This window comes from Roseibium sp. MMSF_3544, assembly GCF_030732845.1.
Lineage (GTDB): Bacteria > Pseudomonadota > Alphaproteobacteria > Rhizobiales > Stappiaceae > Roseibium.
In genome coordinates, this window is the sequence record NZ_JASHKA010000036.1 from 1 (window position 1) to 46,746 (window position 46,746).

Below are 46,746 nucleotides of genomic sequence, written 5' to 3' on the forward strand. Positions count from 1 at the left end.
CAAATGAGATTTTCATTTTAGGAAAACTTGAATCGAATTTTCGTAAAATTTTATCGATCCTCTGGAAGTCTCTGGAATCGTTATTTTATCCGGCGAGATTTCGAGGTCTTTTCAAGGCAAAAGATAATGCCTTCAACGTCAGACAATGCCGAATTCGGCCCCTCAGGATGGCAATTTTGCACGAAAGAAAAGTGTGTTTCAGAGGGAAGAAAGTCTGCAAAGCTGGTGGTTTTCAGACTGCGGACTAACCGGAATTGTCTCCGAACCTCGCAGGACTTGCCCAGGCGATCGCTTGCAGGCGTGCGGTATGCCGGGGTCGGCAGTGGCAATTCGGCCGTAGCTCCAAAAGCCTCTTACCGCAGAAGATCAATCAGGAAATTATCGTGTCATCCGGTCTGCAGAAGCAGCTGCATTGTGTATCGACCGACATGACAAAGATACGGGACCAGTTGCAACAAGTGAGCAGACGGCACGACCTCGAAGCACCCAGCCTAGATCGCGGGAGTTTTGAAAAGGGAGGTTAGATCAGCGTAAGGCTAGTAAAAGCGCAGCGGGGCAGCGCTTAATCCGGCGCTGAAATATGGTGCTCGAGCAACTCACGGCTTTGGACGGCAGCGAATTCGACCGCGACGCCACCTTCGATGTTGCGGATAACGCGGGCCTGCATCTTGCCGAGCGTGACCGGATCGCCCATTTCCGGATTGCTATCGGTGGCAATGGCAGCACCTGACAGCGAAACGTCGATGATCCGGCAAACATGCTCGGAGCCGTCCGGCAGGATCATCTTCGTCATCGGATTTTTCGGCACGAAGCGGTCATGACGACGGTCTTCGGGAAGATTGAGTTCGTCCCGGTTGGCGAGCCATGTCAGGACGTTTGCGATCTTGTCGCGCTTGCGAGCGGTGTTGCGCAGTTCAACGGCAAACCCACCGTCAATGACACGGGCAATCCGACCTTCGACACGGCTCAGATGGTCCAGATAGGCGATAACACGCTCGCCGACCCTGCCTTCAACCGGCGTGATCATGGCCATGCCACCTGGTGACATATCGATGATCTGACAAGGATACTCCCGCCGATCTTCCAACATGAACCGGCCAAGTATATCAACCTGGACGCGTTGGTGGCGCCGGCGGTCCGTGACTTGAAGCGTTTTGCTTCCTTCTGGTGCTGTTGCCAATCCGGCGTCCATGCCTGCGGTATCCAAACAGTGTGTCCTGCACCACCCCTGATAGAGTGGCGAATCTCCAAATGTCTCTCACACACTTTAGGCAGCTGAGGTTAACGATGTGTAAGAAAAAAGAACCACACACTCGTTTCAGTCTTAAAAATTAGCATAGCGCTGCAATGGGGCAGCGTAATGGCGGAATGAGACGAATGGGCCGCCACAAGAAGATCTTGCAAATATGGTTAAGACTTTTTCGCACGGCGGCTCGCCGTGCGGCAGTATAGAAGGGCCGAGTTACCGTAATCCCGGCCATTCCTTCAGATTTAAGTCGATTTCATTGCAATAACCGGCCTGGGCACGGCTCGGAGCAACACTGGCCAGCTCAGTTTTTCCCACCGCTATAGACAGTAAGGTGGCCGACCTTGCGTTCCGCGCCTTGCGGCAAGGGCGGGGAAGGCATGTTCATGCCCTCGGCCGTAAAGCGTGGCAAAATAGGATTAACGGTCGCAGGCGCATCGACGAAGAAGGGGCGTTCGTCCGGCCACACGAGGCGCAGGCTGCTGATCGACTGATTGAGGATCGGATGCAAGCCGATCCAGTACGGCTTTTCCATCGGAGTACAACTTCCGAGAATACGGATCCGGCCTTCGCCGGGCACATTGAGCGGAACCAGCAGCATTTCCATCTGGAGCACCTGGTTGCGTTCGGTATGGCCGTTCACGCCGATCACGGCAGCAGCAGCGTCCTCGGTTATCGCAGCGATCAGGCTTTCCAGTGCTTCCCGGTCTTTCGTGCTCCAACCGCGCAGAAAGTTTCTTCCCTTCAGCTCCCGGCAATGGGCCGAACACAGACGCGTTCCCGCCAGCCGGTAACGCACATCCTGCGGGCCTTTTGTTTCAAGGATGAATGTGTCGCCGAGAAGCCCCCGGATTTCACCAGGATCGACTTCACTCCGATTTGGGGCAGGGCGGGCGCCGCGAAGATTGTCCCAATAGGAATAAAGAGTTTGCGTAACGCCGTGTTTCATCTTGCTTCGCCTCATCGCCCTTTTGCGCCCCTTGTACCGTCTCAAGACAGTGCGTGTTTCAAAATGGGGCGTTCATTCGCTCTCGTGTTCAACTGGGATGTACTAAGCAGGGGGCGTGCCAAGTGGCTGAGGGTTATGAAACAGCGGAAACGCCGGACCGGTAAGGTTAATTTATCCTAAAGCTTGTTTTCGCGCGTGCGCGCCTGCAGGTTAAGGGCCTGTTCAGGCTAAATACGGCAGGCTTCGCTCATATCGGCCAGGCAGCTGCTCGGGAGAATTGCCAAAGCTGCACCGAGGACCTGAAGCGCCGGCGGGTGTCGATCGAGCCTTAAAAGTGCCGACTCTGAACATCGACCCTTTCGGGAAGCGTGGGGACGCGACCGGACAGTGGGGGGAAAATCAGGGCGTGGGCGATCATCTCGATCCCGGCGCCCTGTTTATTTCTGAGCAAATCCGGACAACTGTAAGCGCAGGTTCACCAATTTCGGGGAATGCGCCATCCGATTGGTCCGTCGCCCTTGTTTTGTACGGGATCTGGCTTAGAAGAGAAACAAAAGGCCGAGGTTCCATGAACGTTTACAAATTTGACGAAGAACGCAGCCGTCGCGAGCAGGCCGAGAAACAGAAGCCACCGCGTGGTCCGAGCGGTCCGCCGGCCTTCAATTTGCCCGATGTGATTGTCTGGACCGGCGGTATTCTTATTGCCGTCCATCTTTTCCGGACATTTATTCTGCCCGGCGGCTGGGACCAGATGATCATTCGCTATTTCGCATTCTGGCCTGTGAAATACACGATACTGCCAAGTCTGTCCGCGCCTGATCTTATTTCGAGCCTTTGGGCTTTCGTCACCTACAGCCTGCTGCATGGCGGCGCGATGCATATCATTTTCAACCTGCTCTGGATGGCTATTTTCGGAAGTGCCGTCGCTCGCAGGTTCGGTGTGGGGCGGTTCCTTTTGTTTTCGGCGCTTTGTTCGGTCGGTGGCGCCCTGGCCCATCTTGCAACGCACTGGGGTGAACCGGTTCCAATGATCGGCGCCTCCGCGGCGATTTCCGGTCAGATGGCCGCCGCGATCCGGTTTGTGTTCGAACTCGGCGGCCCGCTCGGTGCAATCCGCCGCTCGGATCGCGCCGCCTATTTCGTTCCGGCGCAGCCGCTTGCGGATTGTTTTCGCAACCAGCAGGTTCTGGTCTTCGTTGCGGTGTGGTTCGGGCTAAACCTCTTTTTCGGAATCATGAGCGGTCCGGTTGCGGGTCAACCTGCAAGCGTTGCCTGGCAAGCCCATATTGGCGGGTTTGTTGCGGGGCTCGCGCTGTTCCCGTTTCTGGATCCGGTGCCGCGACGGCGGTTCTGAAGACTGCGCGGAAATACCCTACCGTTAATGGTTTGCGAGGACATATTTTTTTGCCATGATGGGTGCGTCCGGAGTCCTAACGGGCGGGCCGATGCTGAGGGAGGTATTTTTCTATGACCGTTGCCGCGATATTGAGTGGAAAGGGGCACAACAGCATTACGGCGAGCAGCGATGCGCTGCTCAGCGATATTTGCGAAACACTGGCAAAACACAAGATTGGTGCAGTGGTTGTCTGCTCTGCGGACAAGACCATCGAGGGCATCGTGTCCGAGCGCGATATTGTCCGCGTCATCGGGACGCAAGGCCCTTCCTCACTGAAGCTTCCAGTCTCCAGCGTGATGACCAAGGATGTTGTGACCTGCTCGGAAGAAAACAGCGTCAATGAGGTGATGGCGCGCATGACGCAGGGCCGCTTTCGCCACATGCCGGTGGTGAAGGACGGCAAGCTCACCGGGGTAATCTCGATTGGCGACGTGGTGAAGCACAAGATTGCGCAGGTGGAACTCGAAGCCGAGCAAATGCGCCATTACATTTCAATGTCCTGACGACGTTTGCAGCAAGACCTCGCGGTCGACCATATGGACGACCGCTTGTGCCAAATTTGGCCTAAGCGTCTGCGCGGTTATTTCCCGTACACATCTGCCGGATCATAGACCTTTTCCGCCTCGACTTTTTCCAGGCGAACGGCACCATGTTCCGGTTTTACGGTCTTGCGGAAAAAACAGGACCGGTAGCCGACATGGCAGGTGGCACCGTTTCCGGCGACAGAAACCTTTAGTACCAGAGCATCCTGGTCGCAGTCGGTGAGGATTTCATGCACCGTTTGAACCTGACCGGAGGTTTCGCCTTTTTTCCAGAAACTTTGCCTTGAGCGGCTCCAGTACCAGGCTTCTCCGGTTTCGATCGTCCGCGTCAGCGCTTCTTCGTTCATATAGCCGACCATGAGCACTTCGCCGGAGACAACATCGGTCACGACTGCGACGATTAGTCCATCGCGGTCGAACTTCGGCATTAGCAATTCGCCGGTCTCGACCGTTTCCTTGTCACCACGTTCGGAGAGGTGAGTGCTGCACATGTCACGAAAGCCCTTGCAAAAATTGGCGCAAGGGACTTTGAAATCAGAGACCCCTGCCGCGCACCATGGACATGAACTTGGCCTGTTCGGCCGGATCGTCCTGGAAAACGCCGGTGAACTGGGTGGTAATCGTTGCGACACCCGGTTTTTGAACGCCGCGCATGGTCATACACTGGTGCTCAGCTTCGAGCATCACCGCCAAGCCCCGTGGCGCAAGCGTATCGTCAATGACCGATGTGATCTGTGCCGTCAAGTTTTCCTGTGTCTGCAGCCGTTTGGCATAGATGTCGACCACCCGGGCAAGCTTGGAAAGGCCGACGACACCTTCAGCGGGATAATACGCAATATGCGCCTCGCCGATGAAGGGCAGCATGTGGTGTTCGCAATGCGAATGGAACGGAATCCCACGCACCAGAACGATGTCCTGGTATCCGCCGACATCCTCGAACGTGCGTTCCAGATGCTCCGCGGGGTCTTCGAAATAACCACTGTAGAGTTGGCTCAACGCCTTTGCGACACGCTTTGGCGTGTCGACCAAACCTTCGCGGTCCGGATCGTCGCCCGTCCAGGCGAGAATTGTCCGCACTGCGGCCTCGACCTCTTCACGACTTGGCCGAAGTAGTTGTTCCGGCGTCTTTCTTTCGAATCTTTTTTCAACCGGCTTGAGGACAGCGTCCATCGGGATCCTCGCAAATTTACCCTTGTCACTCGTCATACGGCGCCCGTTCTTGCACAGATCATGAAGTCCTCGCTTGAAGGCCGGGGACCTTTATCATACTCCACACAAAAAGCGAACGCGCAGTTTCTGAGCGGGTTGAGCTGAATTCACGCGTTTGTCCGCCTCGCATGAAATTCGGCTGCGACCACTCTGCCCCTTGCGAAATTGCCGTGGCGTCTGATCTATATATATGAAAGCAAAGCGCCATCAATGTGTCGCGCATCACAGGCTTTCACGAAGAGGCGAGAATGCTTGACGATATCTACAATGCGAAGATCCTCGAATTCGCTGGAAACATTCCCAGAATTGGCCGCCTCGAGCAACCTGACGCAACGGCAAAGGCGCATTCCAAGCTCTGTGGCTCGACGGTTGTCGTTGACATATGTGTGAACGATGGCGTGGTGACCGACTTTGCGCATGACGTGAAAGCGTGCGCGCTTGGCCAGGCTTCGTCCTCGATCATGGCTCAAAATGTTGTTGGAGCGCATACGAGCGAGTTGCGCGAGGTGCAGAAAACCATGCGGGCCATGCTGAAGGACGGAGGAGATCCGCCGACAGGCCGGTTTGGGGATCTGAAGTTCCTGGAGCCTGTCCGCGAATACAGGGCGCGCCATGCGTCCACGATGTTGACATTCGATGCCATCGTCGATGCTCTGGATCAGCTCGAGGCAAAGAGCGGGGAAGACGGCGCTGCAGCGTAACCGTTTGCGGAACCCGAGCAGCCAAACCCCATGTGTTCAGATTGCCGCCCTCAACCCAGTTCCGAAAGACCTCTGTCACCGGCGGGGCGGGTGGCCGTTGGCCTGATTTGGATCTACCGCCATTCCCTGTCTCTGTTCATGGGGCGCGGATGCCGCTATGCACCGACCTGTTCAGACTACACCGAACAAGCCATTCGCCGTTTCGGCTTCTGGGTGGGCGGCTGGATTGGTCTGGCGCGAATCCTAAGGTGCAATCCCTGGGGGGCGTCCGGGTTCGATCCCGTACCTGACACGCTGCCGGACAACGCCTGCTGGTACTTGCCCTGGCGGTACGGCCGCTGGTCGGGGCGGCACATTCCAGCGGAACACAGGTTGGACGAACCCTAGATCCGACGAAAAGCAGTCCGCTCAAGAAAACGTTGACCTAACGGCATCCGGATGCAACGTTCCCTCGTCAGGGGAAGAGGGAGTATGGACGTGCGCGATTTCCACTTCGTGATGATCAAGCCGACGCATTATGACGATGACGGTTATCCGATCCAGTGGTTGAGATCCGCCATTCCGTCCAACACGCTTGCCAGTCTCAATGGTCTTGCGGAGGCAGCACAGGAGCGCGCCGCCCTTGGCGAGGATGTTCGCATCCACCTTCACACCTATGACGAAACCAACAAGCGTGTCAGGCCTGCGAAAATCGCGAATGAAATTCGCAGCAAGGGCGGTAAAGCGCTGATTGCACTGGTTGGCGTTCAGTCGAACCAGTTTCCGCGCGCGACCGACCTGGCCCGTCAGTTTATGAAGGAAGGCCTGCAAACGGCGATTGGCGGTTTTCATGTTTCCGGTTGTATTTCCATGCTGGACGAGATGCCTCCGGAAATGGTCGAGCTGCAGGCAGAAGGCGTCAGTTACTTCGCCGGCGAGGCCGAAGACCGCCGCCTCGACCAGGTGTTTCGGGATGCCTGGGCGGATGACCTGAAGCCGCTTTACAATTTTATGGCGGACCTGCCGTCCCTGGAAGGTGAGCCGACGCCGATTCTTCCGACCAAACATATCCAGTTCACTGCAGGCTCACATTCCAGTTTCGATCTGGGGCGCGGGTGCCCGTTTCAGTGTTCGTTCTGCACGATCATCAACGTTCAGGGCCGCAAGAGCCGGTTCCGCTCAGCTGACGACCTGGAACAAATCATTCGCGACAACTACGAGCAGGGTATCAACCGGTTCTTTATCACCGACGACAATTTCGCTCGGAACAGGGAATGGGAGCCGCTGTTCGACCGGCTGATTACGCTGCGTGAAAAGGAAAAGTTCGATATCAAGTTCATCATCCAGGTGGACACGCTCTGTCACCGGATCGAAAACTTCATCGAGAAGGCAACGCGCGCCGGTGTGAACCGCGTCTTCATCGGGCTGGAGAACATCAATCCCGACAACCTGTTGGCCGCCAAGAAGCGCCAGAACAAGATCACGGAATACCGGGAGATGCTCCAGAAATGGCGCGCGCACGGGGCAACCACCTATGCCGGTTATATTATCGGGTTTCCGGGTGACACGAAGGAAGCCGTTCTCAGGGATGTGGAGATCATCAAGAACGAGCTACCGCTCGATCTGCTGGAGTTCTTCTACCTGACGCCGCTGCCGGGGTCTGAAGATCACAAGGTGCTCCTGTCCAAGGGGACCTGGATGGATCCGGACCTTAACAAGTATGACCTCAATCACCGCGTCTCTCATCATCCCAAGATGAGCGACAAGGAGTGGGAAGAAGCCTATCAGGAAGCGTGGGAAAGCTATTATTCGGATGCGCATATCGAGACCGTGCTTCGGCGCGCAGCGTCCCACCAGAAAGGCCGTCCGGGCAACAAGCTGTTCCTGATGATGTGGTTCAAGCTGATGGTTCAGTGCGAAGGCGTTCATCCGTTGGAGGGCGGCTACTTCCGCCTGAAATTCCGCAAGGATCGGCGCAGCGGGCTCCCGGTCGAGAGTGCCCTGTCGTTCTATCCACGCTATGTTTGGGAAGTCATCTCCAAGCACTTGGCCTACGTTTCGGCCACGTGGCGGGTTTACAGGATTTATCGCAAGGTGAAAGCCTCACCTGACCGGCATACATATTCGGATATCGCCATCAAGGAGATCGAAAAGGACGGCGAGGAAGCCCTCGCCATGATCCAGGAAACGCGCGGTGGGGTCGAAGCGGTTGCAAAGACAGCGCGCGATGCGTCGATCGTCAAGGCTGCCAAGGAAAGGGCGGTCGCGTCATAAGGAAGACCCCGGAGCAGTCCGTCTCCTGACGATTTGCCAACCAAAGGTCATGCCCATTGCGGCGAGGATGATCGCTGCGGCACCCAGGATCTGCAACGTGTGCAATGCGTGCCCAAACGCAACGTAGTCCACGAAGATAGCGACCACAGGGTAGATGAACGAAAACGCTCCCTGCAGATAGGTCGGCAATTTTTGAACGGCGCCATACATCAATATGTACATGACACCGGTATGAACGGCTCCAAGCGTGATCAATGCGCCCCAGGCAACGGTTCCTTCCGGCAGTGCGGACCAACTGACAAAGGGGGCCAGCATCAGGATGCCGACGCACACCTGTACCAATGCGATCATTTGGGGTGGTGTTCCGGTCAGTTTTTTGGTGAGGAGCGCGGCGACAGCCCAGAAGAAAGCAGCTCCAAGAGCGAGAAGAATGCCGTACAGATAGTCGGTGCCGGAGTAATCCGCACCGCCTTGTTTCGCCTGAACTATGAGGATGACACCGGCGAAAGCGATTGCCAGCCATGACAGCTTCGCCGCCGTTATGCGTTCTCCCAGGAACAAAACGCCAAAGCCTACGAGAATGAACGGCTGGGTATTGTAAACCGCGGTTGCGACACCGATTGAAGCCTTGCCATATGCGCTGAAGAGCATGGCCCAATTGACAACGATGGCAACGCCGCCGAGCGCTGCTACTGCCAATTGCCGCACTGTGAACAGGCGGCGAAAAAGCCCCTGGAAGGTGCAAATCGCAAGAAGCGCCAGTGCACCGAACGCGCATCGCCAGAAAACGACGTCAATTGCTGCCTGTCCCGACAGAACGACAAAATAACCGATCGTCCCGAGGATCGTCATTGCCGCCGTCATCTCGGTCGCGCCACGCAAAGTCTTGTCCATCTCAGCCTCGCAGAAAAATTGAATAGGCCAAGGGTGGCAAAAGGATTGATGGGTTTCCATGCGGTAAATTAGGTGATGGGATGAAATTAGTTTATTATTGAAGGTCAATCGGCGGAATGGACTATTATTATGACCCTGGACGAAGTGGACACCAAAATTGTAGAAGCACTGATCACGGACGCACGCATGTCCTTGAAGGATCTGGCTGCGCGGGCAGGCCTGTCGTCTCCTGGCGTGTCGGAGAGGATCCGGCGCCTGCAGGAACGAGGTGTCATTTTGGGCTTTGCCGCTGAGATCGACCCCAAAGCGCTGGGGTACAGTCTACAGGCCATCGTGCGCATAAGGCCCTTGCCGGGGAAACTGCATATCGTGCAGCAGCTCATTCAGGAAATTCCGGAGTTTTGCGAATGCGACAAGGTGACGGGCGACGACTGTTTCATTGCGCGGCTGGCCGTGCCGTCAATCGAACAACTGGACGGCATTCTCGACCGGATTGCCGACAAGGCCGAAACAAGTACATCAATCGTCAAATCCCAGCCGATCCGCCGACGTCCTCCGCCGCTCGTGGTGGCGTAAGCGGAAAATTGCACAAAAACTGAGGTCTTGCGTTCCCGGCATGGCGGCCCTTCCTTGGCAAGGGTTGCCGTTTTGCGCCGAATACCCTATCAGCAGGCGGTCCAATTTCTATTGAACAGCTTACCTGCCTTGTCTGCAGGAGTGAGCAGGAGACATACGATGATTCAACTGACTTTTCCCGACAATTCCGTGCGCGAGTATGAGGCAGGCACCACCGGTCTTGCCATCGCCGAGGGCATTTCCAAATCGCTTGCCAAAAAGGCGGTTGCGATGACGCTCGACGGGGAGCTGAAGGATCTGACCGATTCCATCTCGGGTGATCACAGCATCGAAATCGTGACCAGGGACGATCCGCGCGCGCTGGAACTGATCCGGCATGATGCTGCACATGTGATGGCCGAAGCCGTGCAGGAACTGTGGCCCGGCACCCAGGTAACGATCGGCCCGGTGATCGAAAACGGCTTCTACTACGATTTCAAACGCGTGCACCCGGACACGAACGAAGACTGGCCTTTCCATCCGGATGAGCTGCCGGTCATTGAAAAGAAAATGCGCGAGATCATCGGCCGCGGCGCCATGTTCACCAAGGAGACTTGGAGCCGCGACGAAGCCAAGACCTATTTCGCTGCCAAAGGGGAGCAGTACAAGGTTGAACTGGTGGACGCGATCCCGGAAGACCAGGAAATCAAGATCTACAAACAAGGCCAGTGGCTGGACCTGTGTCGCGGCCCGCATATGGTCTCCACGCGCCAGATTGGCGATGCCTTCAAATTGATGAAAGTGGCCGGCGCTTACTGGCGCGGCGACGCCAACAACGAAATGCTGAGCCGCATCTACGCGACCGCCTGGCACAATGAGAAGGAGTTGAAAGGCTACCTTCACATGCTGGAGGAAGCGGAAAAGCGGGATCACCGCAAACTTGGCCGCGAAATGGATCTGTTCCACTTTCAGGAAGAAGGCCCCGGCGTCGTTTTCTGGCATCCAAAGGGCTGGGACATGTTCCAGAACCTGATCGCTTACAAACGCAGGGTACTCAAGGACGACTACAAGGAGGTGAACGCGCCGCAGGTGTTGCACACCTCGCTCTGGGAAACGTCCGGCCACTGGACCTGGTACAAGGAAAACATGTTTTCCGTGCAATCTGCCGATCCGGAGGCGGAAGACAACAGGTTCTATGCGCTGAAACCGATGAACTGCCCGGGGCACGTTCAGATCTTCAAACATGGTTTGAAAAGCTATCGCGATCTGCCGTTGCGTCTTGCGGAATTCGGGGTCGTGCACCGGTATGAGCCGTCGGGAGCGCTTCACGGCCTGATGCGGGTGCGCGGGTTTACGCAAGACGATGCGCATGTTTTCTGCACGGAAGAGCAGCTTGCCGATGAGTGCCTCAAGATCAACGACCTGATCCTGTCGGTCTACAAGGACTTCGGCTTCGAGGAGATCGTGGTCAAGCTTTCAACCCGGCCGGAAAAGCGCGTCGGCACCGACGAGATGTGGGATCACGCCGAAGCGGTCATGGACAAGGTTCTCAGGCAGATCGAGGCTCAGGCTGAAGGCCGGGTGAAAACCGACATTTTGCCGGGCGAGGGCGCCTTCTACGGACCGAAGTTCGAATACACGCTGCGAGATGCCATCGGGCGCGAATGGCAGTGCGGCACGACGCAGGTCGATTTTGCGTTGCCGGAACGTTTCGGCGCGTTTTACGTCGACAATAACGGCGAAAAGCAAACTCCCGTGATGGTCCACAGGGCGATTTGTGGCTCGATGGAACGGTTCCTTGGCATTCTGATCGAAAACTATGCCGGACATTTCCCGCTCTGGTTTGCACCACAGCAGATCGTCGTTGCCACGATCACATCTGAGGCGGACGCTTATGGCCAGGAAGTTGCGGATCTTTTGAAGGCAAGCGGACTGAAGGTTGAAACTGACTTCCGCAACGAAAAGATCAACTACAAGGTCCGCGAACACTCGCTGGCCAAGGTGCCGGTGATCATCGTTTGCGGCATGCGCGAAGCCGAGGAGCGGACGGTGAATGTCCGCCGTCTCGGGTCGAAAGATCAGAAATCGATGGATCTGCAAGAGGCTGTTGCCGCTTTCGTAGAAGAAGCGACTCCACCTGACTTGAAAAAATCGTGATCGTCACAATTTAGGGTGAAATCTTGTGACTTGCACATTGCCCTTACCCTAGGGCAATGTGCTGTCACATTGTTGAAACATAGCTGCTGGTATTTGGTTCCAGATTTGCCAGTGTGAACCCAGATAGAAGACGACGGCTGCCGTGGATTACGCAGAATTCAGCTACGCCAATCCGGAACACCCGCCGCTGAAGCGGTGGACGATTCGTGCCATTGAAGGCATGTCTGGCCGTCGCAAAATCATCGATGTCTACGAAGTGTGGAAGCACACGATGGTCGGGACCTCGGACTATATCTGGAGTGACCTTCTCGGGTTGATCAACCTGAACGTTTCCGTGGAAGACGGAGAGTGGCCACCGAAAGATCTTCCGGACGGTCCCTTGGTGCTGATCGCGAACCATCCCTACGGGATTGGTGACGGGCTCGCGATCCTGTCGCTTGCCGAGCAACTGAACCGGCCATTCAAGATCCTGATCAACAACGAGCTCTTGAAAGTGCCGGAAGTCCGTCCGTTCTCTTTGCCTGTGGATTTCGAAGAGACCAAGGAAGCCCTCAAGACCAACATGAAGACCCGCAAGGAAGCCTTGCGCCTGCTTCAGGAAGGCACCACGATTATCGTATTTCCGGGGGGCGGCGTTGCGACCGCAGCCAAGCCGTTCGGACGTGCTGAAGAGCTGCCGTGGAAAACGTTCACTGCAAAAATGATCCGGTCCTCAAAAGCAACCGTTCTGCCGCTCTATTTCGAAGGTCAGAACTCCTGGCTGTTTCATCTGGTCAGCAAATACTCATTGACCTTGCGACTGGCGCTTCTGGTGCGTGAATTCAGGCGTATCCTCGGGTCCGTTATTACCGCGAGAGCCGGGCGGGCAATTCCGTTCGAGACGCTGACCGGCTTCAAGGACCAGAAGGAGATCATGGATTTCCTTCAGACCAAAGTGATGGAAATGGCTCCCGCCGAGCGCACGCAACGGCTTCTTGGACGCCACCGCTAGTCTGTCTTCAAACGCGAAAAAATCAGCGAGCCGCTCCCTCTAGGCGCGGTCAGTTCAAAACTTGTTTGTTTATTATTTTCAGTTGTTTAAAACGTTTGCTTGAGAGGCTAGTTCACTGATTGACGTGACCACCTCGACTTCCCGGTCCTGGCCGGGAACCACTTCAAACGTGTGCAGGTAGGTGCGTCCATTGTTCCTTGCGAGAGCTTCGTATTCTCCCGCTGCCAGCACGAAATCGGGAAAAGCGCCTGTTGCTTCCACAACCACGTGGCCGCCCGCACTCAGCACGGACCATGTCGTGTTTGCGATCGCCTCGCCGCCGCGCTCGTTGACGAGTTTCAAGGTGATGTCGGCGGCCTTGTGAAGAATGGTCGCCTCGGTGAGCTTGCCAGGCAGCACCTGAATGTCAGCGCGGATGACAGCGTTCACGCTGCCATAGCGGCTAACGACATGATAGGTGTCTGCACTCAGCCGAACGATGGAACCGGGCGTGACATTGCCGACGATTTTGTTGCGCTCACCGCGCTCGTCGAAGGTCATGCCGTAGACGTCGAAGGTGACCTGCTCCTCGTCAATGCCTTCACCGTCCTTCATTGCTGCGCCGAACTTGATGCCGCCGGCATTCAACGTCAGCATTTTCGACTGTATTTCCTTGCCGATAACCACGCGATTGGTGGATTGGGCATAGCCATAGGCCGTGTGTACGAGATAGGCGCCCGGGTCGAGCCTGAATTCGGCGTCGCCCCCCTGGGATGTCGCCACCAGTTCCAGTTTTCCGTTGGCGTTGGTGGTTTCAGAGTAAATGCGCCAGATCAGTCCGTCATTCAGGGGCTGACTGTCCTGTGTCAGTTTCGCCATAAGATAAAGCGCACCCTGACCGAGGCCATCACCTTCACCAGCGTCGAAAGACCGCGTTGGAGCATAGGGGAGCTGTGCATCGGAAAAGAGCGGTTCAGGTTCCCTGTCCAAGAGATTGATAATCTGGTCTTCCTGCGCAGGGGCAGGAGCGTTGGGGTCCGGTTTGGCACGTGGAAGGGGGATGTCTTCAGCCTGTGCTGTTTGCACAGTGCCTTGAATCAGGAATGCAGCAGCAATTATCAGGAACGCGCGCATCGCGCGCTTCACAGGACGCAAGTTTGCTTTGCCGACTGTGATTGATCCTGTACTCAACATGCCCACTTCATTATCTATTCAACTGCAATAATTTACAGTGCTCTGTCTTTTATACCAATTCCGGTCTGCGCGAAACACCGGGCTGCCCTTGAGCCCGCCTCCACGCGATGCAGCAAACCAACCGAAACTTGCAAGTCTCGCATCGAATTTCGCGATTACGGAGAGAGGACTGACCCACACTCCCTAAAGGGCCTGAAAATTAGGCAAATTCAAGACATTGAAACTAAAGTTGACAATCGCGGTCAATGAATTAGGTGGATTGTCACAATCGTAACCGTCTAAAGAGCGCCGCCTCATGTCCACCTTCAATCCCGGATCATCAGAAACACTGGAGTTTCTTCGAAAGCGCCGGTCGCATCCTTCAGTGACGATGTCCGATCCCGGTCCAAGTGCGGAACAGGTTGAAGATCTTTTGACAATCGCGGCGCGGGTTCCCGACCACGGCAAACTCGCTCCCTGGCGTTTCGTCATGTTTTCGAAAGGGCGGGGCGAGGTTATCGGAAGACGGCTCGCCGAGATTTACGAACGCAGGAATGGCCCGCTCGACGACGACCAGCGTCACAAGGAACTGACCCGCTTTACGCGTGCCCCATTGGTGATCGGCGTCGTCAGCACGGCTCGGACACATCCGAAAATACCCGAGTGGGAACAGCAGCTTTCTGCCGGTGCTGTATGCATGAACCTTCTCAGTGCCGCTGCTGCGGCCGGTTTCGCCTCCCAATGGCTAACAGAGTGGTACAGCTTCGATGAAGAGGCGGCTGCCTATCTGGGCGCAAAAGAAGATGAGCGATTTGCAGGCTTTATCCATATAGGAACGCCGACCCAGGCACCTGTGGAACGGCCGCGGCCCGAGCTCTCCGACCTGGTATCCGAATGGAGCGAAGACAACTGAAATGTTTTATGAAACTGCATCCAACGATCACGGACTGCCGCATAATCCCTTCAAGGCGATCGTCTCTCCGCGCCCGATCGGCTGGATTTCCTCGTTGGACGCGGACGGCCGCACCAATCTCGCTCCCTACAGCTTCTTCAATGCCGTCAGCGATCGACCGCCGATCGTTGTTTTTTCTTCTTCCGGCTTCAAGGACAGTGCCGCAAATGCCGAGGCAACGGGGGAGTTCGTCTGCAATATGGCAAGCTGGGATCTGAAGGACGAAATGAACGTTTCTTCGGCCATGGTTTCCAACGAGACCTGCGAATTCGAGCTGTCAGGCCTTGAAATGGCCTCGTCGCGATTGGTCAAAGCGCCACGCGTCGCGAGGGCGGTCACCGCTCTCGAATGCAAACGCCTTCAGACACTCAGACTGAAGGATCTCGATGGTGCAGACACGGACAATTGGCTCGTTTTCGGCCAGGTTATCGGCATTCACATAGACGACAGCATTATCGTCAACGGCAAGGTGGATGTAACGCGGTTCAAGCCGCTGTCGCGCCTCGGCTACATGGAATATGCCGCGATTACTGAAGTGTTCGAGATGGCCCGGCCAAAGGTTTGAGTGCAATACGCATGGTCGCCCGAAGTATTTTGGGCCTTCGTACGCCGACTCATCGTCGGCTGGCTCAAGAGGCAAAAAGGTCGTCTGGACGGCGGGATGTTGAGAACGTGTTTTCCCCGGGAAATCGGGAAAGGACGCATGATCTCCACATTTTGAGACAGGCGCATTGTCATATCTGCGCAAGTCATTCAAAAAATTCGCAAACAGGCTCGTCGAAAGAGCTTTGAAGACGTCTTGTTAAGGGTTTGTTAACCATTGGGGCGCGAATGTTAACGAAGTAATAATTCTGTTCCGTCGAGGAGACAGCGTCATGCATGTTGCTGACACACCCTCGGTCGCGTCTCGGATCGAGCTTGCGTTTCAGTCTGCCAGTAGTTCCACGGGTACGTCCTTCGACTATCTGGTGAAAACGGCTGCGCGAGAATCGTCGTTCAATCCGGCGGCAAAGGCAAAGACTTCAAGTGCAACAGGATTGTTCCAGTTCATCGAATCGACATGGCTCGAGACGATGAAAGAAGCTGGACCGAAGCACGGGCTGGACAAATACGCAGACCAGATACAGAGGTCGAAGAACGGAAAATACTACGTCAAGGATTCGCAGATGCGGCAAGAGATCCTTGATCTGCGCAAGGATCCTGAAATCTCGTCCGTGATGGCCGGAGCGTTGACGCAGAAGAATTCGACCTATCTTGAGCGCAAGATCGGCCGTGAACCCTCGGACGGTGAGCTCTATATGGCACACTTCCTGGGCGCGCATGGGGCCAGCAGGCTGATTGATGCGACCAATGCAAATCCGGACATGCGGGCGGACAAGGTCTTTTCTGCACAGGCGCGGGCGAACAAGGCGATATTCTTTCACGGAAACGGCAAAGCCCGTTCAGTGCAGGAAGTCTACGAGGTCATCGTTTCAAAACACGACGCCGTCACAATGATTGCTGAGGCGAGCGGAAAAACAAACTTGCGCGCACCGGGTGTCCTGACCAACGTGGCTGCGATGCCAGCCGCCAAACCGGGAGGCGGAACACCGGGCATCGACCAGCAAAATTTTGATCTACTCACGGCAGATGCGGCCAGCGCTTTCGCGCCACGGCCCAAGCCGCCCGGACCTTCACAGGCTGCTGCTGCTGCCGCGGAACTGCTTGCCACAAACCCTGTTGAGCTCGCCAAGACAGAGGTGCCTTTGCCTCAGGGCACAGCATCGCAAACGGCTTCTGCTGAGGCTGCGCCGGCTCCAACTCAGGTTGCTTCCAACAATCAGGCTGCACCACAGGACCCGAGACAAGCCTCAATCAACGGAACAAGCAGGAACGAAGCTGCAACGACCCGCGTGCTGTCGGCTTTCCAGGCCGCGGAGACAGCGAATCCGTTCGAGGCCCTGTTCCGGAACGATCAGGGATCGACAGAGGCAGATGTCAGCACACGGTTCGCGTCCGCTTTTGCGGCGGTGGAGGAGGCTGCCATGTTCAGCAGGCTCTCTGGTGCATCGAATCAGGTTGCCGCTCAGGAATTGGCACTGGCGGATCAGGGCGGACCTTTGGACCTGACGCGGTTCTTGCGGCTGAAGGCAGAAGAAGAGCAGAAAGACCTGCTGCCGCCGGTCTGAATTTGGGCGACGCAGAGACATTGTCAAAATTATGGTGAACCGATCGTTAAGCCTTTGATGTCAGGATAATCCCGACTCTTGGGGAAACGATTGCAGCCATGACCGAAACCGACCTTTTGCATTTGAGTGAAAATGAAGATCGCACACAGGACATTCTCGCTGCGCAGGAATTTGCCAAGCGCTACCTGGCAGCCGAGCAGGACAGCCAGGAGAGAACAAGCATGGCAGCAGCGCTGACGGTTCTTCTTGACGATCCGAGCAGGGGCGTGCGCAAGGCGATTGCGAAAGTCCTGGCATCCAGCCCGCACGCGCCCGGGCACGTTGTGCGGTGTCTTGCCGCCGACGTTGATGAGGTGGCGGAACCGATTCTCAAATCTTCGCCCATCTTGACCGAGGCGGAACTCGTCGACCTGTTCGCTGAAGGCAGCGACGCGGTTCAGTGTGCCATTGCCGAGCGGAGCGGTCTTCCGGCCTCGATCAGCGCGGCTGTCTGCGAAGTCGGTAGCGAAAAGTCCTGCAAGGCACTCCTCGACAATTCAAGTGCACAGGTGCTGCAGTCCTCGCTGTTGAGGCTGGCAGAGCGTTTCGAAGATCGACCGGACATGTGCGACCTGCTGCTCAAAACCAGAGACCTTCCGCTTTCCAGCCGCTATGAACTCCTGATGCGTCTTGCCGAAAACCTTGACGACCATCCGATTGTTCTGGAGCGCGTGCCGGAAAACCAGCGCCATACGTTCCTGAGTGATGCGGAAGACAAGGTGGTGCTCCGCCTGGCATTGGAAGCCGGCGAGGAGGATCTTCCGGATTTTGTCGAACATCTCCGCTTGCGCGGCAAGCTGAACACCCGATTGCTGCTCAGATCCGTCTGTTGTGGCCGCCTGCGTTTTTTTGCAGCTGCGCTCGCCAATCTTGGACAGGTGCCGCTGCCGCGGCTTTGCAAGCTTCTCATGACCGTTCGCCGGTCCGCACTTCAGGCGATCCTGCGCAAGGCGGGTCTGCCGCTTCGCGCGCATCAGGCGTTCCTGCTGGCGATCGATGTTGCTCGCCAGGCAGATGCGGACTTCACTTATGATCTGGCACTCGATGAGGCCAGGCGGTTGACGGAAACGCTGCTGGAGGAAATGCAGGACGGTGCCCTGGGCGCTGACGAAGACGTTGCGGCCTTCCTGCGCCGGTTTGCGATCGACGTTGCACGCCTTGAGGCACGCCTGCTGGTGAAAAACGGTTCGCTGCAGATCACCGCGGCAGCTTAGGTTCGATCAAAAAGTTCAGCAGAACTCGCCAAGTCCCGGTTTTGAAGAGACTTTTTTGTACCGGGTGAAGCCCTGCATTTTCATCTTGCGGTGACCTTTGCCCGGTGATTAGGTGTCGTCTGTTTTCTTAATGGTGGCACATGCTTTCCCCTTCTTCCGGCGCGCGTTCACAGGCCACAGTCGGCATTCTGCTCATAAGTGCCGGGATGGCAACACTTGGCGTGAGTGATGCGATCGCCAAGGCGCTTGCGGCGAATTATTCTCCAATCCAGATCCTCTTTGTTCGCAATTTAATCGCGCTGCCCATTGCGGTGCTGATTGCTCTGAAGATGGGTGGGCCCGGTGCTTTGCGCTCTTACCGGCCCGCGGCGCATCTTGTGCGCGGCGTCTTCTGGGTTCTGGCGGCAGGGCTCTTCTTCACCGGACTGAAGCATCTTGAGATTGCAGAAGCGACCGCGCTTGTGTTCATCGCACCCGTTTTCATCACTGCGATTTCAGCACTGTTTCTAAAGGAAAGCGTCGGCTGGCGGCGCTGGCTTGCTGTGCTTGTCGGCTTCGTTGGCGTCCTCATCATTGTCAGGCCGGGCGCTGGAACGTTTCAAGCTGCCTCGCTGCTGCCGATAACGACCGCGTTTTTCTATGCAATCCTGATGATCAGCGCCCGCTGGGTCGATCCACGTGAAAGCGTGTGGACGCTGATGCTCTACCTGGTTGGTGCGGGACTTGCGCTCAGTGCGCTGATGACACCGTTTGTGTGGGTCAATATCCAGATCAAGGATATCTGGTTCTTTTTCGGAATAGCGATCTTTGGAACGGCTGGTATCACGCTGATTACGCAGGCATTCCGCTTCGCGCCCGCAGCTGTGGTCGCCCCTTTTGAATACAGCGCCCTGATCTGGGCGACGCTATTCGGCTGGTTGTTCTGGCATGAGATTCCGGATCTGCTCACATATGTCGGCGCCGGCGTCATCGTCCTGAGCGGATGCTACATCGTCCTGCGCGAACAGCAGCTAAAGTCCGGTGACGGCGTATCGTGATCCTTAGTCGGTCTCTTCCGTCTTGGACGGGAACTGCTTCAGAAACTCGCCGGATACCGTTTCCAAGGTTTCCAAAAGCTCGACACCAGTCTTGTTGTCGATGTCCTTTGCACCTTCCATGACCATGGCACGGATGGCTTCGACATAGCGCTCCATCAGCGGCAGCGGCAGCATTTCAGGTGCCGGAACCGTTTCGATGAGGTGGCACAGGCTTGCGGCAACCTGACCGACAAGGGGAAAGCCCAGGGTTAGAGCCTGACCCTTGATGTTGTGCGCGGCCTGAAACAAGGGGTCGAGCGTTTCCTGGGACATGCCTTCGTGTTGAACGCACTCCCAGGCGCCGAGAAGCGCCTTGGTCTCGTTGTCCATCCATGTGCCGAAATGACCAGAGATACGTTTCAGCGCGGCTTCCGCGGCTTTCACCGGATCGAATTTTTTAGCCTCGCGCGGCGTCAGCTCGCGAACTTTGCTGCGCAGCGTAGTGGGCGGTGTCAGGATCTCGTAGTCCTGGTCCCGTGCGGTCTCGGCCATGGCAGCAGTTTTCTCCGTGCGCGCGTGTCATCAATAACTCTTGCACAGTATCGGAGAACAAATTTAACAGGGTCTTGCCAAGACTGGCTTTCGCTGGAATTCCGGTCAGTAGCGGAACATTTCGCTCAAAATCCGTTCGTCCCAACCGTGGTCGTGGTCGAACATGATCACCCCACAGGCTTCGGTGGATTCCTTGACCGTAACATGTCTCACACGGCGAATTTCTGTGTGATCCGCCGACGCGCTGACCGGCCGCTTGTGCGCTGCCAGGATTTCGATGTCCACCTGGGCCCAGTTGGGAAGCAGTGCTCCTCGCCAACGCCGGGGGCGAAAGGCACTGATCGGCGTGAGCGCAAGCAGCTGAGCGGAAATCGGCAGGATCGGGCCATGGGCGGAGAGGTTGTAGGCCGTGCTGCCTGCCGGCGTGGCAACGATAATGCCGTCACACACCAATTCCTCCAGCCGAAGCTTTCCGTCTACCGAGATTTTCAAACGCGCTGCCTGTGAGGTCTGGCGCAGCAGGGACACCTCATTGATAGCAAGCGCTTCGTGGATCTTGCCGGTGTCGTCCTCTGCCGTGAGTTCCAGCGGTCGAATGGTCGTGATGTCGGCCTTAGAAAGACGCTCGGTCAGGCTCTCCTCTCGATACTCATTCATGAGAAAACCGACGGACCCGCGGTTCATGCCGTATATCGGCTTGCCGTTATGCATGTGTGCGTGAAGGGTCTGCAGCATAAGGCCGTCGCCCCCGAGAGCCACGATAATATCGGCGTCTTCGGCAGCGACGTTCCCATAGCGGCTGGAAAGGTCTTCAAGCGCCTTGCGGGCCTCCTCGGTGTCGCTGGCAACAAAGGCGAGCTTTTCGGTTGAAACCGGCCGGACATCTGAAGACGTGGGGAGGGGAGCGGATTGATTCATGATCCAAAAGGTCATTTAGCAGACAACGGACTCCCCAAAAAGCTCGCGTACTGCAGATTGCGTAGCCCTTGGGATTGCGGCTCACCAGCATAGCGGCAAATACAATGGAGGGCAGTTAAAAATTATGCGTGCCGTCAGCTTGGCAGTTCGGTGGAATTGTTGTTCCCGGCCGGAACCTGCACTGACTAGCGACGTTCGCAGGATGCCGATGTCACGAGATCCTGCCACTCGAGAAAGGGAACGACGATGGATCTTGTCTCATTGACCTTGGCCGACATGACCGCAGCGACGCGGGGCCCATCGCCTGTTTCGACCAGGAGCGGGCCGCCCGATGCACCGCTTTCCGTGTTGCAATCGGTGACCCAGATATCGGACCGGGTGCCCAGAACGCTGCAAGAGGGGACGACAGTCGGCAGAAACGGGCGGCTGCGCCGGTAACCGACGGACTGAAACCGGGTCGACTTGCGCAGCTGTTTCGCTTCTTCCAGAGACAATGGCGGAAGGGGAACGAGACTGCTTGTGTCCTTGAGAACGATGAGACCGATATCCTTTCGAATTTCACTCAGTTCCGGCCTTTCCGCCGGTTGATAGCCATCGATCGTCAAGAGGCACTCAGCCTCCAGCCGGGCGGCGAATTCGTCTCTGCGCACACCCGCTATGAACAGCACCTCATCAGCAGGCAGAAGTGATCCGGTTTTCTTCGACACAAGACAATGCGCAGCCGTAAGGACCAGTTTTGGCGAGATCAGCGTGCCCGTACACATGGTGATCGTTCGGAACCCGGCGCGGTTGACACGGCCGATCGATTGCCAGGGGTGGTCAGTGCTGTCGACGACTTCCAGCTCTGAGGACAAGGCGCGTGCTGGGAAACCTGCATAACCGAAAAGAACGATCGCAAATGACAGCACGACCAAATGGAACAGGTTCGATGCGGTTGCCCTGCAGATGGCATTAGCTCGACACATTTTGCCCGTTCCTGTTTTTGAGTCTCTAGACCCGATGCTTTTACACGACCAGGTGACGACGAGCAGCCACCTATTCGCGGTAATAGTCCCAGACCATTGATCTTGAGAGTGTTTCGTCGTTGTGGCGCATACGCGTCGACAACAATGCCTCCAGACTGGCTAGCGCGATGTCCCTGTGAAGCTGCTGGTGATCTGTGACCACCTGTTGGCCGGAGTCTCTTAGCAGGATCCCCGGCATTGCCGAGAAATGCACGTACTGCCAATCCGGTCCCATTCTTGAGACCAGGGACGGCGAGACGTTTTTGTCGTAACCCGGAAAAAGATGGGGTGCGCGATTGATCAGGTCCCGAAAGTCGAATTCCCAAAGCGCTGCATCGCGCCAGAACCCAGGCGTCGTGCTTGAAAGAAACGGCGACAGGCTACTGCCATCCGGCGCATGCTCCGGATCGATCTCCAAAAGGTCCAGAAGGGTTGGAAATATGTCCGCAGCAGACGTGAAAGCGGACACTCGATTGTTCCTCGATGCTCCGGGCGAGCGGATGATCAAAGGGATATGATAGCTTTCCCTGTAGTAACCGCCTTTGCCCAGCATCCAGTGATCCCCCATCATTTCCGCATGATCGGAAGTAAAGATGATCAGGGTGTTTTCGCTGTTCTCCAGTGCGGAAAAGATACGACCAAGCTGTGCGTCGACTTCTGAAATCATGCCGTAATAGAGCGCCCGGATGCGTTTCAGGTCGTGACGGGTCAGGTCCCTGACCAGAGTGTCGGCGCCGGGAATGTGGCTTGAAAGGTTCTGAAAGTCCTGGAGAGCTGCAATGAATGGATGAGCGGATGCCTCTTCCAACGCAGTTTGCGCGCCGGCGAATTCGGGTCCGTCTTCCGGATCGTACATGGTGTTGAACGGTTCCGGCACGGTGATCGGTGGATGCGGGCGCAAAAACGAGATGTGCGCCATCCAGGGTGTTTCCTTGCCCTTTTGCTCACCAAGCCAAGCCAAAAAGGCATCTGTCAGAAAGGCCGTTTGTGTTTCATTTCTCGAATAGACAGGTGGCTTGCGGGATATGAGTTCTTCGCCGTCCGGTTCCACATGATGAATTCTGCGGAATGTCGAAGGGTCATGACCGCGCGCGGCCAGCCAGGACAGCCAGGGTTTGTCGTCTTCGGGCAGGCTCTGCCGGACATCAAAGCCGGGCAGGACACCTTCATATGTCTTGAGTGCCGGGTCGTTCGGGTCGAGCAGCCGGGGGTCCGGAGAGGTGTCGGTATATCCGAAGAGCGTCGGCGCATATCCGGCGCGACGCGCTGCCCGGGCAATATTGTCGAAGCGGTCGTCAAGCGGTGCACCGTTCCAGACGACGCGGTGGTTCATCTGGTAAAGACCGGTATAGAGTGATGCCCGCGCCGGTGAGCACGGCGCTGTTGCGGCATAATGCTGCTCGAACACAGTTGCGGTCTCGGCAAAGGCATCCAGGTTGGGTGTTTTCACAACCGGATGCCCCATCATGCCGAGACAGTCGCCGCGCCACTGATCTGCGGTGATAAGCAGAATGTTCGGGCGGTTGGTCATGCAGTTTCGAGACGTTCGACCAGCGCAGGCAAATCGGCAACCGTGTCGATGACATGGTCGGCGCCGGCCGCTTTGAGCTTCGCAGTGGCATGTTGGCGCAACTTGTCGACTTCAGCTTCCGAAAGAGCGGCGAGTTCGTCGGGAGTCTTTCCAGCGTAGTTTCCGGACAGCGCCAGACCCACCGTTATGCAGCCGGCCGTGACCCCCTCGGCAATGCCTGGCTCCGTGTCGTCGACCTTGATGACCGCTGCGGGCGGATAGGCGACAAGATCGACAAAACACTTGTACATGCCGAGCGGGCCGGGACGTCCTTCCGGAAGATCGTCCGAGCAGACCAGATTGTCCGGCTCATAACCTTGTTCTGCGGCCCGTGGCAGGACCCGTTCCATGATCGAGCGCGTGTAGCCGGTCGTGGAGCCAATTTTGAGACCCTTTGCCCGCAAGAACTTGATTACATCGGCTGCGCCCGGGACGAGGTCGGCGAAATCGGCGACGACTTCTTCGTTCATCGGCACGAAGACCTCGTAGACCTTGTCAACATCGGCATTCGTCGGCGCCGCACCATATTTTTCCGACCACTGCGCTGCAATATCCGGGTCATCCATCATGTCGCGGATGTGGTCCCATTTCGGCTTTCCCATCGGGCCGCGGGCCTGGTCGATGCTGGCGGTGATGCCGAACTTTTCGAACGCCTTGACGAAAACCCCCATCGGGGCGAACGACCCGAAGTCGATCATGGTGCCGGCCCAGTCGAAGACCACAGCTTTGAATTTGCTCATTTTCTTATCCTTATGTGTAGAGGTTGGTGATCGTTTCCTCACCAATCGCGAAGGCTGTCGAAGCGCCGCAGCCTGCCGTCACCATGACGACACGCGTTGCATCGTCGGGTGCGTCTGTCAAACGCCAGCGGTCCGGTGCAGAGGCATAGGTTCCAATCCAGGATTCGGTTACCTCGTATGGGCCCAGATCCAGGATCGCGTTCATTTCGGAAAGGATCAGATCGTTCACGGTTTTGTCGATAAACGGATCCGGTGTCGGATCGTAGTGATGGCTGTCGCCGACGACGAGGCTGCCGTCGGCGGATTGAACCACAATGAGATGAATTCCGTTGTCCCGATAATCGGACATCTCAAGGTCCAGCCGCGCTTTCAGCGCGGTCGCCTCGGGCAGTTCTGAATAACCAAGGTAACGGGCGAGACCGAGATCCGACATAACCGCAGTCCCCAGATGCGCTTTCTGGTGCGGCGTTACGCGTAACATCTGCAATTTGCAGCGGGTCACTTCGTATGAGGCGATCCGGTCGCTGAAAAGTGTCGTGCCGTCGTCGCCGGGGCAAACCACAACGGAATCCGCGTGGACCGTTCCGCGGGATGTTTCCAGCTTTGGTGTTTCAACCGCGTTGACGCTGGTTTGCCAGAGGAAATCAACGCCGTGCATGGCTTCCAGCCAGTTTGCGATCTGGGGAAGGGCGTCCCTGGATTCAACCCTGACTTCAAGCGGTGAATAAAGAGCGCAGGAGATTGCGTCTGTGCGAAGTGAGGGAACCCGATGTGCAGCCTCTTCCGGTGTCAGAAGTTTGCAATCAGCACCCATCTCCGTCTTAAGGAACGCGTCGATAACCGCTTCCGATTCCGGGAGCCGGGCTGTCATGGTAAGGCCCTGGTGCAGTAACTCGATTTCTGCAGCCTGGGCGACTTCTCCCCAAATCTGACGGCTTCGGGAGGCCATTTTCCAGCAGTCGCCTGCCTGTTGCCCGGTGACTGTGACAAAGCCGAAATTTCGAATGGAGGCGCCGTTTGCCACGCTGTCGCGTTCTATTACAACCACCTTCTTGCCGCGCTTGACGGCTGCCAGGGTGTGCGCAAGCCCGACGATCCCAGCGCCAACGACAGCGAGATCATAGGATTTCTGTGTCATTCCGAGATGCTCTTAATTCTTGGTGTTTGGCCTTGAGAAATCGAATTCCTCAACAAAGTGGCAGGCGACAAAGTGGTCTTCCGAAACTTCGCGCCATTCCGGCGTTTCCGATGCGCAGTGATCCTTTGCAAATGGACACCTGCTGTGAAAGCGGCAGCCGGACGGGGCGTCGAGCGGATTGGGGATCTCGCCCTGAAGCTTGATCGGGTCGAACTCCAGATCCGGATCCGCCTGCGGGATCGCTGACAGCAGTGCGTGGGTGTAAGGATGCTTCGGCTCAAAGAAGAGTTTTTCCGTTGGCGCATATTCCACGAACTTGCCGACATACATGACGGCAACGCGGTGACTCATCTGCGCGACAACAGAAAGATCGTGCGCGATAAACAGGAAGGCGACCCCCATTTCTTCCTGCAGATCTTTCAAGAGGTTGACGATTTCAGCCTGGATCGAAACGTCGAGTGCGGAAACGCTTTCATCGCACACGACAAAATCGGGTTTCGAGACGAGGGCGCGCGCGATGCAAATACGCTGACGTTGGCCTCCGGAGAAGGCGTGCGGAAACCGGCGCAGATGCTCCAGGTTCAGCTTGCAGCGACCGGCAATCTCGCGCACCCGTTCGTCAATCGCCTCACGATCCTTCATCATGCCGGAAGCGATAAGCGGTTCTGCGATAATGTCGCGCACGGTCATGCGCGGGTTGAGGGACGAATAGGGATCCTGGAATACGAGGCTCATCTTTGACCGGAACAGACGGAGCCTGTCTGCTGCCAGCCTCGAGAGCTGCACCTTGCCCTCGGAAAACACCATATTCATGTGCTGACGGAACTTGCGCAGGTCTTCACCTTCTGCACGAGCAACATCGATATCCTGATCCTGCGTGTGGAAGATCACATCACCGCTGGTGGGGTCGATAGCTCTGAGGATCGCGCGACCGACCGTGGTCTTGCCTGAGCCGGATTCCCCAACGAGCCCGACGGTTTCTCCGCGCTTGATGTCGAAGGAAACGCCATCGACAGCACGAAGTTGCCTGACTTCGGACGAAAACAGTTTCTTCTTGCGGATCGGGAACATGACTTCGAGATTCTTGACCTCGATGAGAACGTCATTCGTGGTCATGCTGCACTCCTTCCGCTTTCAGGTTCCTTGTGCAGCCAACAGCGGACCGATCGTCCGGCATCGCCTCCGACCTCGGGCGGTTCGTTGACATCGCAAATGCCGTTGATGAAATCGGGACATCTTGTGTGGAAGGGGCACCCGGTCGGCCGTTCAGTCGGACTTGGAATGTCTCCAGGAACCGGTGACAAGCGGTCGTGCAGGGTGTCGAGGCTCGGGATCGCCTTCAGCAGGCCCTGGGTATAGGGATGCTTTGGATTGCGAATGACATCCCTTGTCGCACCGCGTTCCACAATCGTGCCGAGGTACATCACAGCGACTTCGTCCGCGATCTGCGCGATGACGCCCAGATCGTGCGTGATGAAAATCATCGCCATGCCGAGGTCACGCTGCAGATCACGCATCAGGTCGAGCACCTGCGCCTGGATCGTGACGTCGAGTGCCGTGGTCGGTTCATCTGCAATCAAGAGTGCCGGGCCGGCGGAAAGGGCGAGGGCGATCATCGCGCGTTGGCGCATGCCGCCGGACATTTCATGCGGATACTGGTCGATGCGTTCGGCAGGACTGGAGATGCCAACCTTGTTGAGCATTTCGACGGCGATCTCGCGGGCTTCGCGTTTGCCGCATTTCCGATGCAGGCGTATGGCTTCCATCATCTGGTTGCCGATCGTGTAGACCGGAGAGAAGCTGGCCATCGGTTCCTGGAAGATCATGCCGATCTCACCGCCGCGAAGGTCTCGCAGCGCGCGCGACTTCGGTTTGATCTTGTGGATCTCGATCTCTTTGCCGTCTTTCGCCCAATATGTGATCTTTGTGTCGTCACCAAGCGACGCATTGCCCGGAAGAAGGCGCATAAGCGCCTTTGTCGAAATCGACTTGCCCGAACCGCTCTCGCCGACAAGACCGAGTGTTTTTCCGGCTTCGACCGAAAAGCTGACGCCCTGGACCGGCGTAATCCGGCCTTCGTCCGTTGCAAAGGAAATGGAGAGATTTTCAACAGTCAGCATTGTCCTCTCCTCATTTTGCTTCGCTATAGGGATCTGCAGCATCGCGCAGCCCGTCACCGATGACGGTGAAGGCCAGAACGGCAACAACGACGAAAAGCGCAGGGATGAACAGCCAGGGTGTCTGCTCGATCACACGCACCGACTGGGCCTGCTGCAACAGAACGCCCCAGGAGACGGTCGGCGGGCGAAGCCCAAGCCCGACGAAGGACAGGGCCGTTTCCGACAGGATCATGTACGGGAAGGAAATCACCAGATCGACAATGATGAAACTGGTGAAGCTCGGCAGCATGTGTTGCCCGATGATCCGACCAGGCCGGGCGCCGGCAAGTCTTGCAGCTACGACGTAGTCCTCACCGCGAATGGACAGGAGCTGGGACCTTATTCGTCGGGCCAGCGTCGGCCAGCCGAAGAGGCCGAGGATGAGTGTCATTGCGAAGTAGACCTGGGTGGTCGACCATTCCTTCGGCATGGCGGCCGCCAATCCCATGTAAAGCGGGATGATCGGAACCACCCGGACGACTTCCGTGACACGCTGGATGACGTTGTCGGTCATGCCGCCCGCATATCCGGCGACACCGCCAATCGCGAGCGCCAGGACGAACGAGATCAGAACGCCGATCACACCTATCGAAAGCGAAGTGCGGGTTGCGTACATCGTGCGTGAGAAGACATCGCGGCCAAGGTCGTCCGTCCCCCAAAGATGGAGCTTTGCGTCCGGATCCGACAGCCCGAAGAGATGAATGTTCGTTGGGATGAAGCCCAGAACCTTGGTCCGCTCGCCTTGAACGAAAAACTCGACGTAAACGCGCTTTTCAGGATCCGGGACCGATATCGCGCGCAGGGTAACGGGATCGCGTTTCGTCGAGACCCCGTGAATGAACGGCCGCGCTGAGCAACCGTTCTGGTCGCAGAACTTGGGCATCTGCGGAGCGCCGTCGATATACTGCGTGTCACGTGTCGTCGGGCCGTAGGGTGCTACGAATTCGGCGAAAATCCCGAGAAGGGCCATCACGCCAAGGATGACACCTGCAACCATGGCTGCCTTGTGCCGCCGGAACCGCCACCAGATCAGCGTCCATTGGGAGGCTGAGTAATATTTCAGCCTTTGCTGGCGCTCTTTTTCTTCCTGTTTGCTGAGGGCATTTGCAGTTGCGTCGGACATCGATCAGGCCCCCAGTTTGATGCGCGGATCGAGCCACGCCAGCAGAAGATCGGAAACGAAGTTCATGAAAACGATAATGAAGGTGAGCAAGAGCAGGATCGCGCCGGCGACATACATGTCGAGATCGAGATAGGCCTTGAGCAGCAGCTCGCCGAGTTCGGTAAGCCCCAACACGGCTGCAACAATCGGCAGCTCTGAGAAAATGCGGTTCACGTCGAACCCGATGGTCGACACAATCGGATTGATCGCCAGGCGTGCCGGGTACTTGAGGAGCAGTTTGCCTTCCGGGACGCCGCGCGCACGTGCGGCCGTTACCGAAAGGCGATTGAGCTCATCGGACATCGTCGCCCGCATCGTTTGGATCTGGTAGGCGACAGCAGACCAGGCAAGGACAACGGCGGGCAGCCAAAGGTGCTTTATCAGGTCCCAAAGTTTGCCGAGTGACCAGGGGGCATCCTGATACTGCGGCGAAAAAAGACCGCCAATGTCTGCACCGAACCATTTGTTGGCGAAATAGAGCAGGATCAGCGCCAAAAGAAAGTTTGGAAGCGCCAGGCCCAGATAGGAGAAGACTGTCAGGCCGTAGTCAAGTGAAGACCCGCGTTTGACCGCGGCATAGATGCCGACGGGAACTGAGATCGCGTAAGTCAGGAGCAAGGTCGTCAGCAAAATGCCGAGCGTCAGCCACACCTTGTCGCCGATGACCTTCACTACGGATGTCTCAAAGGCAAAGGCCTGACCGAAATCGCCGCGCAGGACGATATTGCCGATCCAGTCGAAATATCGCAGTACCATCGGTTTATCGAGACCCAGGTCTTCGCGGATCGCCTGGACGTCAGCCTCGGTGACGCTGACGCCGGTACCGGAGAACTTCCGGAACGCATAGCGGTCGGCATAGTCTCCAGGTGGGATTTCCATGATGATGAAGACCATCACGGACACGAGGGCCATGGTGATCACCATGCCCACTAGGCGTTCAAGCGTGAAACGCAGCATCGGATCTCTCCGTCCTGCCGGCTTATCGGACGTTCCGATGTCACCGGTTGCCCCAATTCCAAACCGCATCCCGAAGGCGCGTCGAGCGCTCTCTCCAAGGATCCGTCATACCCAAGAGCAGGTGGCTGATCCCCTTGGACACTCCATGGTCCTTCTCAGGACGAGGTCATGTCTGCATCGAGGGCATGTTTGGATGGTCTCGGCTGTTGCCGGACACCGCCAACGTGGCCGGGGCAGTTTGCCGCCCCGGCCAAACTCGAAGAGTTACTGTTCCAGTGACCACTGCTGCGGGCGGTACGGGTAGGTCCAGTAGAAGTCGTAGGTCTTCGCCTTGATCGGCTGGACGTTTTTCATGCTGTTGTGGAACATGAAAGGCGCAACGATGTCGCCGACAGTGCCGATCTTCAGCAGATTGTCGTTGTGGATCTTTGCGATCTCCGCGCCGATCCTGTTGCTTTCGTCAGAACCCATCTCGACCTGAATGAATTTCTCAGACAGATCCCAGAGCTTCTGGATATCTGCCGGAGGTTCGGTGCCTTCAGCGCCGCCGGATTCTTTCCAGGCAGCCCACTCAAAGCCGGTGCCAGGGTTGAAGTAGTCGCCGAACGGCGGAATGAAGACCGTGACGTCCTGGGAGATAGTCGGGCCTGCATTGCCATCATATTTCCAGGTGGTAACGTCGAGGTCGTTGTTGTTGCCGGCAGCGCGGTATTCGTCGGAAGTGACTTCTTTGAGGTCAACCCGGACGCCGGCCGCAGACCAGTAGTCGCGGACCAGTTCCATCATCTTCACCGGAACACCCTGGCTGGAATAGACCAGACGGACGACCAGCGGTCTGCCGTCAGAGAGTTCCAGTGTGCCGTCACCGTCGGAGTCCTTCAGGCCAATTTCGGCCAGCAGGGCCTTTGCGCCTTCCAGGTCGTACTCGATGTCCTTGTTGAGCATCTCATCGGTGATGAAGGAGACTGTTTTCGGCTCAGCTGGCACGCCCTGCATCGGAGTGCCCTGACCGAGGTAAACAATCTCGTTGATCTCGCCACGGTTCATCGCGATGGACATGGCGCGGTTGAAGCGGATGTCGTTGAAGAGTTCCGCCAGGGCCGGATCCTTGTGTGTCCGGTTGAAGGAAAAGAAGACGTTTTCACCGAAGGTCGGTGCGAAGGAAACGGTGTAGTTGCCCTTGCCTTCATTTTCCTTCAGGAGCGGGAAGTCTTCCAGGAACACGGCCTGCTGTTTCCATTCGACTTCGCCGTTCATGATTTTCAGGTTCTGGACTTCCTTGTCGCCGATATAGATTTCGGAAATTTCGGAAATGTAGGGCAACTGGTTGCCGGCCGTGTCCACCATGTGGAAGTAAGGGTTGGCAACAAGCTTGCGGCCTTCGGAGCTCTCGTCGACAACGATGTGGCTTTCAAGGGTCGGCACGACGACACGGCCGATCTTCGCAGCCTTGTCGCTGTCCTTCAGAAGCGGGGACGGGACGTCTTTCCAGTCCGAACCGCCGTAATAGAAGTCGACGGCTGCAGCGGCATTTTCAAATCCGTGTTCCTTGGCGAGGTCTTCGGCGCCGTCATTATGCCTGGGCATGAACTGGCCAAGGAAATGCTTCGGCTGGAACGGCTGGCCGTAGTCGACGGCGAAGCGGTTCAAGATGCCGGGGGTCGGAACCGGAAAGGTGAATTTGACGGTGGTCGGGCTGACGGCTTCAACCTTGACCGGCTCACCGGCAAAAAGCCAGCGCCCCGGTGTCTTCTCGTAGACATCCGGGTTCAGGATGATGTCGTTGTACCAGAAGGCAACGTCTTCTGCCGTGAACGGTTCGCCGTCCGACCACTTGTGGCCATCGCGGAGTTCGAAGGTCAACTCGGTGTAGTCGTCATTCCAGTTCCAGGCCTTTGCAACGTTCGGGACAACGGTCTGCAGGTCGTCGGAATAGCGCACGAAGTTCACGTGGCGCACGGACAGGAGGTCGGATGTACCGGATTCCGTGCCCTTCGAGATGCCGTTCAGGACACCGCCATAGGTTCCAATCTTCTGATAAGGAGCAACCACCAGCGGTTCGGCGGGAAGACGGTCGGCGACATCAGCCAGGTCACCATTGCCGAGGATCTTGCCATTGAGGTCGTTGATCGCAGGGTTCTGAGCGAAAGAAAGGCTGCAGGAGCCCTTTTCCTCGAACTCGGCAAGCTCGAATTGCTGCGGATAATCGGCGGTCAGGCCTTTCATGTCTGCAACAGTGACAGGCGGGCAATTGGCCAGGGCAGGGGATGCCATGACGGCCAGCGCTGCACCGGACAGAAGGATGGATTTGAAGGTCATTGCGGGCTCCTCAGGGGGAATTTGTGCGAAGCCCTAATGACTGCGATCTATAACAGTTTTATGAAATTTTCAAATGTATAACTTTTAGCTATAATTTGATCTCTGACACGGAAATGTCAAAGACCGCGCAAACTTTCGCGGAAAGCCTCGATTGCGGCAACCTTGGCCATGTCTTTCTGCCAGACCACGTAGTGATTGGCGACAAGTGTGCGATCGTCGATCTGAATGGCAACACAGCCGTCCCGCTCGGTGATCTCTGCCTCCAAGGCAATACCAACCCCGACGCCAGAACGAATAAGCGTGGCTATCGAGCCCCAGGATCCAAGCGCGAGGATCGTATGCGGCTTGACGTCAGCAACGGTTGCTGCCGCTTCAAAAATCTTGCGCGTACCGGAGGCGCCTTCCCGCTGCAACAACGGGAGCGCTTCTACATCCGCCCAGGTCACCTTCTTCTTTTTCGTCAGGGGATGATCCGGCGGCGCTGCAATGACAATGCGGGTCTGGACGAGCAACACACCATCAAAGCTGTCAGGGATTTCACGGCCGGTTACAAAGCCAATGTCAATGTCGCCACTTGCAATCAGGTCGATGATGTCCTGCGTGGCAAGTGCGCGGGCCTCGATTGTGATGTCAGGATGAAGAGACATGAAACCGGAGATCTGCGGGATCGCGAGCTGATACGTTGAATAACCAATCCGCAATTCGCCCGCTGCGAGCTCCTTTTGGTGAGAAAGCTCGGTTTCGATGTCTTCAACCAGGGCCAGAACGGCTCTGATTTTCGGCAACAGACTGTCAAGGGCGGGTGTCGGCGAGATCGAATAACCGGATTTGGCAAGAAGCCTGGTCTTGAACCGAGCTTCCAAACCCTGCACATGATTCGAAATCGAAGGCTGTGAGACACCGATCTCCTTGGCTGCAGCAGAGAAGCTCCCGACTCTGATGACCGCTTCCAGGGCACGCAGCTGGACCAGGCTCAGTGCGTTTTGGTGTCTGATCTGTGCTTTGTCCATGCCTTTTTGTCTTCCCGGAAAATTCGTGATGTTCGGTTTCGCAATCGCACGTTTCGGCCTTTTTTGGTTCAGTTTGCACACTTGGAAGCCCCGTTCCATGTGCAATCAATGCAGATCGCTCACAAGAGCTTTGAAGCGTCGCCGAAATTCACACCAGAGCGCTCTTTCAAACCGGCGCGTGCTCCGATAGGCTCGATTCCGGTTGCGTATATTTTTTTGACCACGTTGACGGATTGTTACGTGAGGTAGGCCGTGATGGACAAACCTCGGCGGGTGTTTTGACAGACACGGGACTTTCTCCGTCCCTGCTTGGGGGAGCATACAAAAACGTGAATACTGCGCGCTCGTTCCGGTCCTCCCTGAAACCTGTCTGGATTGTCGGGATTCTTGGGATGTGCCTGTTTCTGCAGGGGTGCGGACTTTCGGATGCGCCGGTACTTTTTCCGAAAGGGCCGATAGCTCTCGCAGAGCGAAATCTGCTGTTCACCGCCTTTGCCCTGATGATGATTGTGGCCATACCCGCAATCGTGCTCACGCTATTCTTCGTCTGGCGTTATCGAAGTGGCACAAAGAAGGCTGCTTACACGCCGGACTGGGAAGGATCGTGGAAGGTCGAAACGGTGATCTGGCTCGTGCCTGCCGCGATCATCGTGGTTCTTGGAACGCTGGTGTGGGAGACGACCCACAAGCTTGACCCTTACAGAGAAATTGAGTCGGATAAACCGGCCTTTCAGGTACAGGCCATCGCTCTCGACTGGAAGTGGCTATTCCTTTACCCGGAGCTTGGCGTCGCAACCGTAAACGAACTCGCCTTTCCCGCGGACCGGCCGCTCGCGATCGAAATCACGTCGGATACGGTCATGAACTCCCTTATGATCCCGGCGCTGGGCGGACAGATCTATGCGATGGCGGGCATGCGGTCCGAGCTTCACCTGCTGGCGGATGAACCGGGTGTATTTACAGGCCGAAACACGATGTATTCGGGAGACGGGTTTCCCGATCAGCATTTCAAGGCCCATGCCCTGAGCGAAGACGGCTTTGCGGACTGGAAGGACAAGGTCTCGGCAGAGGCGGCGACGCTAGACGCAGAGACCTATCTGGAACTCCACAAGCAGAGTGTCGCCAATCCGGTGACCTACTATTCATCGTTCGAGACGGATCTTTTCAGTCTGATATTGCGCAAATATTCGCCGATCGTCGGTCCTTATGAAAGCAGAGCCGCCGAACTCATCTGCAGGGGGGCTGCGTGATGCTGGGTCGTCTGACACTCGATGCCATACCGCTTTATTCCTGGGTCGCCATGGGTGGTGCTGCCGTTACGGTGGGTGGAGGGATCGCGGTTTTCCTGCTGATCACCTATCTCAGAGCCTGGAAGGTGCTTTGGACCGATTGGCTGACCAGCGTCGATCACAAGAAGATCGGCATCATGTATGTGGTGCTGGCGCTGGTGATGCTTGTGCGCGGGTTTGTCGATGCCCTGATGATGCGCGCCCAGCAGGCCGTCGCGCTGAACAATGAGGGCTACCTGCCTCCTGAACATTTCGAGCAGATCTTTTCCTCGCACGGTACCATCATGATCTTTTTCGTGGCGATGCCCTTCCTGACAGGTCTGATAAACATCATCGTTCCGCAGCAGATCGGCGCGCGGGATGTGGCGTTTCCGTTCCTGAATTCCGTCAGCCTGTGGCTCACGGCAGCGGGTGCGGCGCTGGTTCTGGTCTCACTCGTTGTCGGCAAGTTCTCGACAGCCGGCTGGACCGGTTATCCGCCCTATTCGGGTATTGAGTACAATCCGGGGGTCGGGGTCGACTACTGGCTCTGGGCACTGATTGTCAGCGGGGTCGGCAGCACCGCGTCGGGGATCAACTTCATCGTCACGATCGTCAAGAACCGGTGCCCGGGCATGACCTATATGCGCATGCCGATGTTCACCTGGACGACGCTGTGCATTTCGATCCTGATCGCCTTCGCCTTTCCGGCGCTGACCGTGGTTGCGGCCCAGCTTACGCTGGACCGCACGCTGGGCTTTCATTTCTTCACCAACGGTGATGGCGGCAACATGATGCTGTTCGCCAACCTCCTCTGGATCTGGGGACATCCGGAAGTCTACATCCTGATCCTTCCGGCGTTCGGCATCTTTTCCGAAGTGGTGGCGACCTTTTCCCGGAAGCGTCTGTTCGGCTACAAATCTCTCGTTTACGCGACCGCCTGCATTGCCATTCTTTCCTTCACGGTCTGGCTGCATCATTTCTTCACGATGGGTTCGTCCGCCAATGTGAATGCGGTGTTCGGCATCGCGACAATGATCATCGCGGTGCCGACAGGCGTGAAGATCTTCGACTGGATGTTCACCATGTACCGGGGACGGATCGAGTTTCATCCTTCCATGGTGTTCACGATCGGCTTCATGGTGACGTTCGTGATCGGGGGCGTCACCGGCGTCCTGCTGGCGCTGCCGCCCGCCGATTACCTGATGCATAATTCCACCTTCCTGGTGGCCCATTTTCACAACATGCTTATTCCCGGCGCACTCTTCGGGTATTTCGCCGGTCTGAACTACTGGTTCCCGAAAGCGTTCGGGTTCAAGCTCGATGCCAAGTGGGGTATCCGCTCTTTCTGGTTCTGGATCATCGGGTTCTATCTCGCCTTCATGCCGCTCTACGTCCTCGGTTTCATGGGGATGAGCCGGCGCATGGAACATTATGCGGATCCGAATTGGCAACCCTATCTGATCGTCGCCGCGCTGGGCGCGATCTGTGTCTTGTGCGGGATCATCTGTATTGCCATCCAGCTCTATGTTTCGGCGAAGAACTGGGGCTCGGCGCGGGACATCACCGGTGACCCCTGGAACGGCCGGACCCTGGACTGGGCGACGTCCTCGCCTCCGGCTCCCTATAATTTTGCTGTTCAGCCGGATGTTCGGGACATCGATGCCTTCCATGACATGAAGATCCGGGGTGTGGCGTATCAGGCGCCGGCCAACTATGAAGACATAGTCATGCCCAAAAGCAGCGCGCTCGGACCGATCATCGGGGCGCTGGGCTTTGTGCTCGGTTTTGCGTTTGTCTGGTACATCTGGTGGCTGGCTGCACTGGCTCTGGTGCTTGGCCTCGTCTGTGTCGGAATCCGGGCCTGTGACGACGACACCGATTTCGTGATGCCTGCATCCGAGGTCGCGAAGATCGAGGGCGCACGACTTGCCCAGATTACAGCGGCAGACATGCATGACATGCAGGATTTCGTGCCGGTCGGCGCAGCCTCAGGTGCTCCTTTGGCGGGGAGGGTGTGATGACTGAAACAGTGATGGCCGACGACATTCTCGAGCACGAAGAGAAGAAATCGCTGGAATCGCGCGAGTTCGGCTTCTGGGTCTACCTCATGACCGACGCGGTCATTTTCGCGCTCCTGTTTGCGTCCTATGTGGTTCTTTCAAAGAACTCGGCAGCCGGGCCGACCTCAAAAGAGTTGTTCGATCTCGGGCATACGGCTGGAGAGACGGCTCTGCTCTTGTTCTCCAGCCTGACGTTCGGCTTTGCGACGATTGCAATGGCGGCCGGACAGGCAGGCAGGGTGGTGCAGTGGCTGATCGTCACGCTTTTACTCGGTCTTGGGTTTCTGGCGATGGAGATCATCGAGTTTCACGGCATGATCGCCCAAGGTGCAGGACCGGGGACCAGCGGCTTCTTGTCGGCATTCTTTACGCTCGTCGGCACCCATGGCCTTCACGTGGCTTTTGGCGCCGTCGGGATATGCGTGATGATCGGCCAGGTGCTCGTCAAGGGACTGACGCTGCCCGTGCGTTCACGTCTCTTCAGGTTGGGGCTGTTCTGGCACTTTCTGGACATTGTCTGGATCGGGATTTTCTCGGTCGTTTACCTGCCGGGCGTGATGTAGGAGGAGGCGAACCATGGATCATTCAGCCGAACGCAGTCTTTCGACCTATCTCACAGGCTTTGCGCTGGCCGTCGTTCTGACCGCGATCCCGTTTACACTGGTCTGGGGCGGGCTTTTGACAGGACCTGCGGTCTATGCCGTCATCGCTGTTGCTGCGGTCTTGCAGGTGATTGTCCACCTTGTGTTCTTTCTGCACCTTGATCTGAAGTCGACCCCTGCCGAAAACCTCTTTTTTCTGGGCTTTGCGGCAGTGCTGATCTTCATCATGGTCGGCGGCAGCCTGTGGATCATGATGGACCTGCATCACCGCATGATGTGACTTCCAATCCGCTCGGAAGAGCAAGTCTTGAGGAGCTATAGGCCATGAAAAAGCAGACACTCTTTTTGATGACTATCCTGGGAAGTGCCGTGCCGGGCGTGGCGCTGGCTGACTGCAAGGCCGACATCAGCAAGGTCGAATACGCGATCGTTCACGCGAACCGCAGCGGAATAGACGAGTTCACGGTCGAAAAGATGCGGGTCCTGCTTGATGATGCGAACAAGGAGCGCAAGGCCGGCAACGAGACGAAGTGTCAGGAATTGATCAATCAAGCCAAATATATTGGCAACGTGGAGTGAAACAGGAAGCGGCGTGAGTCCCTGCCGATCTTCAGCAAATCGGATACCGGGCTGAAGAAAAAATATCGATAAAAATATTGAAGTGATGCAAATATCGTTTTACTCTCGATCACAAATTCGGGAGGACACGATGTTTAACTTGATTAAATCGACAAGCCTTGTGATCGGGCTGTTCGCTTCGGCGACCCTCGCACAGGCAGAAGAGCTTCGTATCGGTACCGCGAGCCTTGGCGGCGCGTTTTACCCGATGGGGCAAAGCATCTCCAATCTTGTGAACAAATACGCGGGCGACGATATTTCCATGGTGCCCGTGGTGACCGGCGGTTCGGTTCAAAACCCGCGGCTCGTCGACAGCGGTGAAGTCGAGATTGCGATCACCAACAACAACCTTGCCGTTCTGGCCGTGAACGGGAAGGGCCCCTACAAGAGCGGTGCGATCGACATGAGTGCTGTTGCGGCGCTTCATCCGAGCGTCCTGCACATGATTGTTTTGGACGGGTCCGACATCAAGACCATCGAAGACATCAAGGGCAAACGCGTGGCAGTTGGACCTGCGGGTGGTGGAACGCTCGGTTTCCTGAATTTCCTGCTGCCCTTGCACGACATGTCCATGGACGACATCACGCCGAGCTTCCTGTCCTATTCGGACGGTTTCAGCCAGCTGAGCGATGGTAATGTCGACGCGGCCTTTGCGCTCTCGGGCTATCCGGCCGGTGCCGTGATGCAGGCAGCCGCCGGCAACAAATTGCGCTTCATCAGCTTTTCCGACGGCATGCTCGACACGGCTCTGGAAAAGAATGGAGCGTTCAAGGCTGTTGAAATTCCGGCGGATGTCTATGGCACCGCTGAACCGGGAACCGTGATCGGTGTCAACAATATGCTGATCGCGCCGAATTCGCTGCCCGCCGACACCGTTGAAAAGATCGTCGCGTCAGTGTTCGACAACCTGGAGGAATTTCAGGCAGAAAACGCCAACGCCAAGCAGATCGATCCGGCGAATTCCCTGAACCTTGCAATCCCGCTCCATGAAGGTGCGGCCCGCTATTTCAACAAATAAAAGCAAAAAACAAAAAATAAGATCACCCCATCGACCCCGGTGCGGGCCCGCTTCGGCGGGCTCGTGATCGGGCATGAGAAAAGGGATGTCACGTGACAGGCCAGAACGACACAAAAGCGCTGTTAAGCAAAAACACTGTCGTGCTGGTGGCAGCCTTCGGGCTTGGCCTGTTTCATCTGGCGGTTGTCTCCGGTGTCATCGCGATCTCGACCATGCCGCTTCGCCTGGTTCATGTGGCGATGGCGTTTTCGCTTCTGTTTGCGCTTCGACCTGCCTCTGAAAAACTGGCGGGCACAAAGGCGAACTTTCTGTTGTCGGTCGTCCTCATTGTGGCCGTGCTGGGAGCCAGCCTCTGGCTGATCTCGCGCTGGAAGGCGATTGCCTTCAGCGGCGGTTTGACGACGGATGGTGACTTTTATGCCGGGCTGGTCATTCTGATCCTGGTCTTTGAAGCCGCCCGCCGGGGCGTGGGTCTCATCCTGGCAATCATCACCCTGGTCTTCTTCTGCTATCCCTTCATCAGCCCCTATCTGCCGGGGATCCTGAGTGGACGCGGCTACAGCCTGGAACGCATGGTGTTGTTTCTGACGACCGATACCCAGGGCGTTTACGGCATCCCGATCGGCGTCGCCGCGACCTACATCATCGTCTTCACCATCTTCGGGGCGATGCTGTCACGCTTCGGTGCCGGTGACTTTTTCTTCGAAATCTCAATCCGCATCACCAAAGGCTTGCGGGCGGCAAGCGCCAAGTCGGCCGTCCTGTTTTCGACGCTGATCGGTATGGTGTCCGGGTCCGCTGCGGGCAATGTCGCGGTGACCGGTACTGTGACCATTCCGATCATGAAGCGCGAAGGCTATCAGCCGCACCAAGCCGGTGCGATCGAGGCGGTTGCCTCGACAGGCGGGCAGCTTATGCCACCGGTCATGGGCGCGGCCGCCTTCATCATGGCCGAGATCGTCGGGGTTCCATACACTTCGGTCATGGCAGTCGCGATCCTGCCGGCGCTTTTGTTTTTCGGATCGGCCTTTTTCGTCGTTCATCTTCAGGCGGTAAAGTCCGGGATCGAGCCGAAGCAGGGAGACCAAAGCGACGGGCGGCCGCTTCACCAAGTCCTGCTGCAGGGCGCACCTTTTATCGGAGCGTTTGCCGTCCTGGTCGGCTTGATGCTGGTCGGTTTCTCGCCCTTCAAGGCCTCTCTGTGGGCCATGGGCGTGCTGATCGGGCTGGACATTGTCAGATCCCGCCGGATCGACTTTGAACTTGCCAAGAAGATTGCGCTCAGCATTGCCGAAGGCTCGCGCAACGTCATCACTATTTCTGCGGCCTGTGCCGCTGCGGGCGTGATCTCTGGAACGCTCGGCATAACGGGACTTGGCTCGAAAATAGCGCTCTTGATCGATGTGGCATCCAACGGTCAGCTTATTCTTGCGCTGCTGTTCACGATGATCGCTTCGATTATCCTGGGCATGGGGCTGCCGACGACGGCCGCCTATCTGATCCTGGCAACAGTGGTGGCGCCGGCGCTGGTCAAGTTCGGCGTGCCGATGCTGACCGCCCATTTCTTTGTTTTCTACTACGGCTGCATTTCCACCATTACCCCGCCCGTGGCGCTCGCGTCCTATGTTGCCGGCGGGATCGCGGGGGCCGATGTCAACAAGGTTGGCTGGACGGCTGCGTCCTATGCGCTGACGAGCTTCGTTCTGCCGTTTGCATTTGTCTTCGGACCGGGCCTTTTGATGCAGGGCGATGTCCTTGCCAATCTTCTGGCGGTTGTGACCGGCTTTGCAGGTGTTGGCGCGGTGGCGACCGGCGTTATCGGCTGTCTCTTTTCACCGCTTTCCTGGACAAACCGGATGATCGCGCTTTGTGCTGGTCTTTGCCTTCTTATCCAGTTTTGGCCGACTGCGATCCTCGGTGCGCTCCTGCTTGGATATCTGTTGGTCCAGCAGCGCGCCAGCCGGCAAGTCTCCTTGAAATCCTGAAACAGACGGAACGAATATGGCAAGAGAATTCAGACGCGTTGTCACCGGCCACGATGAAAAGGGTGTCGCGATTATCGAGAGCGACGGAATTGCGACGCACCGGCTGCAGCGGGACAACCGACCCGGCGTGACGCTGACCAACTTCTGGCTTTCAGACGGCACACCGGCGGAATATGACGGCGCGACGGAAACCTGCGATGGCCCGTTCATCCTGCATCCGCCCAAGAACGGCAGTGTTTTCCGCGTTGTCGAGTTCATGCCCGAAGATCCTGAAGTGATGAAAACACTCGACGGCAAGGCAGCCTTCGCTGAGATGGGGGCAGGCGACAATGTCGTCGAAAACGCGCGCCACCCGTGGATGCATCGGACCAACAGCGTCGATTATGCCGTCATCCTGACCGGCGAGATTTACATGCTGATGGACGAGGAGGACGTGCTGCTCAAAGCCGGCGACGTCGTCATCCAGCGGGGGACCAATCACGCCTGGTCGAACCGGGGCACGGAGCCGTGTTCCATCGCCTTCGTGCTTGTCGACGGTGTGACACAACGCGGTGCTAAGGAAGAAGACCTGAAAGGCATCCCAAAACGTTGACGGAAAAACTTTGAGGCCGGGGGCTGACAGAAAGAGGACTTGAGATGCGCACAGTTGGATTGATCGCGGCCATGATGGCCATGGCCGCCCCGTTTCCGGTTCTGGCGGAAGCCCCGGACCTGAAGACACCGGCTCCGGTGATCTATCTCGCCGACAATCTTGATGAAGCCGACAATCTTGGCTGGTGCATTGATACGCTGGGGCGGGGGTTTTCCGAGAATTTGCAGACCCATTCCTGCAAACCCCAAGGCGGCGACGTGCAGTTTTCCTTCGACGCGGCATCCGGCCAGATCCGCTCGGTCGAATTTGACGGCAAGTGCATGGAACTGATTGCTCCCGACGACCCGAAGATCGCCTTCGTTCTTCGCGACTGTGCCGATGGCAACGGGGCTCAGGCCTTTGCCTTCGACGCGTCAAGCGGCCTAATCACACCCGCGGATCAACCCGGCAACTGCGTTACGGCAGGCGAGGCCAGCCGCACCGCCGGCCCGTTCATGTCCCGCGACCTGATCCTGACCCCATGCGACACGGCAGATACGGCGCTGATCACATGGGTAGAGAAGAAGTAGTTTTCTCATACGGGTTCGATTTTTGGGTACGAACCTGACGGGAATCGAATTTTGGTGGGAACTGGTGCCGGCAGCAGGATTCGAACCCGCGACCCCGAGATTACAAATCACGTGCTCTACCAGCTGAGCTATACCGGCGCCGGGAAAGGCTTCTACCAGATTGGGCGCGCTTGTCCATGCTAGAAACGAAAAATTTGGCAGAGTGCGCAAAAATCTCTGCCAAGCCCTTCTGCTTTAACCTGAAGTTGCAGCGCCGTTGTGGATAATGCGGTCGTTCAAAGGTGTTCAAGGGGTGGAGGTGTTCACCATCTCGTCCTAGTGCCCCGGTGCCAGTCAGTCGTCGCGCACGCTGTCGATGCCGCACAATTTGGTACTCGCCCTGAGCCAGGATCTGCAATTGAACAACCCCTTGGCCCCGGCTCGGGGCCGGGGCGGCAACTGGGTGGGAAGCTGAACTGCGCTAGAACCGGTTGGGCTGGCGTTGGCCACCAAGACCGTTAAAAGGCATAGAGCCTTCCGGACATGATCTCGCTGCGGATGTCGAGCGCGAGCTCGGCTTCTGGAAGGAGCGGGAATGTGCTGGTGAAGGCAGAAATCGACGCGCGGATGTTGTGTTCAAGCTTTGCCCCTTCCGGCAGGCCGATGTCGGCGACCACGTTCTCTGCGTGGATTCTCAGAACACGTGTCTTGCTGAGGTCGGACAGTTGAAAGGCGGCAACGACCTGGTTTGCATCGATCTCAAGTGCGCCGACCGTTCCTTCTATTGTCGCGACCGCGCTGCCGCTTTCCATTTCGAAAGCACCAGCGTTTCCAACCAGAGAAACCTGGGAGTTTGAACTTGCAATCGAAATGGCTTCGAACTGGCCCTTCAGGCTGGCGATGGTGGCATGTTGATGGATGGACACGGAAAGATGTGGCGGTATCTGGCCTTCAAGCAGCACGCTGCATCTGCGTGTGACCCCGGACGCGCTCTCCTTGAAACCGACATGAACATACAAGCTGGCCTGAACCCGGCGGACATCCAGAATGGGCCGGCAGCTCTGGGCGCGCAAACCGGACTTCACAACATGCAGCACGGGCGGGGTGTCCTGCGCCGTGCTGAGATTGAGTTTGCTGCTTTCGCCCTCAAAAATGAGGTTCTTGATCGGCTTGAAATCAACACCCTCGAATGGATTGGCAGCGACCGGCGCTGCCAGCACCACGCCAAGGAAGCTCAAGACCACTGCCTTCAAACCGGTGATATTCATGACGCCCATCCCACCTGACTGCGCAAATACCCTGCCGTCTGTCGCCTGAGTGTTCAGGCTTCAGAAAGTCTACTCCAACGCGCTGTTCTTGCCAAAAAACGAACGGTTCGGAGGGTGTCCGGCAACGTGCAAGCCACCATCGATCCGCAGCTTCGGCAGCGCGACCAAGAACAGGATAGGCCGAGTCTCCGTTTGATTGCGAGAATAAAATACTAAAACTTAAACGGGAAGTGACGCGTTTCGACTCGGTGTTGAGACTGCCACGGTTCAGCGGTGTCAAAGCCCCATTTTCATGCGCGCGACATAAAGCGATAGAACGGCGGCATTTGAGACGTTGAGCGAGCGGATTTCCCCGGGCATGTCGAGCCGCGCGAGGAGACCGCAGGCTTCGCGGACACCCTGTCGCACACCTTTGCCTTCAGACCCCAGGACCAGGACGGTCTTGTCGGTGAACTCTGTGTCTTCCAGGCTCGCGGGGCCATCGCTGTCCAGCGCGATGCAGCCAAAGCCCTGGTCCTTCATGTCCGATACGAAACGGGCCATATTTTTCACCCGCACATGTTTGATCATGTCGAGGGCACCGGAAGCCGATTTTGCCAGGACCGGGCCTTCTTCGGGGGCATGGCGCTCCGTTGTCACAACGGCGTCGGCGTTAAGGGCAACAGCGGATCTGAGGATGGCGCCGACATTGTGCGGATCAGTGACCTGGTCGAGTGCCAGCACCAGACGGGCGCCCTTCAGGTGATCGACGCCATAGGCGGGCAGGGGATCGGCTTCCAGGATCATGCCCTGGTGGACCGCATCTCTGGTGACCATGCGGTCGAGGGCCTTCGGCATCATTGTCTCAATGGGGACATCGATGTTGACGCCACGCTCTACGAGACGGTTCTGCGCGTTTTCGGTGGCGTAGAGTTTCAGCCGCTTGCGATCCTTGTTGGCAAAGGCCGCTTCGACTGTGTGGAGACCGTAAAGAAGGACGGGACCTTCCGGCGGCAGACCCGGCCGGCGCGGGGCGGGTTTACCGGCCGATTTCTTCTTGAAGTAAGGCTTCTGGCCGGGGCGGTGCCCGGTTCGCGCTGATTTCGAGTTTTCCGTCATGGCGCTTGCTGTAGCGGGAAATATTCTGGAGGGGAAGGGGGATCGTCTGGTCAGTGCCCGGGAGTGTTACAAGATACTGGGGCCGTCCCGGCCTCGAGCCGGGACCTCGCACAGACAAAAGGCCCCGGATCAGGTCCGGGGCGGCGCATTGGTTTGCTGTTTTGTTTAGAGACCAATCGACTGATGCAAGGATCAGGCTGACCGAAGCCAAGGTTTTCAAGACGGCCTCAAAATCATGCAGCTCACCGTACCATGAGCGATCAGCTTGCCATTCGCATCCCTCAAATCGCCTTCTGAGGTTGCAAGACGCGAACCACGGTGGACGATCCGGCCTTCGCAGACGACTTCGCCGCTATTTGCCTGCAGCGGGCGGACCATGTTCACGTTGAGCGACGTGGTCGTGTAGAACTCGCCCGGTTTCAAGGTCGTATGGACAGCACAGCTCAAGGCCGTATCGATCAGGGTCGAAATCCAGCCGCCATGAACGGTTCCGAGCGGGTTGAGGAATTCCTTGGCCGGCATGCCGGTAAAGACGGCGCGGCCTTCCTCGAATTCCTTCATTCTTATATTGGAGTGGACCATGATCGGCGGCGCGGGCAGGTTGCCCGCCATCATGTGATTGAAGATGTCGAGACCGGTCATCTCCGAAAATGCGGTCTTCGGCAACGCGCCGAGCGTATGGGTCTTGCCGTTCTCGGTGATCGTGTCCGTATCGCTCATGAGGCGTCCTTCATTTATGAGTCCATACTCTAGTCGGATGAGGCTGCGTTCGTCTTAGCCTCAGTGTCTTCCAAAATGTGCACAGCCTTGCGCAGCGCGGACATATGCGCCCTGACGGCGCTGGCGCCCTCTGTTCCCAGAAGCGCGTCCAGTTCCTCCTGGGCTTTCCGCCAGGCCTGATGAATTTCAATGACCTTCCGTTCACCGGCGGGCGTCAACTCGGGCAGGACTGTCCGTCCCGCTGTTTCGCGTCGCCTTATCAGACCGGCCGCCTCAAGCGGCTTGAGGTTGCGGGCGAGGGTGGACCGGTCGATGCCGAGATATCTGGCGATTGCGGAGGCCGAGGGTGCCGTGCCGTCTGCAATGACCGCCAACAGCTGAGCCTGCGTCAGTTCCAGGCCGAGCGCGGCCATATGACGGTTGTAATGTCTCGTCAGCAGATTCGCCGTGCGCCGGGCCGCATGGCCAAGGCAGGTGCGGCCCATTTCGGCAAAATCAATTTCTTTCAGTGAAGAAGTCATTTGTTGTAGATACAACAACGACGAGAGATCGGCAATCTGAATCGGCTTTCAACCTATTCAGGCGCGCCAAGCGGGAGCGAAAAACGCGTTCGACGCGACGGAATTCAAGCTTGAGAACTTGTCCACAGATCGGCCGGTAAAAAGCCTTGAAGCGGGGAAAAACAAAGGGAAACCGTGACAAGGCGCAAACATGCAGGCACTGTGGTCGTGAAAGTAGCCGGGGTAATCTCCAGCGGTCGAAGCACCTGTTTCGAGCGTCTTGTTGATTTTGTTCATTTCTTTGCAAAATCAGCGTTGACAGCACAGGTTCGCATCTGCATAACACGCGCCACGGGATTGCTCGCCCTTCAAGGCGGGCTCTCCGGTTAAGCCATCCTGATCGCTTCGGCGTGAAGCAGGACGAGATGGAGGAGTGCCCGAGTGGCTAAAGGGGACGGACTGTAAATCCGTTGGCTATGCCTACGTTGGTTCGAATCCAACCTCCTCCACCATCGTTTTTGGTTCGCACGTAGTGCGGGTGTAGCTCAATGGTAGAGCAGCAGCCTTCCAAGCTGACGACGAGGGTTCGATTCCCTTCACCCGCTCCATCATGGGGCTGACCGGAGTGTCCGGAACGGAAGGCTCTTTCGCCCGGAAATCCTGAAAAATAGTTCTACGGGAAGCATCTCGTCGCTCGCGGATCTGTCCAAGGCGCCGGAGTGCGTCCCGCCTCGAGCCTATATCGACCGAACCGAGTATTGGACAGAGAGCGACGCCGATGGCGAAGGAAAAATTTGAGCGCAACAAGCCGCACGTTAACATTGGCACGATTGGCCACGTTGACCATGGCAAGACGACGCTGACCGCTGCAATCACGATGACGCTGGCTGAGGCTGGCGGCGCAGAAGCAAAAGCCTACGACGAGATCGACGGCGCGCCTGAAGAAAAGGCCCGCGGCATCACCATCTCCACGGCTCACGTTGAGTATGAGACGGAGAACCGTCACTACGCGCACGTCGACTGCCCTGGTCACGCTGACTACGTGAAGAACATGATCACCGGTGCTGCCCAGATGGACGGCGCGATCCTGGTTGTGTCTTCTGCAGACGGCCCGATGCCGCAGACCCGCGAGCACATCCTGCTTGCACGTCAGGTTGGCGTTCCGGCTCTTGTTGTTTTCATGAACAAGGTCGACCAGGTCGACGACGAAGAGCTGCTTGAGCTTGTCGAGATGGAAATCCGCGAGCTGCTGTCTTCGTATGAGTTCCCGGGCGACGACATTCCGATCGTCAAGGGTTCTGCGCTTGCTGCGGTTGAAAACCGTGATCCTGCGATCGGCCGTGACGCGATCCGTGAGCTGATGGCTCAGGTCGATGATTACATCCCGACGCCTGAGCGTCCGAAGGATCAGCCGTTCCTGATGCCTATCGAAGACGTGTTCTCGATCTCCGGCCGCGGTACGGTTGTGACCGGCCGTGTTGAGCGCGGTATCGTCAAGGTGGG

At 57.1% G+C, this 46,746-nt stretch carries 45 protein-coding genes and 3 tRNA genes; 25 read left to right on the plus strand and 23 right to left on the minus strand.

Annotation, left to right across the window (positions count from 1 at the left end; genetic code table 11):
* Window positions 1-562: 562 nt before the first annotated feature.
* Window positions 563-1,192, minus strand: a complete 630-nt coding sequence (locus RBB47_RS28890) for a PilZ domain-containing protein (RefSeq protein WP_305989397.1) — start codon at window positions 1,190-1,192, stop codon at window positions 563-565.
* A gap of 358 nt (window positions 1,193-1,550) precedes the next feature.
* Window positions 1,551-2,195: a PAS domain-containing protein gene (locus RBB47_RS28895; protein WP_305989398.1), complete on the minus strand. Its 645-nt coding sequence runs from the start codon at window positions 2,193-2,195 to the stop codon at window positions 1,551-1,553.
* Between the two features lie 568 nt (window positions 2,196-2,763).
* On the opposite strand from RBB47_RS28895, the gene RBB47_RS28900 reads away from it, so the two are divergent.
* Window positions 2,764-3,549 carry a rhomboid family intramembrane serine protease gene (locus RBB47_RS28900; protein WP_305989399.1) on the plus strand — a complete coding sequence of 262 codons (786 nt, stop codon included), beginning with the start codon at window positions 2,764-2,766 and terminating at the stop codon, window positions 3,547-3,549.
* 113 nt (window positions 3,550-3,662) lie between these two features.
* Window positions 3,663-4,094 (plus strand): CBS domain-containing protein, encoded by a 432-nt coding sequence (locus RBB47_RS28905; RefSeq protein ID WP_305989400.1) that lies wholly within the window; start codon window positions 3,663-3,665, stop codon window positions 4,092-4,094.
* A gap of 77 nt (window positions 4,095-4,171) precedes the next feature.
* Here the strand turns inward: RBB47_RS28905 and hisI are convergent, their stop codons facing one another.
* On the minus strand, window positions 4,172-4,624 hold the full coding sequence (hisI, locus tag RBB47_RS28910; protein ID WP_305989401.1) for a phosphoribosyl-AMP cyclohydrolase: 453 nt from the start codon (window positions 4,622-4,624) through the stop codon (window positions 4,172-4,174).
* Between the two features lie 43 nt (window positions 4,625-4,667).
* A complete protein-coding gene (folE, locus tag RBB47_RS28915; RefSeq protein ID WP_305989402.1) occupies window positions 4,668-5,303 on the minus strand; it encodes a GTP cyclohydrolase I FolE in 636 nt (211 codons plus the stop codon).
* Window positions 5,304-5,590: 287 nt separating this feature from the next.
* Here folE and RBB47_RS28920 point away from each other — a divergent pair, with 287 nt between their 5' ends.
* The 3 genes from RBB47_RS28920 (at window position 5,591) to RBB47_RS28930 (ending at window position 8,296) form a co-directional block, all read left to right on the plus strand.
* Window positions 5,591-6,043, plus strand: a complete 453-nt coding sequence (locus RBB47_RS28920; RefSeq protein WP_305989403.1) for an iron-sulfur cluster assembly scaffold protein — start codon at window positions 5,591-5,593, stop codon at window positions 6,041-6,043.
* 30 nt (window positions 6,044-6,073) lie between these two features.
* On the plus strand, window positions 6,074-6,430 hold the full coding sequence (gene yidD / locus RBB47_RS28925; protein WP_305989404.1) for a membrane protein insertion efficiency factor YidD: 357 nt from the start codon (window positions 6,074-6,076) through the stop codon (window positions 6,428-6,430).
* An 84-nt stretch (window positions 6,431-6,514) separates the two neighbouring features.
* Window positions 6,515-8,296, plus strand: coding sequence for a radical SAM protein (locus RBB47_RS28930; protein ID WP_305989405.1), 1,782 nt, complete (start codon window positions 6,515-6,517; stop codon window positions 8,294-8,296).
* Here the strand turns inward: RBB47_RS28930 and RBB47_RS28935 are convergent.
* Window positions 8,291-9,190 carry a DMT family transporter gene (locus RBB47_RS28935; protein ID WP_305989406.1) on the minus strand — a complete coding sequence of 300 codons (900 nt, stop codon included), beginning with the start codon at window positions 9,188-9,190 and terminating at the stop codon, window positions 8,291-8,293. The genes RBB47_RS28930 and RBB47_RS28935 overlap by 6 nt on opposite strands.
* A 129-nt stretch (window positions 9,191-9,319) precedes the next feature.
* On the opposite strand from RBB47_RS28935, the gene RBB47_RS28940 reads away from it, so the two are divergent.
* The 3 genes from RBB47_RS28940 (at window position 9,320) to RBB47_RS28950 (ending at window position 12,893) form a co-directional block, all read left to right on the plus strand.
* Window positions 9,320-9,766 carry an Lrp/AsnC family transcriptional regulator gene (locus RBB47_RS28940; protein WP_305989407.1) on the plus strand — a complete coding sequence of 149 codons (447 nt, stop codon included), beginning with the start codon at window positions 9,320-9,322 and terminating at the stop codon, window positions 9,764-9,766.
* A 159-nt stretch (window positions 9,767-9,925) separates the two neighbouring features.
* A complete protein-coding gene (thrS, locus tag RBB47_RS28945; RefSeq protein WP_305989408.1) occupies window positions 9,926-11,902 on the plus strand; it encodes a threonine--tRNA ligase in 1,977 nt (658 codons plus the stop codon).
* A gap of 142 nt (window positions 11,903-12,044) precedes the next feature.
* On the plus strand, window positions 12,045-12,893 hold the full coding sequence (locus tag RBB47_RS28950) for a lysophospholipid acyltransferase family protein (RefSeq protein ID WP_305989409.1): 849 nt from the start codon (window positions 12,045-12,047) through the stop codon (window positions 12,891-12,893).
* A gap of 78 nt (window positions 12,894-12,971) precedes the next feature.
* On the opposite strand, the gene RBB47_RS28955 is transcribed toward RBB47_RS28950, so the two are convergent.
* Entirely contained in the window at window positions 12,972-14,066 is a 1,095-nt protein-coding gene (locus tag RBB47_RS28955; RefSeq protein ID WP_305989410.1) for a hypothetical protein, read from the minus strand.
* Between the two features lie 295 nt (window positions 14,067-14,361).
* Between RBB47_RS28955 and RBB47_RS28960 the strand changes: the two genes are divergently transcribed.
* The 5 genes from RBB47_RS28960 (at window position 14,362) to RBB47_RS28980 (ending at window position 19,455) form a co-directional block, all read left to right on the plus strand.
* Window positions 14,362-14,958: a nitroreductase gene (locus tag RBB47_RS28960; RefSeq protein WP_305989411.1), complete on the plus strand. Its 597-nt coding sequence runs from the start codon at window positions 14,362-14,364 to the stop codon at window positions 14,956-14,958.
* A gap of 1 nt (window position 14,959) precedes the next feature.
* The gene (locus RBB47_RS28965; RefSeq protein ID WP_305989412.1) at window positions 14,960-15,562 is read left to right on the plus strand and encodes a flavin reductase family protein; all 603 of its coding nucleotides are present in this window, start codon (window positions 14,960-14,962) and stop codon (window positions 15,560-15,562) included.
* A gap of 310 nt (window positions 15,563-15,872) precedes the next feature.
* Complete coding sequence (locus tag RBB47_RS28970) at window positions 15,873-17,165, plus strand: transglycosylase SLT domain-containing protein (protein WP_305989413.1); 1,293 nt, start codon at window positions 15,873-15,875, stop codon at window positions 17,163-17,165.
* A 98-nt stretch (window positions 17,166-17,263) separates the two neighbouring features.
* Window positions 17,264-18,418, plus strand: a complete 1,155-nt coding sequence (locus RBB47_RS28975; protein WP_305989414.1) for a DUF2336 domain-containing protein — start codon at window positions 17,264-17,266, stop codon at window positions 18,416-18,418.
* 140 nt (window positions 18,419-18,558) lie between these two features.
* On the plus strand, window positions 18,559-19,455 hold the full coding sequence (locus tag RBB47_RS28980) for a DMT family transporter (RefSeq protein WP_305989415.1): 897 nt from the start codon (window positions 18,559-18,561) through the stop codon (window positions 19,453-19,455).
* A 3-nt stretch (window positions 19,456-19,458) separates the two neighbouring features.
* Here RBB47_RS28980 and RBB47_RS28985 read toward each other — a convergent pair whose 3' ends face one another.
* From RBB47_RS28985 to RBB47_RS29040, 12 genes are all read right to left on the minus strand, one after another.
* Window positions 19,459-19,986 (minus strand): Hpt domain-containing protein, encoded by a 528-nt coding sequence (locus RBB47_RS28985; protein ID WP_305989416.1) that lies wholly within the window; start codon window positions 19,984-19,986, stop codon window positions 19,459-19,461.
* 105 nt (window positions 19,987-20,091) lie between these two features.
* Entirely contained in the window at window positions 20,092-20,904 is an 813-nt protein-coding gene (locus RBB47_RS28990) for an NAD kinase (RefSeq protein WP_305989417.1), read from the minus strand.
* A 185-nt stretch (window positions 20,905-21,089) separates the two neighbouring features.
* Window positions 21,090-21,869, minus strand: coding sequence for a serine protease (locus RBB47_RS28995; protein WP_305989418.1), 780 nt, complete (start codon window positions 21,867-21,869; stop codon window positions 21,090-21,092).
* Between the two features lie 70 nt (window positions 21,870-21,939).
* Window positions 21,940-23,439, minus strand: coding sequence for a sulfatase-like hydrolase/transferase (locus tag RBB47_RS29000; protein WP_305989419.1), 1,500 nt, complete (start codon window positions 23,437-23,439; stop codon window positions 21,940-21,942).
* The gene (phnX, locus tag RBB47_RS29005) at window positions 23,436-24,218 is read right to left on the minus strand and encodes a phosphonoacetaldehyde hydrolase (protein ID WP_305989420.1); all 783 of its coding nucleotides are present in this window, start codon (window positions 24,216-24,218) and stop codon (window positions 23,436-23,438) included. Before phnX ends, RBB47_RS29000 begins: the two co-directional genes overlap by 4 nt.
* Window positions 24,219-24,228: 10 nt before the next feature.
* Window positions 24,229-25,356: a TIGR03364 family FAD-dependent oxidoreductase gene (locus tag RBB47_RS29010; protein ID WP_305989421.1), complete on the minus strand. Its 1,128-nt coding sequence runs from the start codon at window positions 25,354-25,356 to the stop codon at window positions 24,229-24,231.
* 12 nt (window positions 25,357-25,368) lie between these two features.
* A complete protein-coding gene (locus RBB47_RS29015) occupies window positions 25,369-26,472 on the minus strand; it encodes an ABC transporter ATP-binding protein (RefSeq protein WP_305989422.1) in 1,104 nt (367 codons plus the stop codon).
* Entirely contained in the window at window positions 26,469-27,476 is a 1,008-nt protein-coding gene (locus tag RBB47_RS29020; RefSeq protein ID WP_305989423.1) for an ABC transporter ATP-binding protein, read from the minus strand. Before RBB47_RS29020 ends, RBB47_RS29015 begins: the two co-directional genes overlap by 4 nt.
* Window positions 27,477-27,486: 10 nt before the next feature.
* On the minus strand, window positions 27,487-28,638 hold the full coding sequence (locus RBB47_RS29025) for an ABC transporter permease (RefSeq protein WP_305989424.1): 1,152 nt from the start codon (window positions 28,636-28,638) through the stop codon (window positions 27,487-27,489).
* Between the two features lie 3 nt (window positions 28,639-28,641).
* Window positions 28,642-29,634: an ABC transporter permease gene (locus RBB47_RS29030; protein WP_305989425.1), complete on the minus strand. Its 993-nt coding sequence runs from the start codon at window positions 29,632-29,634 to the stop codon at window positions 28,642-28,644.
* Window positions 29,635-29,898: 264 nt separating this feature from the next.
* Window positions 29,899-31,953, minus strand: coding sequence for an ABC transporter substrate-binding protein (locus tag RBB47_RS29035; protein WP_305989426.1), 2,055 nt, complete (start codon window positions 31,951-31,953; stop codon window positions 29,899-29,901).
* A 116-nt stretch (window positions 31,954-32,069) separates the two neighbouring features.
* Entirely contained in the window at window positions 32,070-32,963 is an 894-nt protein-coding gene (locus RBB47_RS29040; protein ID WP_305989427.1) for a LysR family transcriptional regulator, read from the minus strand.
* Window positions 32,964-33,292: 329 nt separating this feature from the next.
* Here RBB47_RS29040 and cyoA point away from each other — a divergent pair, with 329 nt between their 5' ends.
* From cyoA to RBB47_RS29085, 9 genes are all read left to right on the plus strand, one after another.
* Window positions 33,293-34,213: a ubiquinol oxidase subunit II gene (gene cyoA / locus RBB47_RS29045; RefSeq protein WP_305989428.1), complete on the plus strand. Its 921-nt coding sequence runs from the start codon at window positions 33,293-33,295 to the stop codon at window positions 34,211-34,213.
* Window positions 34,213-36,252 (plus strand): cytochrome o ubiquinol oxidase subunit I, encoded by a 2,040-nt coding sequence (gene cyoB, locus RBB47_RS29050; protein ID WP_305989441.1) that lies wholly within the window; start codon window positions 34,213-34,215, stop codon window positions 36,250-36,252. Before cyoA ends, cyoB begins: the two co-directional genes overlap by 1 nt.
* Window positions 36,252-36,857 (plus strand): cytochrome o ubiquinol oxidase subunit III, encoded by a 606-nt coding sequence (gene cyoC / locus RBB47_RS29055; protein ID WP_305989429.1) that lies wholly within the window; start codon window positions 36,252-36,254, stop codon window positions 36,855-36,857. The genes cyoB and cyoC overlap by 1 nt, the downstream gene beginning before the upstream one ends.
* A gap of 13 nt (window positions 36,858-36,870) precedes the next feature.
* A complete protein-coding gene (cyoD, locus tag RBB47_RS29060; RefSeq protein ID WP_305989430.1) occupies window positions 36,871-37,176 on the plus strand; it encodes a cytochrome o ubiquinol oxidase subunit IV in 306 nt (101 codons plus the stop codon).
* A gap of 44 nt (window positions 37,177-37,220) precedes the next feature.
* Entirely contained in the window at window positions 37,221-37,475 is a 255-nt protein-coding gene (locus RBB47_RS29065) for a hypothetical protein (RefSeq protein WP_305989431.1), read from the plus strand.
* A 130-nt stretch (window positions 37,476-37,605) separates the two neighbouring features.
* Entirely contained in the window at window positions 37,606-38,532 is a 927-nt protein-coding gene (locus tag RBB47_RS29070) for a TAXI family TRAP transporter solute-binding subunit (protein ID WP_305989432.1), read from the plus strand.
* A gap of 92 nt (window positions 38,533-38,624) precedes the next feature.
* Complete coding sequence (locus RBB47_RS29075) at window positions 38,625-40,517, plus strand: TRAP transporter fused permease subunit (protein WP_305989433.1); 1,893 nt, start codon at window positions 38,625-38,627, stop codon at window positions 40,515-40,517.
* Window positions 40,518-40,533: 16 nt separating this feature from the next.
* Window positions 40,534-41,109 carry a cupin domain-containing protein gene (locus RBB47_RS29080; RefSeq protein WP_305989434.1) on the plus strand — a complete coding sequence of 192 codons (576 nt, stop codon included), beginning with the start codon at window positions 40,534-40,536 and terminating at the stop codon, window positions 41,107-41,109.
* 44 nt (window positions 41,110-41,153) lie between these two features.
* On the plus strand, window positions 41,154-41,678 hold the full coding sequence (locus RBB47_RS29085; RefSeq protein ID WP_305989435.1) for a ricin-type beta-trefoil lectin domain protein: 525 nt from the start codon (window positions 41,154-41,156) through the stop codon (window positions 41,676-41,678).
* Between the two features lie 62 nt (window positions 41,679-41,740).
* Here the strand turns inward: RBB47_RS29085 and RBB47_RS29090 are convergent.
* From RBB47_RS29090 to RBB47_RS29110, 5 genes are all read right to left on the minus strand, one after another.
* Window positions 41,741-41,816 (minus strand) — tRNA-Thr (locus tag RBB47_RS29090).
* A 359-nt stretch (window positions 41,817-42,175) separates the two neighbouring features.
* Window positions 42,176-42,925, minus strand: a complete 750-nt coding sequence (locus RBB47_RS29095) for a hypothetical protein (RefSeq protein ID WP_305989436.1) — start codon at window positions 42,923-42,925, stop codon at window positions 42,176-42,178.
* Between the two features lie 276 nt (window positions 42,926-43,201).
* Entirely contained in the window at window positions 43,202-44,023 is an 822-nt protein-coding gene (locus RBB47_RS29100) for an RNA methyltransferase (RefSeq protein WP_305989437.1), read from the minus strand.
* Window positions 44,024-44,239: 216 nt separating this feature from the next.
* Entirely contained in the window at window positions 44,240-44,743 is a 504-nt protein-coding gene (locus RBB47_RS29105; protein WP_305989438.1) for a PaaI family thioesterase, read from the minus strand.
* 29 nt (window positions 44,744-44,772) lie between these two features.
* Window positions 44,773-45,264: a MarR family winged helix-turn-helix transcriptional regulator gene (locus RBB47_RS29110; RefSeq protein ID WP_305989439.1), complete on the minus strand. Its 492-nt coding sequence runs from the start codon at window positions 45,262-45,264 to the stop codon at window positions 44,773-44,775.
* A gap of 406 nt (window positions 45,265-45,670) precedes the next feature.
* Here RBB47_RS29110 and RBB47_RS29115 point away from each other — a divergent pair.
* From RBB47_RS29115 to RBB47_RS29125, 3 genes are all read left to right on the plus strand, one after another.
* Window positions 45,671-45,755 (plus strand) — tRNA-Tyr (locus RBB47_RS29115).
* A 22-nt stretch (window positions 45,756-45,777) separates the two neighbouring features.
* Window positions 45,778-45,851 (plus strand) — tRNA-Gly (locus RBB47_RS29120).
* 170 nt (window positions 45,852-46,021) lie between these two features.
* On the plus strand, window positions 46,022-46,746 hold a 725-nt coding region (locus RBB47_RS29125), incomplete at its 3' end, for an elongation factor Tu (RefSeq protein WP_305989440.1).

What these genes read in the sequence shown, in the direction of transcription:
- RBB47_RS29110 (WP_305989439.1), bottom strand. Translation starts at nt 45,264, where the DNA reads ATGACTTCTTCACTGAAAGAAATTGATTTTGCCGAAATGGGCCGCACC.
- RBB47_RS29095 (WP_305989436.1), bottom strand. Translation starts at nt 42,925, where the DNA reads ATGAATATCACCGGTTTGAAGGCAGTGGTCTTGAGCTTCCTTGGCGTG.
- RBB47_RS28980 (WP_305989415.1), top strand. Translation starts at nt 18,559, where the DNA reads ATGCTTTCCCCTTCTTCCGGCGCGCGTTCACAGGCCACAGTCGGCATT.
- RBB47_RS28985 (WP_305989416.1), bottom strand. Translation starts at nt 19,986, where the DNA reads ATGGCCGAGACCGCACGGGACCAGGACTACGAGATCCTGACACCGCCC.
- RBB47_RS28930 (WP_305989405.1), top strand. Translation starts at nt 6,515, where the DNA reads ATGGACGTGCGCGATTTCCACTTCGTGATGATCAAGCCGACGCATTAT.
- RBB47_RS29065 (WP_305989431.1), top strand. Translation starts at nt 37,221, where the DNA reads ATGAAAAAGCAGACACTCTTTTTGATGACTATCCTGGGAAGTGCCGTG.
- RBB47_RS29080 (WP_305989434.1), top strand. Translation starts at nt 40,534, where the DNA reads ATGGCAAGAGAATTCAGACGCGTTGTCACCGGCCACGATGAAAAGGGT.
- cyoC (WP_305989429.1), top strand. Translation starts at nt 36,252, where the DNA reads ATGACTGAAACAGTGATGGCCGACGACATTCTCGAGCACGAAGAGAAG.
- RBB47_RS28975 (WP_305989414.1), top strand. Translation starts at nt 17,264, where the DNA reads ATGACCGAAACCGACCTTTTGCATTTGAGTGAAAATGAAGATCGCACA.
- yidD (WP_305989404.1), top strand. Translation starts at nt 6,074, where the DNA reads ATGTGTTCAGATTGCCGCCCTCAACCCAGTTCCGAAAGACCTCTGTCA.
- hisI (WP_305989401.1), bottom strand. Translation starts at nt 4,624, where the DNA reads ATGTGCAGCACTCACCTCTCCGAACGTGGTGACAAGGAAACGGTCGAG.
- RBB47_RS29040 (WP_305989427.1), bottom strand. Translation starts at nt 32,963, where the DNA reads ATGGACAAAGCACAGATCAGACACCAAAACGCACTGAGCCTGGTCCAG.
- RBB47_RS29105 (WP_305989438.1), bottom strand. Translation starts at nt 44,743, where the DNA reads ATGAGCGATACGGACACGATCACCGAGAACGGCAAGACCCATACGCTC.
- RBB47_RS28890 (WP_305989397.1), bottom strand. Translation starts at nt 1,192, where the DNA reads ATGGACGCCGGATTGGCAACAGCACCAGAAGGAAGCAAAACGCTTCAA.
- folE (WP_305989402.1), bottom strand. Translation starts at nt 5,303, where the DNA reads ATGGACGCTGTCCTCAAGCCGGTTGAAAAAAGATTCGAAAGAAAGACG.
- RBB47_RS29010 (WP_305989421.1), bottom strand. Translation starts at nt 25,356, where the DNA reads ATGACACAGAAATCCTATGATCTCGCTGTCGTTGGCGCTGGGATCGTC.
- RBB47_RS29025 (WP_305989424.1), bottom strand. Translation starts at nt 28,638, where the DNA reads ATGTCCGACGCAACTGCAAATGCCCTCAGCAAACAGGAAGAAAAAGAG.
- RBB47_RS29030 (WP_305989425.1), bottom strand. Translation starts at nt 29,634, where the DNA reads ATGCTGCGTTTCACGCTTGAACGCCTAGTGGGCATGGTGATCACCATG.
- RBB47_RS28935 (WP_305989406.1), bottom strand. Translation starts at nt 9,190, where the DNA reads ATGGACAAGACTTTGCGTGGCGCGACCGAGATGACGGCGGCAATGACG.
- RBB47_RS28970 (WP_305989413.1), top strand. Translation starts at nt 15,873, where the DNA reads ATGCATGTTGCTGACACACCCTCGGTCGCGTCTCGGATCGAGCTTGCG.
- phnX (WP_305989420.1), bottom strand. Translation starts at nt 24,218, where the DNA reads ATGAGCAAATTCAAAGCTGTGGTCTTCGACTGGGCCGGCACCATGATC.
- RBB47_RS29070 (WP_305989432.1), top strand. Translation starts at nt 37,606, where the DNA reads ATGTTTAACTTGATTAAATCGACAAGCCTTGTGATCGGGCTGTTCGCT.
- RBB47_RS28955 (WP_305989410.1), bottom strand. Translation starts at nt 14,066, where the DNA reads ATGTTGAGTACAGGATCAATCACAGTCGGCAAAGCAAACTTGCGTCCT.
- RBB47_RS29100 (WP_305989437.1), bottom strand. Translation starts at nt 44,023, where the DNA reads ATGACGGAAAACTCGAAATCAGCGCGAACCGGGCACCGCCCCGGCCAG.
- RBB47_RS29085 (WP_305989435.1), top strand. Translation starts at nt 41,154, where the DNA reads ATGCGCACAGTTGGATTGATCGCGGCCATGATGGCCATGGCCGCCCCG.
- RBB47_RS29020 (WP_305989423.1), bottom strand. Translation starts at nt 27,476, where the DNA reads ATGCTGACTGTTGAAAATCTCTCCATTTCCTTTGCAACGGACGAAGGC.
- RBB47_RS28965 (WP_305989412.1), top strand. Translation starts at nt 14,960, where the DNA reads ATGTTTTATGAAACTGCATCCAACGATCACGGACTGCCGCATAATCCC.
- RBB47_RS28995 (WP_305989418.1), bottom strand. Translation starts at nt 21,869, where the DNA reads ATGTGTCGAGCTAATGCCATCTGCAGGGCAACCGCATCGAACCTGTTC.
- RBB47_RS28990 (WP_305989417.1), bottom strand. Translation starts at nt 20,904, where the DNA reads ATGAATCAATCCGCTCCCCTCCCCACGTCTTCAGATGTCCGGCCGGTT.
- RBB47_RS28900 (WP_305989399.1), top strand. Translation starts at nt 2,764, where the DNA reads ATGAACGTTTACAAATTTGACGAAGAACGCAGCCGTCGCGAGCAGGCC.
- RBB47_RS28920 (WP_305989403.1), top strand. Translation starts at nt 5,591, where the DNA reads ATGCTTGACGATATCTACAATGCGAAGATCCTCGAATTCGCTGGAAAC.
- RBB47_RS28895 (WP_305989398.1), bottom strand. Translation starts at nt 2,195, where the DNA reads ATGAAACACGGCGTTACGCAAACTCTTTATTCCTATTGGGACAATCTT.
- cyoD (WP_305989430.1), top strand. Translation starts at nt 36,871, where the DNA reads ATGGATCATTCAGCCGAACGCAGTCTTTCGACCTATCTCACAGGCTTT.
- RBB47_RS28940 (WP_305989407.1), top strand. Translation starts at nt 9,320, where the DNA reads ATGACCCTGGACGAAGTGGACACCAAAATTGTAGAAGCACTGATCACG.
- RBB47_RS29000 (WP_305989419.1), bottom strand. Translation starts at nt 23,439, where the DNA reads ATGACCAACCGCCCGAACATTCTGCTTATCACCGCAGATCAGTGGCGC.
- thrS (WP_305989408.1), top strand. Translation starts at nt 9,926, where the DNA reads ATGATTCAACTGACTTTTCCCGACAATTCCGTGCGCGAGTATGAGGCA.
- RBB47_RS29015 (WP_305989422.1), bottom strand. Translation starts at nt 26,472, where the DNA reads ATGACCACGAATGACGTTCTCATCGAGGTCAAGAATCTCGAAGTCATG.
- RBB47_RS28905 (WP_305989400.1), top strand. Translation starts at nt 3,663, where the DNA reads ATGACCGTTGCCGCGATATTGAGTGGAAAGGGGCACAACAGCATTACG.
- RBB47_RS29035 (WP_305989426.1), bottom strand. Translation starts at nt 31,953, where the DNA reads ATGACCTTCAAATCCATCCTTCTGTCCGGTGCAGCGCTGGCCGTCATG.
- cyoB (WP_305989441.1), top strand. Translation starts at nt 34,213, where the DNA reads ATGCTGGGTCGTCTGACACTCGATGCCATACCGCTTTATTCCTGGGTC.
- RBB47_RS28960 (WP_305989411.1), top strand. Translation starts at nt 14,362, where the DNA reads ATGTCCACCTTCAATCCCGGATCATCAGAAACACTGGAGTTTCTTCGA.